The sequence below is a fragment of the Kutzneria sp. NPDC052558 genome, assembly GCF_044547355.1.
In the GTDB taxonomy this organism is placed as follows: domain Bacteria; phylum Actinomycetota; class Actinomycetes; order Mycobacteriales; family Pseudonocardiaceae; genus Kutzneria.
Genome location: NZ_JBIUAG010000005.1, coordinates 1 through 56,619, shown reverse-complemented (window position 1 = coordinate 56,619; position 56,619 = coordinate 1). Strand labels below are relative to the sequence as shown.

General features: G+C 70.6%; 53 protein-coding genes (1 of these 53 only partly in view). 22 read left to right on the top strand and 31 right to left on the bottom strand.

All coding sequences use genetic code 11. The features are described 5' to 3' along the window. Positions 1-297: the 3' portion of a polysaccharide lyase family 7 protein gene (locus ACIG5F_RS11210; RefSeq protein WP_396517455.1), read on the top strand. 486 nt of this gene lie to the left of the window's left edge; 297 of the gene's 783 nt are visible here — the last part of the coding sequence; its start codon lies beyond the left edge, outside the window; the stop codon is at positions 295-297. Positions 298-337: 40 nt separating this feature from the next. On the opposite strand, the gene ACIG5F_RS11205 is transcribed toward ACIG5F_RS11210, so the two are convergent. The 3 genes from ACIG5F_RS11205 to ACIG5F_RS11195 are packed head-to-tail and all read right to left on the bottom strand — an operon-like array spanning position 338 to position 1,981. After that, on the bottom strand, positions 338-859 hold the full coding sequence (locus tag ACIG5F_RS11205; RefSeq protein WP_396517454.1) for a hypothetical protein: 522 nt from the start codon (positions 857-859) through the stop codon (positions 338-340). Positions 860-902: 43 nt separating this feature from the next. After that, on the bottom strand, positions 903-1,094 hold the full coding sequence (locus ACIG5F_RS11200; RefSeq protein WP_396517453.1) for a 4-oxalocrotonate tautomerase family protein: 192 nt from the start codon (positions 1,092-1,094) through the stop codon (positions 903-905). After that, on the bottom strand, positions 1,094-1,981 hold the full coding sequence (locus tag ACIG5F_RS11195) for a VOC family protein (RefSeq protein WP_396517451.1): 888 nt from the start codon (positions 1,979-1,981) through the stop codon (positions 1,094-1,096). The genes ACIG5F_RS11200 and ACIG5F_RS11195 overlap by 1 nt, the downstream gene beginning before the upstream one ends. A 109-nt stretch (positions 1,982-2,090) precedes the next feature. Here ACIG5F_RS11195 and ACIG5F_RS11190 point away from each other — a divergent pair, with 109 nt between their 5' ends. The 4 genes from ACIG5F_RS11190 to ACIG5F_RS11175 are packed head-to-tail and all read left to right on the top strand — an operon-like array spanning position 2,091 to position 6,059. After that, on the top strand, positions 2,091-2,750 hold the full coding sequence (locus tag ACIG5F_RS11190; protein WP_396517450.1) for a class II aldolase/adducin family protein: 660 nt from the start codon (positions 2,091-2,093) through the stop codon (positions 2,748-2,750). 12 nt (positions 2,751-2,762) lie between these two features. After that, positions 2,763-4,049 (top strand): MFS transporter, encoded by a 1,287-nt coding sequence (locus ACIG5F_RS11185; protein ID WP_396517449.1) that lies wholly within the window; start codon positions 2,763-2,765, stop codon positions 4,047-4,049. Continuing rightward, on the top strand, positions 4,046-5,470 hold the full coding sequence (locus tag ACIG5F_RS11180; RefSeq protein ID WP_396517448.1) for an aldehyde dehydrogenase: 1,425 nt from the start codon (positions 4,046-4,048) through the stop codon (positions 5,468-5,470). The genes ACIG5F_RS11185 and ACIG5F_RS11180 overlap by 4 nt, the downstream gene beginning before the upstream one ends. A 16-nt stretch (positions 5,471-5,486) precedes the next feature. Next, positions 5,487-6,059, top strand: coding sequence for a PadR family transcriptional regulator (locus tag ACIG5F_RS11175; protein ID WP_396517447.1), 573 nt, complete (start codon positions 5,487-5,489; stop codon positions 6,057-6,059). 91 nt (positions 6,060-6,150) lie between these two features. Here ACIG5F_RS11175 and ACIG5F_RS11170 read toward each other — a convergent pair whose 3' ends face one another. After that, positions 6,151-6,906, bottom strand: coding sequence for an IclR family transcriptional regulator (locus ACIG5F_RS11170; RefSeq protein WP_396517446.1), 756 nt, complete (start codon positions 6,904-6,906; stop codon positions 6,151-6,153). Between the two features lie 7 nt (positions 6,907-6,913). On the opposite strand from ACIG5F_RS11170, the gene ACIG5F_RS11165 reads away from it, so the two are divergent. The 6 genes from ACIG5F_RS11165 to ACIG5F_RS11140 all read left to right on the top strand — a co-directional run bounded on the left by ACIG5F_RS11165 (position 6,914) and on the right by ACIG5F_RS11140 (position 12,304). Further along, the gene (locus tag ACIG5F_RS11165) at positions 6,914-7,738 is read left to right on the top strand and encodes a 2-keto-4-pentenoate hydratase (protein ID WP_396517445.1); all 825 of its coding nucleotides are present in this window, start codon (positions 6,914-6,916) and stop codon (positions 7,736-7,738) included. After that, positions 7,738-8,688, top strand: a complete 951-nt coding sequence (locus ACIG5F_RS11160; protein WP_396517444.1) for an acetaldehyde dehydrogenase (acetylating) — start codon at positions 7,738-7,740, stop codon at positions 8,686-8,688. The genes ACIG5F_RS11165 and ACIG5F_RS11160 overlap by 1 nt, the downstream gene beginning before the upstream one ends. Further along, positions 8,685-9,692 carry a 4-hydroxy-2-oxovalerate aldolase gene (gene dmpG, locus ACIG5F_RS11155; protein WP_396517443.1) on the top strand — a complete coding sequence of 336 codons (1,008 nt, stop codon included), beginning with the start codon at positions 8,685-8,687 and terminating at the stop codon, positions 9,690-9,692. Before ACIG5F_RS11160 ends, dmpG begins: the two co-directional genes overlap by 4 nt. Then, entirely contained in the window at positions 9,689-10,435 is a 747-nt protein-coding gene (locus tag ACIG5F_RS11150; protein WP_396517442.1) for a 2-keto-4-pentenoate hydratase, read from the top strand. The genes dmpG and ACIG5F_RS11150 overlap by 4 nt, the downstream gene beginning before the upstream one ends. Positions 10,436-10,462: 27 nt before the next feature. Further along, positions 10,463-10,963: a serine hydrolase gene (locus ACIG5F_RS11145; protein ID WP_396517784.1), complete on the top strand. Its 501-nt coding sequence runs from the start codon at positions 10,463-10,465 to the stop codon at positions 10,961-10,963. A gap of 114 nt (positions 10,964-11,077) precedes the next feature. Then, positions 11,078-12,304, top strand: coding sequence for a family 2 encapsulin nanocompartment cargo protein terpene cyclase (locus ACIG5F_RS11140; RefSeq protein WP_396517441.1), 1,227 nt, complete (start codon positions 11,078-11,080; stop codon positions 12,302-12,304). Between the two features lie 284 nt (positions 12,305-12,588). Here ACIG5F_RS11140 and ACIG5F_RS11135 read toward each other — a convergent pair whose 3' ends face one another. Further along, a complete protein-coding gene (locus ACIG5F_RS11135; RefSeq protein WP_396517440.1) occupies positions 12,589-13,437 on the bottom strand; it encodes a geranyl diphosphate 2-C-methyltransferase in 849 nt (282 codons plus the stop codon). Between the two features lie 605 nt (positions 13,438-14,042). After that, entirely contained in the window at positions 14,043-15,185 is a 1,143-nt protein-coding gene (locus ACIG5F_RS11130; protein WP_396517439.1) for an ATP-binding protein, read from the bottom strand. Positions 15,186-15,319: 134 nt separating this feature from the next. Between ACIG5F_RS11130 and ACIG5F_RS11125 the strand changes: the two genes are divergently transcribed. Next, entirely contained in the window at positions 15,320-16,438 is a 1,119-nt protein-coding gene (locus ACIG5F_RS11125) for a glycosyltransferase (protein ID WP_396517437.1), read from the top strand. Positions 16,439-16,624: 186 nt separating this feature from the next. After that, complete coding sequence (locus ACIG5F_RS11120; protein ID WP_396517435.1) at positions 16,625-18,286, top strand: acetolactate synthase large subunit; 1,662 nt, start codon at positions 16,625-16,627, stop codon at positions 18,284-18,286. Here the strand turns inward: ACIG5F_RS11120 and ACIG5F_RS11115 are convergent, their stop codons facing one another. Together ACIG5F_RS11115 and ACIG5F_RS11110 are read right to left on the bottom strand one after the other, a co-directional pair. Further along, a complete protein-coding gene (locus ACIG5F_RS11115) occupies positions 18,287-19,492 on the bottom strand; it encodes a dihydrolipoamide acetyltransferase family protein (protein WP_396517433.1) in 1,206 nt (401 codons plus the stop codon). Then, a complete protein-coding gene (locus ACIG5F_RS11110) occupies positions 19,492-21,642 on the bottom strand; it encodes a thiamine pyrophosphate-dependent enzyme (protein WP_396517431.1) in 2,151 nt (716 codons plus the stop codon). Before ACIG5F_RS11110 ends, ACIG5F_RS11115 begins: the two co-directional genes overlap by 1 nt. Positions 21,643-21,738: 96 nt before the next feature. Here ACIG5F_RS11110 and ACIG5F_RS11105 point away from each other — a divergent pair, with 96 nt between their 5' ends. Then, positions 21,739-22,239 carry a VOC family protein gene (locus ACIG5F_RS11105; RefSeq protein ID WP_396517429.1) on the top strand — a complete coding sequence of 167 codons (501 nt, stop codon included), beginning with the start codon at positions 21,739-21,741 and terminating at the stop codon, positions 22,237-22,239. A 13-nt stretch (positions 22,240-22,252) separates the two neighbouring features. Beyond that, positions 22,253-22,906: a GntR family transcriptional regulator gene (locus ACIG5F_RS11100; RefSeq protein WP_396517427.1), complete on the top strand. Its 654-nt coding sequence runs from the start codon at positions 22,253-22,255 to the stop codon at positions 22,904-22,906. A 38-nt stretch (positions 22,907-22,944) separates the two neighbouring features. On the opposite strand, the gene ACIG5F_RS11095 is transcribed toward ACIG5F_RS11100, so the two are convergent. From ACIG5F_RS11095 to ACIG5F_RS11080, 4 genes are all read right to left on the bottom strand, one after another. Further along, positions 22,945-25,182, bottom strand: a complete 2,238-nt coding sequence (locus tag ACIG5F_RS11095; protein WP_396517425.1) for a glycoside hydrolase family 3 N-terminal domain-containing protein — start codon at positions 25,180-25,182, stop codon at positions 22,945-22,947. Between the two features lie 17 nt (positions 25,183-25,199). Beyond that, positions 25,200-26,444, bottom strand: a complete 1,245-nt coding sequence (locus ACIG5F_RS11090; protein ID WP_396517423.1) for an MFS transporter — start codon at positions 26,442-26,444, stop codon at positions 25,200-25,202. 442 nt (positions 26,445-26,886) lie between these two features. Next, positions 26,887-27,390, bottom strand: coding sequence for a DinB family protein (locus tag ACIG5F_RS11085; RefSeq protein WP_396517421.1), 504 nt, complete (start codon positions 27,388-27,390; stop codon positions 26,887-26,889). Between the two features lie 14 nt (positions 27,391-27,404). Beyond that, entirely contained in the window at positions 27,405-28,370 is a 966-nt protein-coding gene (locus ACIG5F_RS11080) for an SDR family NAD(P)-dependent oxidoreductase (RefSeq protein ID WP_396517419.1), read from the bottom strand. 264 nt (positions 28,371-28,634) lie between these two features. Here ACIG5F_RS11080 and ACIG5F_RS11075 point away from each other — a divergent pair, with 264 nt between their 5' ends. Beyond that, positions 28,635-31,397, top strand: a complete 2,763-nt coding sequence (locus ACIG5F_RS11075) for a glycosyl hydrolase 2 galactose-binding domain-containing protein (protein ID WP_396517417.1) — start codon at positions 28,635-28,637, stop codon at positions 31,395-31,397. A 20-nt stretch (positions 31,398-31,417) separates the two neighbouring features. On the opposite strand, the gene ACIG5F_RS11070 is transcribed toward ACIG5F_RS11075, so the two are convergent. Continuing rightward, entirely contained in the window at positions 31,418-32,263 is an 846-nt protein-coding gene (locus tag ACIG5F_RS11070) for a class I SAM-dependent methyltransferase (RefSeq protein WP_396517415.1), read from the bottom strand. Positions 32,264-32,363: 100 nt separating this feature from the next. Between ACIG5F_RS11070 and ACIG5F_RS11065 the strand changes: the two genes are divergently transcribed. Next, entirely contained in the window at positions 32,364-32,519 is a 156-nt protein-coding gene (locus ACIG5F_RS11065; RefSeq protein WP_396517413.1) for a hypothetical protein, read from the top strand. A 29-nt stretch (positions 32,520-32,548) separates the two neighbouring features. Here the strand turns inward: ACIG5F_RS11065 and ACIG5F_RS11060 are convergent, their stop codons facing one another. Both ACIG5F_RS11060 and ACIG5F_RS11055 read right to left on the bottom strand, forming a co-directional pair. Further along, the gene (locus tag ACIG5F_RS11060) at positions 32,549-33,601 is read right to left on the bottom strand and encodes an alpha/beta hydrolase (RefSeq protein WP_396517412.1); all 1,053 of its coding nucleotides are present in this window, start codon (positions 33,599-33,601) and stop codon (positions 32,549-32,551) included. Between the two features lie 13 nt (positions 33,602-33,614). Further along, on the bottom strand, positions 33,615-34,886 hold the full coding sequence (locus tag ACIG5F_RS11055; RefSeq protein WP_396517410.1) for a cytochrome P450: 1,272 nt from the start codon (positions 34,884-34,886) through the stop codon (positions 33,615-33,617). Positions 34,887-35,126: 240 nt separating this feature from the next. On the opposite strand from ACIG5F_RS11055, the gene ACIG5F_RS11050 reads away from it, so the two are divergent. Next, on the top strand, positions 35,127-35,942 hold the full coding sequence (locus ACIG5F_RS11050; protein WP_396517408.1) for an SAM-dependent methyltransferase: 816 nt from the start codon (positions 35,127-35,129) through the stop codon (positions 35,940-35,942). On the opposite strand, the gene ACIG5F_RS11045 is transcribed toward ACIG5F_RS11050, so the two are convergent. From ACIG5F_RS11045 to ACIG5F_RS11030, 4 genes are read right to left on the bottom strand one after another with little or no spacing between them, the layout of a single operon-like run. After that, positions 35,939-36,853, bottom strand: a complete 915-nt coding sequence (locus ACIG5F_RS11045) for an NlpC/P60 family protein (protein WP_396517406.1) — start codon at positions 36,851-36,853, stop codon at positions 35,939-35,941. The genes ACIG5F_RS11050 and ACIG5F_RS11045 overlap by 4 nt on opposite strands. A 10-nt stretch (positions 36,854-36,863) precedes the next feature. Then, complete coding sequence (locus ACIG5F_RS11040; RefSeq protein WP_396517404.1) at positions 36,864-37,346, bottom strand: poly-gamma-glutamate biosynthesis protein PgsC/CapC; 483 nt, start codon at positions 37,344-37,346, stop codon at positions 36,864-36,866. Beyond that, entirely contained in the window at positions 37,343-38,518 is a 1,176-nt protein-coding gene (gene pgsB, locus ACIG5F_RS11035; RefSeq protein WP_396517402.1) for a poly-gamma-glutamate synthase PgsB, read from the bottom strand. The genes ACIG5F_RS11040 and pgsB overlap by 4 nt, the downstream gene beginning before the upstream one ends. A gap of 9 nt (positions 38,519-38,527) precedes the next feature. Beyond that, positions 38,528-40,579, bottom strand: a complete 2,052-nt coding sequence (locus tag ACIG5F_RS11030; RefSeq protein ID WP_396517783.1) for a cache domain-containing protein — start codon at positions 40,577-40,579, stop codon at positions 38,528-38,530. Between the two features lie 192 nt (positions 40,580-40,771). On the opposite strand from ACIG5F_RS11030, the gene ACIG5F_RS11025 reads away from it, so the two are divergent. Both ACIG5F_RS11025 and ACIG5F_RS11020 read left to right on the top strand, forming a co-directional pair. Further along, complete coding sequence (locus ACIG5F_RS11025; RefSeq protein ID WP_396517400.1) at positions 40,772-41,665, top strand: hypothetical protein; 894 nt, start codon at positions 40,772-40,774, stop codon at positions 41,663-41,665. 203 nt (positions 41,666-41,868) lie between these two features. Continuing rightward, positions 41,869-42,360, top strand: coding sequence for a pyridoxamine 5'-phosphate oxidase family protein (locus ACIG5F_RS11020; protein WP_396517398.1), 492 nt, complete (start codon positions 41,869-41,871; stop codon positions 42,358-42,360). Here the strand turns inward: ACIG5F_RS11020 and ACIG5F_RS11015 are convergent. From ACIG5F_RS11015 to ACIG5F_RS10960, 12 genes are read right to left on the bottom strand one after another with little or no spacing between them, the layout of a single operon-like run. After that, positions 42,357-43,799, bottom strand: a complete 1,443-nt coding sequence (locus ACIG5F_RS11015) for an alpha/beta hydrolase (protein WP_396517396.1) — start codon at positions 43,797-43,799, stop codon at positions 42,357-42,359. The two genes, ACIG5F_RS11020 and ACIG5F_RS11015, sit on opposite strands and share 4 nt — an antisense overlap. 21 nt (positions 43,800-43,820) lie before the next feature. After that, complete coding sequence (locus tag ACIG5F_RS11010) at positions 43,821-44,273, bottom strand: GNAT family N-acetyltransferase (protein WP_396517394.1); 453 nt, start codon at positions 44,271-44,273, stop codon at positions 43,821-43,823. Positions 44,274-44,290: 17 nt separating this feature from the next. Further along, positions 44,291-45,544: an ATP-grasp domain-containing protein gene (locus ACIG5F_RS11005; RefSeq protein WP_396517393.1), complete on the bottom strand. Its 1,254-nt coding sequence runs from the start codon at positions 45,542-45,544 to the stop codon at positions 44,291-44,293. Further along, positions 45,541-46,749: an MFS transporter gene (locus ACIG5F_RS11000; RefSeq protein WP_396517391.1), complete on the bottom strand. Its 1,209-nt coding sequence runs from the start codon at positions 46,747-46,749 to the stop codon at positions 45,541-45,543. The genes ACIG5F_RS11005 and ACIG5F_RS11000 overlap by 4 nt, the downstream gene beginning before the upstream one ends. After that, positions 46,746-47,696, bottom strand: coding sequence for a branched-chain amino acid transaminase (locus ACIG5F_RS10995; RefSeq protein WP_396517389.1), 951 nt, complete (start codon positions 47,694-47,696; stop codon positions 46,746-46,748). Before ACIG5F_RS10995 ends, ACIG5F_RS11000 begins: the two co-directional genes overlap by 4 nt. Before the next feature lie 16 nt (positions 47,697-47,712). Further along, positions 47,713-48,882 carry a GNAT family N-acetyltransferase gene (locus tag ACIG5F_RS10990; protein WP_396517387.1) on the bottom strand — a complete coding sequence of 390 codons (1,170 nt, stop codon included), beginning with the start codon at positions 48,880-48,882 and terminating at the stop codon, positions 47,713-47,715. Next, on the bottom strand, positions 48,879-50,081 hold the full coding sequence (locus ACIG5F_RS10985) for an acetyl-CoA carboxylase biotin carboxylase subunit family protein (protein ID WP_396517385.1): 1,203 nt from the start codon (positions 50,079-50,081) through the stop codon (positions 48,879-48,881). The genes ACIG5F_RS10990 and ACIG5F_RS10985 overlap by 4 nt, the downstream gene beginning before the upstream one ends. Next, the gene (locus ACIG5F_RS10980; RefSeq protein ID WP_396517383.1) at positions 50,078-51,097 is read right to left on the bottom strand and encodes an Ldh family oxidoreductase; all 1,020 of its coding nucleotides are present in this window, start codon (positions 51,095-51,097) and stop codon (positions 50,078-50,080) included. Before ACIG5F_RS10980 ends, ACIG5F_RS10985 begins: the two co-directional genes overlap by 4 nt. Next, positions 51,094-52,143, bottom strand: coding sequence for a mandelate racemase/muconate lactonizing enzyme family protein (locus ACIG5F_RS10975; protein ID WP_396517382.1), 1,050 nt, complete (start codon positions 52,141-52,143; stop codon positions 51,094-51,096). The genes ACIG5F_RS10980 and ACIG5F_RS10975 overlap by 4 nt, the downstream gene beginning before the upstream one ends. Further along, positions 52,140-53,441: a KamA family radical SAM protein gene (locus ACIG5F_RS10970; RefSeq protein ID WP_396517381.1), complete on the bottom strand. Its 1,302-nt coding sequence runs from the start codon at positions 53,439-53,441 to the stop codon at positions 52,140-52,142. The genes ACIG5F_RS10975 and ACIG5F_RS10970 overlap by 4 nt, the downstream gene beginning before the upstream one ends. Further along, on the bottom strand, positions 53,438-54,427 hold the full coding sequence (locus ACIG5F_RS10965; protein WP_396517379.1) for a diiron oxygenase: 990 nt from the start codon (positions 54,425-54,427) through the stop codon (positions 53,438-53,440). The genes ACIG5F_RS10970 and ACIG5F_RS10965 overlap by 4 nt, the downstream gene beginning before the upstream one ends. After that, complete coding sequence (locus ACIG5F_RS10960; protein WP_396517378.1) at positions 54,424-55,284, bottom strand: TauD/TfdA family dioxygenase; 861 nt, start codon at positions 55,282-55,284, stop codon at positions 54,424-54,426. Before ACIG5F_RS10960 ends, ACIG5F_RS10965 begins: the two co-directional genes overlap by 4 nt. A 291-nt stretch (positions 55,285-55,575) precedes the next feature. Here ACIG5F_RS10960 and ACIG5F_RS10955 point away from each other — a divergent pair, with 291 nt between their 5' ends. Continuing rightward, entirely contained in the window at positions 55,576-56,166 is a 591-nt protein-coding gene (locus tag ACIG5F_RS10955) for a hypothetical protein (RefSeq protein WP_396517376.1), read from the top strand. 36 nt (positions 56,167-56,202) lie between these two features. Further along, positions 56,203-56,466, top strand: a complete 264-nt coding sequence (locus ACIG5F_RS10950) for a DUF1905 domain-containing protein (protein WP_396517374.1) — start codon at positions 56,203-56,205, stop codon at positions 56,464-56,466. Positions 56,467-56,619 lie beyond the last annotated feature (153 nt).

The window sequence follows — 56,619 nt, the reverse complement described above, 5'->3', positions numbered from 1 at the left end:
CACAGCAACGGCGACATCATCGCCGGCGTCGAGAACGGGCCCGGCGGCGGCCAGACCGCGCACACCGTGGGCCACGTGGCGCTGAACACCCAGTGGAGCTACGTCATCAGCGTCACCGGGGGCAACACGATCAACATCCAGATCAACGGCGGCACGACCCAGAAGTTCGCCATCCCGTCCGGCTGGACCGGCTACCCGCAGTACTTCAAGGCCGGCGACTACAACCAGACCGCCAGCAGCAGCTCCACCAACGGCGCGACCGTGCACTTCTACGCGCTGACCGTCTCGCACAGCTGAGCCCGCCCGGCCCGGCGGGTCTCCCCCCGCCGGGCCCGGTTCAGCGTTGGGCCATGATCAGGTCGCGCACGCGGCGCGGATCCTCGATCGCCCGCAGCTCGAACGGCCGGGGCGGGATGCTGCGGTTGCGACTGGCCCGCATCATGTCCAGCACGCCCGGATCCTCGAACCGCACGTCGCCGATGCCCCCGCCCCGGTCGAACACCGTCGGCGGCGACAGCTGCCGGTAGTACCGGCTGTGGGCGCGGCGGCGACCGAACACCGTCGACTCGATCAGCACTCGCTGGTTCGTCACCGTGTAGGTGGTCGCGCGCAGCTCCAGCCAGCGCACGGCCGGTCGGCCGATCAGCAGGTAGAGAAACCAGGCCATGCCGACGACGCCGAAGCCGACGAAGAACACCGGGGCGCCGGACCCGACCGCGGTCGAGATCCAGAACACCATGAACACCACAGCCAGGGCCGCGCCGGGCAGCACGAGCCGGTCGGAAGCGTCGAAGACCGAGCGCCGGACCGGCGAACCGGTCCACAGCACCTGCTCCGACGGAGCTAAGTCCGCTGTCACATAAGCGACGATACGACCACATCACCCCGGCCGTCCGGCGATTTCAGCGCCCGCGTTCGCTCAGGGTTTTCCCGCCTGAGCTCCACAGGTCCGGCTCGACCTCGGTGATCAGCACCCGGATCGAGGCGTCGGGCGCGCCCAGGCTGTCCCGCACGGCCTCGTGCACGGCGCGCAGGCACTCCCGCAGCTGGGCGTGATCACGGCCGGCGGCAACGGAAATCCGCACGATGGGCATCAGCGGCCGGCCCTTCCGCGCAGCTGCGGCTGGGAGGCGCAGCGGTTGGTCGGCCCCCGCCACATGTCGATGGCGTCGGGCTCGGAGGGGTCGAAGTAGCGGACCCGCCAGGCGTCGTCGTCCTCGATCCTCCTTACCCCGTAGGAGTATTCGTAGGTCAGGCCCTCGGGTCCCTTGAAGTAGAGGAAGACCGCGCCGGACTGGGGATGCCGGCCGGGGCCCTGCTCGATCTCGACGCCGTTGTCCACCAGGAAGTGCCAGCTGCGCATCACGTCGTCGAGCGACTCCACCTGGAAGTTCATGTGGCACAGGCCGGGGCCGTCGCCCTGGAACACGGCCAGCTTGTGGTGCACGGGGTCGAAGCGCATCAGACAGGCCCCGTCGCCGATCCAGTCGGACACCTTCAGGTTGAAGTGCCTGGTCCAGAACCGGTGCGCCGCCCGGACATCCGGGGCGTCCAGGCAGACGTGGCCGAACTCGGTGATGCCGGCGGCGCGGGCGAAGTTGACCGGCGTCGGCGTCTGCTTCTGGTCCACGACCAGCTCGACCACGTTGCCGTACGGGTCCTCGAAGGCGATGAACTGGCGCACGTGCCGGTCGGCGGCGGCCGCCTTGTCGCCGCGGACGACGACCAGCCCGGCCGCCTCCAGCTCGGTCTCGGCCTCGGCCAGCCGGTCCTCGTCGGCCAGGGTCAGGGCGGTGGCCAGCACGCCGGAGTCACCGGCCACAAAGGACAGACAGTGGTGCCGGTTGTCGGCCCGCAGGTAGGCCCGGTCCTCGGTCCGCCCGACCAGTTCGAGGCCCACCACGTCGACCGCGAAGCCGACGGCGGTCTCCAGGTCCGCGGTGCCGGAGCGGACGTAGGCGATGTCCTGGATGGTGATCACTGCCCCACCTCGATATCAGACGACGACCCAACTCGCACCACGTTACAGGTATCGGAATACATGTCAACGCACCATTGACATGTATACGAATACCGGTAACTATTGCTCTATGACCCCAGCCAGCACCGCCGATGACCTCACCCGGGCCGGCCACGCGCTCGACGCGGCCGGCCTGGTCACCGCGTTCGGGCACGTCAGCGCCCGAATCTCGGACGAGGAACTGATCATCACCCCGCCCCGGCCGCTGGGCGCGCTGGCCGGCGGGAAATTCCCCCACCTGTCCATTTCCGCCAGTGAACTGCCGGCCGACGCGCCCCGTGAGGCGTGGCTGCACACCGCGATCGCCGCCATCCGGCCGGACGTCGGCGCCGTCTGCCGGGCCCAGCCGCCGGCCGTCGCGGCCACCGCCGCGCTGGGCATCCCACTGGTCCCGCTGCACGGCCAGGGCGCGCTGCTCGGCCCGATCGTGCCGATCTTCCACAACTCCCGGCTGGTCCGCGAACGGGCCATCGCCCGCGAACTGGCCGCCGCGCTCGGCCGCGCCTGCGCGATCGTGTTGCGTGGCAACGGGGCCGTCACCGTCGGGGCCACCGTGCCCGAGGCCGTGGCCCGCATGTGGATCCTCGAGGAGACCGCCAAGCTCACCCTCGCCGTCGCCCCGCACGGCCCGGTCCGCCCGCTGCCGGCCGAGGAACAGGCGGCCTGGGCGCGAACCGGATCCGAGCTGCTCAACCGCATCTGGCACCACCTGACCGCACTGCCGCGGTGAAAGGACCCCGCCATGCACCCGAACAGACGCGCCTTATGGAGCGTGATCACGCTCTGCGCCTTCGCCGTCACCTTCGACGGTTATGACCTCGTCGTCTACGGCACGACAGTGCCCTCGCTACTGGCCGACTGGCACATCGGCCCGGCCCAGGCCGGCGCCATCGGCAGCTACGCGCTGATCGGCATGTTGGTCGGCGCGCTGCTGGTAGGCGCCGTGACCGACCTGATCGGCCGGCGGCGCATCCTCGTGCTCTGCATGGTGTGGTTCTCGGTCGGCACGGCCCTGTGCGCGGTCGCGCCGAACCCGGAAGTGTTCGGGCTGCTGCGTTTTGTCGCCGGCATCGGCCTCGGCGGCCTGATGCCCACCGCCGCCGCGCTGGTCGTGGAGTACGCGCCGGCCGGCAAGCACAACCTGACGTACGTGATGATGCAGTCGGGCTACGCGGTCGGCGGGATCCTGGCCTCGGCGCTGGCGATTCCGGTGATTCCGGCGCTGGGCTGGCAAACCATGTACCTGATCGGCGCGGCCCCGGTGCTGGCGGTGCCGTTCGCGCTGCGCTGGCTGCCGGAGTCGTTGGAGTACCTGGTGTTGCGGGGCCGGGCCGAGCAGGCGGCCGCGCTGGCGGCGAAGCTGGGCGTCGAGGTGCCGGTGATTTCCGTGCCGGAGAAGCGGACCTGGCTCAGCGCCCTGCGCGAGCTGGCCGCCCCCGGCTACCGACTGGGCACGGTCCTGTTGTGGCTGGCCAGTTTCTGCTCGCTGCTGACGGTGTACGGGATGAACACCTGGCTGCCGCAGATCATGCGCCAAGCCGACTTCCCGCTGGGCTCGGCACTGAGCTTCCTGCTGGTGTTCAACCTCGGCTCGATCATCGGCTCGGCGGCCGGCGGCCGCGCGGCCGACCTGTTCGGCTCCAAGCCGGTGGTGGCGGTGTCGTTCCTGGTGGCGGTGCTGAGCATCGCGCTGCTGGCCACCCGACCGTCCACAGTGGCCATTTACGTGCTGTCCGGCCTCGCCGGCTACGGCGCCATCGGCACCACCAACCTGCTCAACGTCTTCGTCACCCGCTACTACCCGCCCACGTCCCGCGCCGCCGGCATCGGCTGGTCGCTCGGCGTCGGCCGGCTCGGGGCCGTGCTCGGCCCGGTGCTCGGCGGCCTGGTGCTGGCCTCCGGCGCCAGCTACGTGTGGAACTTCCATCTCTTCGCCGCGGTGGCGGTGATCGGCCTGGTCGCCACCGGGCTGGTGCCGGTCGCCCGTCGGACGCCGGCCACAATTCGACTGAGGGAGCAGGCATTGTGAAGATCCAGCACGTCATCGGCGGCGTGGAGACCGATTCCACCGACGGCGCGACCTACGACGACATCGACCCGTTCACGCAGCAGAGCCACGCCACCGTGGCCCGGGCGTCGGCGTCCGATGTGGACCTGGCGGTGGCCGCGGCGCGCACGGCGTTCGACGAAGGTCCTTGGCCCCGCATGGGTTTCGCCGAGCGGGGGCGGCTGCTGCACAGGTTCGCCGACCTGATGGAGGAGCACGCGGCCGAGCTGGGCGAGGCCGAGGGGCGGGACATGGGCAAGCCCATCGCCGCCGCGGCCTCGCACGACGTGCCTCGTTCGGCCCAGAACTTCCGGTTCTTCGCCGACCACGCGCGGCTGGCGGTCGCCGAGGCGCTGCCGTCGGACATCGGCATGCACACCTACACCCGGTACGAGTCGGCCGGCGTGGTGGCGGCCATCTCCCCGTGGAACTTCCCGCTGATGCTGGCCACCTGGAAGATCGCACCGGCACTGGCCTGGGGCAACACCGTGGTGCTCAAGCCGGCCGAGGACACCCCGCGCTCGGCGGCGATCATCGGCCGGCTGGCGCTGGCGGCCGGCATTCCCGAGGGCGTGCTGAACGTGGTGCTGGGCTTCGGGGACGCCGGCGCGGTCCTGACCCGGGATCCGCGCGTGGACCGGATCACCTTCACCGGCTCGTCGGTGACCGGCCGGGCCATCGCGACCGCCGGGGCGGCCAATCTGACGCCGGTGAGCCTGGAGCTGGGCGGCAAGGGCTCGAACCTGGTGTTCGACGACGCCGACCTGGACGTGGCGGTGGACTGGTCGATCCGGGCCGCGTTCAGCAACACCGGGCAGGTGTGCCTGGCCGGCTCGCGACTGTACGTGCAGCAGGGGGTCTACGACGAGTTCCTGTCCCGGTTCGTGTCCGCGGCCGAGGCGATGACCTTGGGCGACCCGTCCGATCCGTCGACGGCGATCGGCCCGCTGGCCAGCGCCAAGCACTACGCCAAGGTCGTCGGCTACCTGGAGCCGGAGAAGACGGGCGGCGCGACCGTGGTGACCGGCGGCCTGGACCACGACTGGTTCGTGCGGCCGACGGTGCTGACCGACGTGCCGGCCGACGCCCCGGTGCAGCGGGAGGAGGTGTTCGGGCCGATCGTCACGGTGACGCCGTTCGCGACTGAACAGGAGGGTGTTCGGCTGGCGAACGACACCCCGTACGGACTGTCGGCGATGGTGTTCTCCGAGGGGCTCAACCGGGCGCACCGGGTCGCGGGCGCGCTGCGCAGCGGGAACGTGTGGGTCAACTGCTTCTTCGTGCGGGACCTGCGGGCCCCGTTCGGCGGGGTCGGCGACTCCGGTCTCGGGCGCGAGGGCGGCACGTTCAGCCGAGAGTTCTTCACCGAGCCGAAGACCGTCAGCATGCGCGTGGCCGTCTGACCGTTACTATCGGATCATGTCCCTACAGCATGCCTTGTTGGGGGTGCTGGAGGCACGCCCGATGTCCGGCTACGACCTGGTGCGCTTCTTCGACGGCTCCACCGGCTGGATCTGGGCCGCGCCGCAGAGCCAGATCTACCCCATGCTGCGCCGGATGGAACAGGCCGGCCTGATCGCCGGCGACGAGGAGGCGCGCGGGCCGCGGCTGACCCGCACCGTGTACTCGGTGACCGAGAAGGGACACGCCGAACTGACCTCGTGGCTCGGGGTGGCGCACGACGCGGCGCCGCCCCGGGACCCGTTCATGGTGCAGGCGTTGAACTTCGACATGATCCCGCCGGCCGAGGCGATGGCCGTGCTGGACGCGTTCATCGCCGAGCAGGACAAGGCCGCCGCCGAGGCCGAGGCTCACCGGGATCGCTTGCTACGCAAGGACACCGCGCTGCTCAAGGAGCGGCTGTCGCAGCGGGATCCCGCCGAGCACGACCGGATCGCCCGGTTGAAGGCGCACGTCTTCGACGGCATCGCCGCCGTCGCGCGGGCCAAGGCCCAATGGGCCCGCGAAGGCCAACGCCTCCTGGACCCCTAGCCCCCACTCACCGTCCCGTCCCCCCAAGATCAACGCTCCAATCCTCTCGTTGAACGTCATGAAGGGCCCCATCATGACGCTCAGCACGGAGCTAGCCCCACTGGCGGGACAGCATCAGCGCGGTGGTGCGCAACGCCGGCACCACCCGGTCGATCTGCATCCGGTTCACCCAGCCCTGCACCGACACCGCGGCGATCGCCCGCCCCCGGCCGTCCACCACGGGGCAGGCCGCGCACACCACGCCGCTGGCCGATTCCTCGTACTCGTGGGCCACGCCTTCGGTCCGCACCCGCCGCAGTTCCCGCATCAGCACCCCGCGCATGATCACCGTGCGCGGGGTGACGCGTTCCAAAGGCCGTGACAGCACGGCTTCCCGCACCTCCTCCGACGCGTGCGCCAGCAACGCCTTGCCCACGGCGGTGGCGTGGGCCGGCATCCGTCCGCCGATACGGGACGGCACCGCCGGCGCGGCCCGGCTGGTCAGCTTGTCGAGGTACACCACGTCGGGCGCCTCCAGCACGGCCAGGTGCACGGTCTCCCCCGACGCCCGGTGCAGGTCCTCCAGATACGGCCGTGCGGCGTCCCGCAGGCCCCGCTGGCGCGGCACCAGCTGGCCCAGCTCGAACACCCGCAAACCCAGGCGCAGCCCGCCTTCCCCCGGTTCCAGCATGCCCAGCTCCACCAGCTGCGCGGCCAACCGGTGGGCCGTGGGCTTGGCCACCCCCGCGCGACGGGCCAGTTCGGACAGTGTCACGCACCGGTCGTCGTCCGGCCGGAAGGCCGACAGCAGGGAAACCGCCCGGCCCAGCACCGAATTCGGGCCATCGTCTCGCTGAGTGGAACGCATAGCTGGCATGGTGCCACGTGCGACCGCCATCGTCGACCTCGTGACCTCCCAGATCGAAGAAGCCGCCGACCGACTCCGGCAGGCGGCACTCACCGGCCAGCCGTGCGCCCCGGTCCGCGACCTCATCGGCGAGCACGACATCGACGCCGCCTACGCGGTGCAGGAGCTGCTCACGGCCGAGCGGGCCGCCAAGACCCGCGTGGTCGGCCGCAAGATCGGCCTGACCTCGGACTCGGTGCGCAGCCAGTTCGGCGTCTACCAGCCGGACTTCGGCACGCTGTTCGCCGACATGGGCTACGCCACCGGCGAACCGGTGCCGCTGGGCCGCCTGCTCCAGCCCCGGGTCGAGGCGGAGATCGCCTTCGTCCTGAAGCAGGACATCGACCTGCCAGACGCCTCGGTCACCGATGTCATCCGCGCCACCGACTTCGTGGTCGCGGCCATCGAGATCGTGGACTCCCGTGTGGACGGTTGGGACATCCGCATCGCCGACACGGTGGCCGACAACGCCTCCAGCGGCCTCTACACCCTGGGCTGCACCCCGTTCTCCCTCACCGGCCTCGACCTCGCGCAGGTCGGCATGGTGGTGGAGCACGAGGGCGAGCCGGTCTCGGTCGGCTCGGGGGCCGCGTGCATGGCCAACCCGATCGTCGCCGTGGCCTGGCTGGCCCGCGAGGTCGCCCGCCGCGGGGCGCCGCTGCGGGCCGGCGAGGTGGTGCTGTCCGGGGCGCTCGGCCCCATGGTCAAGGTCACCGCGCCGGGGGTCTTCACCGCCCGGCTGGACGGCCTGGGCGAGGTCCAGGCCGTGTTCACCGACGACGGAGGTGCGTGATGACCGCGGGAGCGGTGGTGATCGGTTCCGGCAACATCGGCACCGACATGATGTTCAAGATCAAGCGGCTGTCGGACCGCCTGCACGTGGCCGCCATGGCCGGCATCGACCCGGCGTCCGACGGCCTGGCCCGGGCCCGGCGGCTGGGCGTGGCCACCACGGCGTCCGGTGTGGACGGTCTGCTCGACCTGCCGGAGTTCGCCGAGGCCCGCATCGTCTTCGACGCCACCTCGGCCGGCGCGCACCGCCACAACGCGGAAGTCGCCGCCGCGCATGGAAAACTCATGGTGGACCTGACCCCGGCGGCCATCGGACCGTACGTGGTGCCGTCGGTGAACCTCGACGAGCACCTCGACGCCGACAACGTCAACATGGTCACCTGTGGCGGCCAGGCCACGATTCCCGTCGTCGCCGCGGTGTCCCGCACGACTCCCGTGGTCTACGCCGAGATCGTCGCCTCCATCTCGTCCCGGTCCGCCGGCCCGGGCACCCGGGCCAACATCGACGAGTTCACCGAGACCACATCGGCGGCCATCCGGTCGGTCGGCGGCGCGGGCCGGGGCAAGGCGATCATCGTGCTGAACCCGGCCGAGCCGCCGCTGGTCATGCGGGACACCGTGTACTGCCTGGTGGAATCGGCCGAGCACAACGACGCCATCGCCGAGTCGATCGACCGCATGGTGGCCGAGGTGCGGCAGTACGTGCCCGGCTACCGGCTCAAGCAGGACGTGCAGTTCGACCCGATCTCCGTGCCCTACCTGCCGGCGCTGGGCCGCGCGTTCGAGGGCGTCAAGGTCTCCACCTTCCTGGAGGTCACCGGGGCCGGCCACTACCTGCCCGCCTACGCCGGCAACCTCGACATCATGACCTCGGCCGCGCTGCGGACCGGCGAGCGCATCGCCGAGCTGCGGGGCTGGCTGACCGAACCCGCGGTGGGGAGCATCGCATGACCGAGATCTACGTCCAGGACGTCACCCTGCGCGACGGCATGCATGCCATGGCGCACAACTACTCCGTGGCCCAGGTGCGGGAGATCGTGACCGCGCTGGACGCCGCCGGCGTGGCGGCGATCGAGGTGGCCCACGGCGACGGCCTCGGCGGCTCCAGCGCCAACTACGGCTTCGGCGCCCACACCGACACCGAGTGGATCACCGCCGCGGCCGAGTCGGTGACCAACGCCAAGCTGACCACCCTGCTGCTGCCGGGCATCGGCACCATCGAGGATCTCAAGCACGCCAAGGATCTCGGCGTCACCAGCGTGCGGATCGCCACCCACTGCACCGAGGCCGACATCTCCGCCCAGCACATCGGCTGGGCCCGGGACAACGGCATGGACGTGGCCGGCTTCCTGATGATGAGCCACCTCAACGAGCCGGCGAAGCTGGCCGAACAGGCCAAGCTGATGGAGTCCTACGGCGCGCACTGCGTGTACGTCACCGACTCCGGCGGCCGGCTGACCATGCGGGACGTCGCCGAGCGAGTCGACGCGTACGGCGAGGTTCTCGAGCCGGCGACGCAGATCGGCATCCACGCGCACGAGAACTTGTCGCTGTCGGTGGCCAACAGCGTGACCGCCGTCGAGCACGGTGTGTACCGAGTGGACGTCGCCCTGGCCGGCCAGGGGGCCGGGGCCGGCAACTGCCCGGCCGAGGCGTTCATCGCCGTGGCGGATCTCCTCGGCTGGCACCACGGCTGCGACCTGTTCGCGTTGCAGGACGCCGCCGAGGACCTGGTGCGGCCGTTGCAGAACCGGCCGGTCCGCGTCGACCGGGAGACGCTGACACTGGGCTATGCCGGTGTGTACAGCAGTTTCCTGCTGCACGCCGAGCGGGCGGCCGAGCGGTACGGCCTGGACACCCGGGAGATCCTGGTGGAGCTGGGCCGGCGGCGGATGGTCGGCGGGCAGGAGGACATGATCGTGGACGTCGCGCTCGACCTGGTGGCCAAGTCATGACCGAATCAGCGGCGCTGTTGCACAAGGCCCAGCGAAACGCCGAGGCGATTCCCCAGCTGCCCGAAGGAATTTCCCTCGGCGAGGCGTACGCCATCCAGCATGCCGTGCTGGCGCAGCGGTTCGCCGAAGGCGAGCGCCTGGTCGGCGCCAAGCTCGGCTTCACCAGCCGGGCGAAGATGGTGCAGATGGGCGTGTCCGACATCATCGTCGGCCAGCTCACCGACGCCATGCGGGTCGAGGACGGCGGTGAGGTGCGACTGTCCACACTGGTGCACCCCCGGGTCGAGCCGGAGATCATCTTCCGCCTCGGGCGGGACGTCGATCCCACGGATCCGTTGTCGGACATCGTGTCCGCGGTGGACGCGGTCGCGCCGGCGGTCGAGGTCATCGACTCCCGGTACCGGGACTTCAGGTTCAACCTGGCCGACGTGATCGCCGACAACACCTCCGGCGGCCTGTTCGCCTTCGGCGGCTGGCGGCCGGTCGGCGACATCGGCAACCGGGCCGTGCGGCTGAGCGTCGACGGGCGGGACGTCCAGTTCGGCTCGACCGCCGCCATCCTCGGGCATCCGTTCCGGGCCCTGCGGCAACTGGCCGGCATCGCCGCTCGTGAGGGATTTCCCTTGCTGGCCGGGCACGTCATCCTGGCCGGGGCCGCGACCGCCGCCGTGCCGCTTGGCAGGTCCGTGGTCAGGGTCGAGGTCGCCGGCCTGGGCAGCGTCACGGTGCGCGGCGTCGACTGATCCCGAGGCGGGTGGGGTGATCCCCGGATCGGGGGTTCACATGCCATTGCCACGCCGGACCTTGCTGTTCACCGGGCTCGCCGCCGCGCCGGCGAGCCCCTCGGTGACAACGACTTCACCGGCGACGGCACGACCCGTCTGGACCGGGCCGAGCCCGATGTCAACGTCGGCGCGCCCGGCGACGAACGGGACACCACCACGCCACGGGCTTTCGCCGGCACCCTGCGGAAGCTCGCGCTGGCTGACGGCCTCGGCCCCGCCGGGCGGAGCCTGCTCGTGAACTGGAAGAAGTCGGCCACCACCGGTCTGGACCTGGTCCGGGCCGGCGTGCCCAAGGACTGGAGCACAGCGGACAAATCCGGCAGCGGCACCCAGGGTGAGGTCGACGACGTCGCCGTGCTCTGGCCGCCGAACCGCGCTCCCCTGGTCGTCACCGCGTACACCGTGCCGACCGATCCCAGGTCCACCGCCGGTCGTGCGACAGTCGCCGATGCGACCGCCATCGCGGTGAAGACCCTCGTCGGCTGAATTCCTTTCCGGCATGGCACTTCTGGCGGTACCCACCCGGCCCACCCGTAGCACGTCCGAGTGGACTTTCCGTTCCAGCGCCCCGAGTTGTGGCCTACTGGCAGCATGTCCCTGATGTCCCGCCTTCTTGCCCCGAGTCTGTCCGGAGACCCCGCGGAGCTGGCGGCGGCGGTGCTGGCCGACATGCGGGCGGCGCCGTCCGTCGAGTTGTCGGCGCTGCTGGCCGACGACACGGAGCAGCGGCCGGCCCCGAGCCTGCTCTTCCTCACCGAACAGCCGTCCACGCTGGGCATGTCGGCCGCCCGCCTGCCGCTGCTGCTGGCCGACCGGCCGGCCGAGCCCGCCCCGCTGCCGCCCGAGCCGGCCGTCGACGAGGACTCCGACGAGGTCCCGGAGCTGTTCTGCCCCGGTCCCGTGCGGGACAATCCCGCGCTCGGCGAGGAGGTCAACGAGCGCATGGTCGAGTGGGCCGGCGAGGTCGGCATCTACGACGGCCGCCTGGACCACCTGCGCTCCTGCGGCTTCGGCCGGCTGACCATGCTCACCCACCCCGGCACCGACGACGCCGACCGCCTGCTCGCCGCGTGCAAGGTCGTGGTGGCCGAGTGGGCCTCCGACGACTACTACCTGGACGAGGAGGAGATGGGCGCGGATCCCGCGCTCACCGCCGCCCGCTTCGGCGTGCTCTACGGCGTCGTCGACCCCGTGACCATGCCCCAGCGCTACCGGCACGAACTCGACCGCTTCATCAAGGAAGAGCCCATCGCGCTGGCCTTCCGCACCAGCATGGAACACCTCGCCCAGTACACCACCACCGCGCAGATGGGCCGTTTCCAGCACCAGATGGCCATCCTGTTCCAGGCCCTGGACCAGAACGCCAGCTGGCGCCAGTCCGGCAAGCGGCCCGCGGTGTGGGAGTACTACATGCACCGCTACCACAACAGCTATCTGCCGCCGATGATCCTCGTCGACGCCGTCGCCGGCTACGAGCTGCCCGCCCAGGAGTTCTACCACCCACGCCTGCGCCGGGCCTTCACCATGGCCGGCATGGCCGCCGTGCTGCTCAACGACCTGCACTCCATGGACAAGGAGGCCGACGACGACATCAGCCTCCCCATCGCCCTCATGGAGGAGGAGGGCCTGTCCCGGCCCCAGGCCGTCAAGCGCACCGTCGAGATCCACAACGAGCTCATGCGCGGCTTCGTCGCCGAGGCCGCCGCCATGTACCTCGAGGGAACCCCCATGCTGCAACGCTTCCTGGCCGACACCTGGGCCTGGTGCGGCGGCAGCCGCGAATGGCACGCCACCAGCCCCCGCTACCACCAGGCCGACCAGTCCTGACCGCACACCGGATTCGAGGCCCGCATCCCCCGGATGCGGGCCTCTTTCGTGCCAGGAAAGGCCCGACACTGGGCGTTTTTTGTGTCATGAAGGGCCCCATACTGACGTTGAACGCCAGGAAGGGCCCCTTCATGACGTCTGGTGTCATGAAGGGGCCCTTCCTGGCGTTGGGCGAGAGGATCGGTCCCTTGATCTTGGAGGTGTCGGGACGGGGCCGCGTGGTCCACCGGGCATGCCGACGGGCCCGTGTCCGATGTGGACACGGGCCCGGGTTTGCTTGCCGGCTAGGCGATTCGGTCGGCGGCGATCAGCAGGTAGTGGAAGCTGCCCTCGCGGTAGGCCTGGAGGAACGGCGCCTCGACGCCGGTGGCCACCGAGGACCGCTCCCGCAGCTCCCAGTAGGGAATGGTGTCCGCGGTCAGGTCGGTCACGGCGATCGGCACGAGCTTGTTGGCGGCCATGGCCTTGAAGTACTCGCTGCGGGGGTGGATGTTGCACGTGTAGTGCTGGTCGATCTGGCTCACGGCCTTCGACCGGCCGCCGGTCACGTCGTTGTAGCAGCCGGTGATGGTGACGTAGCGGCCGCCGATCTCCAGCTGCCGCGAGTGCTCGGCGAACAGCTGGTGCAGGTCGACGTACATGGTGCTCTCGTTGTTCCAGATGGCCTTGCGGCTGCCGTCCTCGAAGCCGGTGTCGAGCATGTTGCGGAAGTGGTAGCGCACCTTGTCCGAGACGCCGCGCCGACGGGCCTGCTCGTTGGCGAACTGCATCTGCGTCTCGGAGATGGTGACGCCGTCGGCGTAGCAGCCGAAGCGCTGGTTGGCCATGATGCTGGTGCCGCCGCGCCCGCAGCCGGCGTCCAGCACCGCGTCCTCGGGGCCGACGTCGCCGAGATGGTCGAGCAGCACCTCGGCCTGCGCGGTCTCCAGGCGGTGCATCTCCGCGATCACGGCCTCGTCCGGCCCGTCCAGCACGGCCGGATCGTAGGCGCCGAGCCCGTAGTGGTGGTGGTAGAGGCCGTCGACGTCACCGAGCCGCAGGTTGACCGGGTCCTTCTCGTTGTTCCAGTACTCAGCGACCGAACGCTGGTAGTCGCTGCGGAGGACCGGCCGTGCGCGGTGGGTTGTCGTCATGCGCGAGCTCCTTCAACCGTGCGGACGTGCGCCATCGATCATCGGTGGCAGAAAAGGGACTTCCCGGCGTCGCTGTGGTCGACGTCAGCGGGACGCAGTGCGGGGTGGCCGGCCGGCCCAGCCGAGGCTAGCACCGGCTTTCCGGACCACCACAGTCCCTCAACAGGGTGGTGTGCCACTACTCCGATGTGGACATGCGCTGGGTAGAACTCGTTGCTCCGTGCGGGTGATGCGCGGTAACCCGGACGTGCGGCGGCCGGTGATCGTTGCCCCAAAAGGGAAATCCGACGCCGGCCTTCGATCGGTTCGGCCACTGGTGTTATCTGCCAAGGGAAAACCCATTCCCCCAGGCCACCGGCGACGCGGCCGTCCCGGCCCTGCCGTCCCGGGCGCCCGAAACGCGGCGCCGCCACCCGGGCCCGCGTCATCCGGACGGCCGAGTCGCACCAACGGCCCAAGGGCATGCTCACCCCGGCCGCCGTTCACTCCGACGGCCGATGGCCGCCACCGGTGGTTTCCAGCCAGACATGGGAAGTCTGGGTCATCCCACGGTCAGCCGGTGGACCCGGCCAGTCGCCGAACCGGTCCACCGGCGATCCAGCGGGTCAGTGGTCCAGCCAGTCGGCGAACGCCAGCCGGCACTCATCGTCCCGCGCGGCCAGTGCGGCGAGGGCGGCGGGATGCAGTGCGGCGATGCCGGCCATCCGGGACGGCCACATCCGGGCCAGATCCACGAGATGGTCCCGGACGCACCGGCCCAACTGCTCACGGACGGCCGCCAGCCGGTCGTTCTCGACGAAGCCGTCCCGGGCCGTGGCGGGGAGCAGATCGTCGGCGTCGATCACGCAGCGGACGAAGTCGACCCAGTCCGGCAACAGCTGACCGGCCGACTCGGACAGCAGCATCCGCCGCAGGTGCACCCGATCGCGGCCGGGGCTCGCCGCGTGCGGCAGCACGAAGGCCACGCCGCGGACGCCGTCGGCGTGCAGCGGGATCGCGTCCAGCGGCACCAGGTCCAGGACCCGGCGGGCGTACGAGAGAGCGCTCTCCCGCGCCTGGTCCATGGTCAGCGCCGGCAGTTCCCACGGCGGCGGCTCCTCGTTGACCTGCGTCGCCCCGACCCGGACGGGAAGGTCCAGCAGGCCACCGTAGTGCCGGGCCAGCCACGACACCCGGTCGAAGGTCAGCTCGACGCCCGCTCGGGCCCGCAGGCGCACCTGCGTGCCGACCGGGAGAGCGCTCTCCACAACCGTGATCTCGTGGGTGCCGTCGCAACGCCCCTGCCACCGCCACACCCGCGCCTCCGGATCCCGGGCGGAGCGAGTGGTCACGGTGACCTCGTCGGCGACCAGGAAGCACGCGAGCAGCCCGACGCCGAACTGTCCGACGTGGTCCCGATTTCGCGACGGCTCGCGGCGGCCTGGGTGCCGTCGCACCGTCTCGTACCGCCCCGAGTTGCCGCCGATCGTGGCCAGCAGCTCGACCAGCTCGGCCCCGGTCAGGCCGATGCCGTTGTCGGTGATCACGAGCTCCGGCCGGCCGTCCAGCGGGTCCGTCACGTCGATCTGCACGGAGCCGGCCAGCCCGGGCTCCAGACGCCGACGCTCGGCGACGGCGTCCATGGCGCTCTGCAACAGGTCCCGGAGATAGACGTCCGGACTGCGGTAGAGGTGCCGCGACAGCAGGTCGGCCAGGCCACGCAGGTCCACCCGGGCGGCGGGCATGGCAGTCGGATACGGCGTGCGCACGCGGTGATTCTGGGGCGGCCGCCGCGCCTCTAGCATCGGGCAAACCCCTAGCCTTCGGCCCGAACGCGCGATCGCGGGGGCACAGCGACACGGCGACCGCACCCAGCCGTGCCGGCTGTGGGAGCCTGGGTGGCATGGGCAAGGGGGCGATTCTCGGTTCGGCGGCGCTGGCGCTGGTCTCGGCGGCCCGTTCGGCGCGCACGGTGGCGACCTGGCGGACGGTTCGGCCGCTGCCGGAGGCGCCGCTGGACAAGGGCAAGGTCAGCGTCGTGATCCCGGTGCGTGACGAGGAGTCCACGATCGACGGCTGTCTGGCCTCGCTGCGCACCCAGCGGCACTCCGACCTGGAGATCGTGGTGGTCGACGACGCGTCGACCGATCGCACCGTGGAGATCGTGCGGCAACACGTGGCCGAGGATCCGCGGGTGCGGCTGGTCCGGACCGACGGGCCGCCGCCGGGCTGGGCCGGCAAGGTGCACGCCATGTACCGGGGCGTGGCCGAGACCAGCGGCGAGTGGCTGCTGTTCGTCGACTCCGACACCGAATCCGCCCCCGACCTGGTCGGCAAGCTGGTGGCCGCGGCGGCCCGCGACGACGCCGACCTGATCACCACGCCCGGCCGGGCGACCGTGCCCAACAGCGGCTGGTGGCTGCTGCTGGCCCCGACCAACGTGCTGCTGTTCGACACCGCCTCCCCGGACGGCAGCCGGGGCAAGGCCGTCGGCATCGGGCACTGCATCCTGGTCAGCCGGGCCGCGTACGACCGTACCGGCGGTTGGAGAGCGCTCTCCGGCGAGCACGCCGACGATGTCGCGTTCGCCACCGCCGTCCGGGACGCCGGCGGCCGAACCCGGCTCGTGGACGGCATGGACTCGATCACCTCGTCCGGCCTGGACTCCTTCGGCGCCGTCTGGCGGTCCCAGCGCAAGAGCATGGTCGCCGGCGGGGCCATGGTCGGCGGCCCCGCCGCCGGCGCCGCCGCGCTGGGCCTCGGCGGTCTCCTGCACATCGCCTACGGCGTCGCCCCGGTGCTGATGTCCTTGCGCGGCAATGGATTCGTGCGCCTGGCCGGCCTCGCCGCCTGGGCCGCCCAGGCCGCCGCCCACCGCACGTACATGGTGGCCAGCCACCAGTCCGGCGCCACCGCCGTGCTCGCCCCCGTCGCCAACGCCACCTTCGGCGCGCAGATGCTGGACGCCGCGTGGCGCTCGGTCCGCGGCGGGAACCTGTGGAAGGGCCGCGACATCCGCTAGCGCCAGGTGACCCGGCCGCCACCTCCATCACCACGTCCACCACCCGCTCCTCAGCCCGGTCGGTCAGCATCCCGGCCAGGACGCAGCGGCACTCGTACGCGTCCGAATGCCCGCGCGCCGCTTGCCGAGGTGTGAAAGGCGGCTCACCCGTGCGCCCGCCTGGGCCGAAAGTGGTAAGCCTGAGATATGGCGGAGCAGCGTGACGGCCGGACGGCCGCCGATCTGATCGTGGAATGCCTGCTGGCCGAGGGCGTCGAGGTGGTGTTCGGCATCCCGGGCGAGGAGAACATGAGGCTGACCAACGCCTTGGACGCCTCGCCAATCCGATACGTGCTGACCCGGCACGAGCAGGCGGCGTCGTTCATGGCCGAGATGTACGGCCGGGTCACCGGCAAGGCCGGCGTGGTCTCGGCCACCCTGGGGCCGGGGGCGATCAACCTGCAACTGGGCGTGGCCGACGCGACCACCAACTCGACGCCGCTGGTGGCGATCTCCGCGCAGGTGGGGCAGTTCCGGGAATACAAGGAGTCGCACCAGTTCGTGGACCTGGTGAGCCTGTTCGCGCCGATCACCCAGTTCTCCGGCAGCGTGCCGTCGGCCGCGGCGGTGCCGGAGATGCTGCGCCGCGCGTTCAAGACCGCGCAGAGCGAACGCCCGGGCGCGGTGTACCTGGCGGTGCCCGAGGACGTCGAGGTGGAGTCGGCCGCAGCCGAGCTGAAGCCATTGCCGCTCAACGTGGTTCACCCCGAGGCGCCGTCCGCCAGCCAGGTCGGGCGGGCCGCCGCCATCCTGCGCGAGGCCCGGAATCCGGTGCTGCTGGCCGGGCACGGAGCCGCCCGCAACCACGCGGGCGCCGCGCTGGTCCGGTTCGCCGAGCACACCGGCGTCGCCGTCGCGACCACGTTCCACGGCAAGGGCGTGCTGGCCGACGACCACCCGAACTCCATGGGCACCATCGGTTTCATGCGCCGCGACTACGCCAACTTCGGCTTCGACCAGGCCGACGTGATCATCGCCGTCGGCTACGAGCTCCAGGAGTTCGACCCGGTCAAGATCAACCCGGACGGCGACAAGCAGATCATCCACATCCACCGGTTCCCGGCCGAGGTGGACGCGCACTACTCGGTGTCGGTGGGCATCGAGGGCGACATCAGCGCCTCGCTGGACGCCCTGCGCGAGGCCGTGCCGGCCCGAGGGACCCCCACCGGGGCGGCCAAGATCCGCGAGCTGGTGGCCGACGAGCTGGCCCGCGGCCAGCAGGACGACCGGTTTCCCCTGTCACCGCAACGGATCGTGGCCGACACCCGGGCCGCGCTCGGCCGGGACGACATCGTGCTGGTCGACACCGGCGCGGTGAAGATGTGGATGGCGCGGCTGTACCCGACCTACTCCGCCAACACCTGCCTGATCTCCAACGGCCTGTCCACCATGGGTTTCTCCCTGCCCGGCGCGCTCGGCGCGCACCTGGCCCGGCCCGACCGGCGGGTGCTGGCCGTGACCGGCGACGGCGCGTTCCTCATGCACTCGCAGGAGATCGAGACCGCCGTGCGCGAGCACCTGCCGCTGACCGTGCTGGTGTGGGAGGACAGCGGCTACGGCCTGATCGAGTGGAAGATGAGGCTGGAGACCGGCACGGTGTCCAACGTCCACTTCCGCAACCCCGAGATCACCCAGTACGCCGCCAGTTTCGGGGCCACCGGCTACCACGTGACCCAGGCGGCCGACCTGCTGCCCACGCTCCGCAAGGCCCTCGACGACGACGGCGTCTCCATCGTCGTGGCCCCCGTGGACTACGCGGAGAACATCAGCCTCACCGACCGCCTGGGCGGGCTCACCGACCCCCTGTGATCACGCGACCAGGCGCAGCGGCTGTTCCAGCGCGGTGACCAGGGCCGCCATCCATTGTGCGGCAAGGGATCCGTCGATGGCCCGGTGGTCGACCGAGAGCACCAGCGTCAGCTGGGTCGCCACGGTCAGCTCGCCGTCCACGACCGTCGGCGCGGGTTTGCCCGCGCCGACGGCGAGGATGGCCGACTGCGGCGGGTTGATGATCGCGGCGAACTCGTCGACCCCGTACATGCCAAGGTTGCTCACCGCGATCGTGCCGCCCTCGAGATCCCGTTGCAGCAGCCGGCCTTCGTCGGCCTGCCGGGCGAATCCCCTGACCTGGGCCGAGATCGCGCTGAGCGACAGGCTGGAGACGTTGCGCAGCACCGGGGTCACCAGCCCGCGGGCCGAGGCGATGGCCACGCCGATGTCGACCGTGCGGTAGCGCCGCATCGCCTCGTCGGTCCAGATCACGTTCGCGTCCGGCACGGCCGTGTGCGCCACCGCGACCGCCCTGACGACCAGGTCGTTGACCGAGATCTTCTCCGGTGACACCGCGTTGAGCTGCTTGCGCAACGCCAGCAAGTCGTCGATGCGGGCCGTCCTGCGGACGTAGAAGTGCGGGACGGACTGCTTGGACGCGGTCAGCCGACTCGCGATGACCGCGCGGACCCGGCTGTGCGGGATCTCCTCGAAGGCGCCGGCGTCAGCGGCCATCGTCTTGGGAGCGGGAACCGCAGGTTCTGGGATCACCGTGATCTGCTTGCTCGCTTGGGCGATCGCCGCTTCCACGTCCTTGCGGACGATCCGGCCGTTCGGTCCGGTGCCGGCGACCGCGTCGAGCGGGATTCCCGCTTCCTTCATCATCTTCCGGGCCAGCGGACTGGCGAAGATCCGCTCGGGCCGACCGTCAGCCAGCTGCTGACCGGCGGAAGTCCCGGCCGCGACGCCGTTGCCCAACTCCGCCAGGACCGCCGAGACGTCCTCCCCCGGCACGCCCAGCACGGCGATCGGCGCGCCGACCTCCACAGTGGACCCGCCGTCGACCAACCGGCGCAGGATCGTCGCGCCGGACTCGGCTTCGACCTCCACGGCCGCCTTGTCGGTCTCCAGCACGGCGATGGCCGCGCCGGCCTCGAAGGCGACGTTCTCCGGCACCAGCCACTCGGTCAGCACGGCCTCGGTGGAGCCGGTGGCGACCTCGGGGACTCGCAGCAACGTGGCCATCAGCCGATCCTCCGCAACGCCTCGACGACTTCCTCGGCACGGGCGATGGCGGCCCGCTCCAGCACCTTGCTGATGCTGGGCGAGGCCTCTCCCCCGGTGACGCGTTCGACCGGGGCGTCGAGCCAGTCGAACAGCCGGCGCTGGATCTCGTCGGCCAGGCGGCCGCCGTAGGACGTGCCCCGGGCGCCCTGTTCGACGATGAGCACCCGGTTGGTCTTGCGCACGCTGCGTTCGATGGTGTCCCAGTCGAGACTGGCCCAGTCCAGCCACCGCAGGTCGATGAGGTCGGCGCTGACGTCGACGATGTCCAACGCCTCAAGGCAGTGGCTGACCATCGACAGATAGCTGATCACGGTGAGGGAGTCGCCCTCGCGCCGCAGGGCGGCTTTGCCGACCGGCAGCCGGTAGTCGAAGTCGGCGACGGGGCCGATGCCCTTGGACCCGTAGAGGTCCACGTGTTCCAGCACGACAACCGGGTCGTCGCAGGCGATGGCGGTGTTCATCAGGCCGACGTAGTCGAACGGGTTGGAGGGGGCGACGACCCGCAGCCCGGCGGCGGTGGTGAGGATGCCGGCCGGGTCCATCGAGTGCTGGGAGCCGTAGCCGGTGCCGGCCGCGAGCTTGCTGCGCAGCACGAAGGGCACGCTGCCGTGGCCGCCGAACATGTGCCGGGCCTTGGCCACCTGGTTGAACAGCTGATCGGCGGCGACCCACATGAAGTCGGCGTACATGAACTCGACGATGGGCCGGGCGCGGCCGTCGATGGCCATGCCGCCGGCGAGGCCGGTGAAGGCGTTCTCGCTGATCGGGGTGCCGAGCACCCGGTCGGGAGAGCGCTCTATCGCCGCTTTGGTCGCGCCGTTGGTGCCGCCTTTGAGCCGGTGCACGTCCTCGCCGAGCACGACCACTCGGAGATCGCTCTCCAAGCGCCGGGCCAGCACGTCGCTGACCACGTCGATGAATCGCCGCTCGGCCAGCTCGCCGGAGAACCCGTCCTGCTCCTCGTACCGGCTGCCGTCCAGTTCGGACAGATCGCCGCGCACGCCGACGTCCACGAAGGCCGGATCGGGCCAGGCGGAGTCGCGGACCGCCCGGCCGTCCGGGGTGAGGAAGCCGGCGCTGATCTCCCGCAGCACGGCCTGCACCTCGTCCCGCGAAGCGTCGATCTCCTCGGCGGTGGCCAGCCCCCGGGCCAACACCTGCCGGCGCAGCAGGTCGATGGGATCCCTGTCCCGCCAGGCCTTTTCCTCGTCCTTGCTGCGATAGCCGAAGGCGCTGCCCGGGTACGGGCCGTTCTGGTGGAGGTACCGGTACAGGTCGGCCTCGATGATCGTCGGCCCGCCGCCCGAGCGCATCACCGCCAGCGCCTCGGTCATGGCCAGGTGCACGGCCAATGGATCCATTCCGTCGACCCGCCAGCTGGGGATCTTGAACCCGAGCCCGCGCGCCGACAGCCGGGTCTCGGCGGTGGCCTCGGCGACGCCGGTGGACACCGCGTACTGGTTGTTCTCGATGAAGAAGCAGACCGGCAGCTTCCAGGCCGCGGCGAGGTTGAACGTCTCCAGCACCGAGCCGATGTTCACGGCCCCGTCGCCGAAGTACGTCACGGTCACGGCGTCGCCGGCCCGCCGCTGGTTCCAGGCGAAGCCGGCGGCCTGCGGCACACCGCCGCCGACGATGGCGTTGGTGCCCATCGCTCCGGCCTCACGCCACTGGAGGTGCATCGATCCGCCGCGACCGCTGCTGTAGCCCTCGGCCAGGCCGCAGATCTCGGCCAGGGTCCGCCGCAGCACGGTGTGCACGTCGTCGTCGAGCACCGGCAGCTCGCCGGCCTTGGCCTTGCCGACGTGCCCGAAGGCCTTGGCCAGGAACTGGTGGTGACCGCGGTGCGAGCCGTTGACGTAGTCGTCGCTGCGCAGCGGCAGCACGGAGCCGACGGCCCCGCCCTCCTGGCCGATGCTGGAGTGCGCGGGCCCGTGCACCAGGCCCCGGCCGGCCAGGTCGAGCACGTGCTCCTCGAACGATCGGATCCATTGGGCCCGCCCGAGCAGGGTGAGCAGCAGGTCGCCGTCGGCCTCGTCCCAGTCCCGCTGTGTGGTGCGCAGCAGGACCCAGGGCGCGCCGGCGGCCAGGTCCTCACGATCGGGCATGCCCGCCTCCATTGGATCCAATCGGCACGATATGCAGTACACTATGCGAGGTCACCACCACGAACGCAAGCCTCATTGGATCCAATGGAGGTTACAGTGCCCCTGCCGGGAGTGACCGGCGTCGACCATGTCGGCGTCACCGTGCCGGACATCGAGCAGGCCCACGAGTTCTTCACCGACGTGCTGGGCTGCGAGTACATGTATCGGCTCGGCCCCTACCGCGACGAGGGCCGCTGGATGAGCGAGCACCTCGGCGTGGACGACCGGGCGGTGATGCGGGAGCTGCGGTTCTACCGCCTCGGCGGCCGGGCGATCTTCGAGGTCTTCCAGTACGAGGCGCCGGTCCACCAGGTCGTGCCGCCGCGCAACTCCGACGTCGGCGGCCACCACATCGCGCTGTACGTCGAGGATCTGGACGCCGCCGTCGCCGATCTGCGCCGGCGCGGGCTCACCGTGCTCGGCGAGCCGACCGCCAGCAAGGGGCCGAGTGAGGGCCAGCGGTGGGTGTACTTCCTGTCGCCGTGGGGGATGCAGTGTGAGCTAGTGTCCTATCCCGACGGAAAAGCCTTCGACCACCGCCCGGAGGCGTTCGACTGAGGGGATGGCGAGCGTGGCCGTACCGGAGGGCGTGGCCAGCCGGCGCATCGCCGACGAGCTGCGCGACCGGATCCTGGCCGGCCGGCTGGCCCCCGGCGCCCGGATCGTGCAGGACGAGCTGGCCGAGGAGCTCAACACCAGCCGGCTGCCGGTGCGCGAGGCGCTGCGCATCCTCGAGTCCGGCGGCCTGGTCACCCTGCGCGCCAACCAGGGCGCCTGGGTGACCTCGATGGACATGCACGGGTGCGAGCTCAGCTACAAGATCCGCGAACGGCTGGAACCCTTGCTGCTGGCCGAATCCGCGCCGCGACTGTCCGATGAGGACATCGACGCCATGGCGGCGTTGCAGGACCGGATCGAGGCCTGCACCGACGTCGAGGAGTTCCTGCAACTGGACCGGCGGCTGCACTGGGCCGTGTACCGCCACCACGACGCCGGGGATCTGCCGACGATGGTGAACCGCCTATGGGACACCACCCAGCACTATCGGAGAGCGTTCTCCCGGCTGGCCGGCGAGCAGCGGCGGTGGATCATCAACGCCGAGCACCGGCTGCTGATCCAGGCCCTGCGGGACCGTGACCACGGCTGCGCCGAACGGGTGCTGGAACTGCACATCCGCCGGACCCGGGTCGAGCTGGTCAAGCACCCGGAGCTGTTCGAGCACTGACAAGGGCCGTGCGGGAGCACGGCCCTTGTCACCTCACGTCAGGAGATCGTGAACCGGGCGGCCAGCAGGTCGCGCGGGCGCGAGGAGTGGCCGACCAGCAGGTCGAACTCGCCGGACTCGACGATGCGGCGGCCGTCGGCGGTGACCAGCGTGCAGTCGGCGGCCGGCAGCTCGAGCGCCACCCGGACCGACTCCCCCGCCGGCACGTCGATCTGCTTGTACGCCTTGAGTTCCCGGTCGGCCCAGGTCACCGAGGTGATCAGGTCGCGGACGTACACCTGCACGGTCTCGCGCGCCGGCCGGCTGCCGGTGTTGGCCACGGTGACCTCGGCCCGCACGGTGTCGGCCGGGCCGAGGGCCGGCGTGTGGATCTCCAGGTCCGAGTACTCCAGGGTGGTGTAGCTCAGGCCCTCGCCGAAGGCGAACATCGGGTCCTGGGTGAAGTCGGCGTAGCGGTGGCCGTGCTGGCCGCGGATCTGGTTGTAGTAGATGGGTTGCTGCCCGACGTGCCGGGCCACCGAGATCGGCAGCCGGCCGCTGGGCTCGATCAGGCCCAGCAGCAGCTCGGCGATCGCCCGGCCGCCCTTCATGCCCGGGTTGAACGCCTGCACGATCGCGGCGGCGTTCTCGGCCGACGGCGGCAGCACCAGCGGCTTGGAGCTGATCACCACCACCACGACCGGCTTTCCGGTCCGGGCCAACGCGTCCAGCAGTGCGATCTGCCCGCCGACCAACTCCAGCGTTGCGGTCGAACGGGCCTCGCCGACCAGCCCGATGGTGTCGCCCACGACCGCGACGACGACATCTGACGCCTCGGCCGCGGCGACCGCCTCAGCGATCAGCGCCGGGTCGGCCGGCTCGGGCCGCACGACCTCAGGCGCGGGCTGGCCGTCCGGCAGCACGGTGCCGTCCGGGTCCGGGCCGAACGTGGCGATGCGGGCGCCGAGCGCGTGCGTGACCGTCCACTCCGGAGGGACGACCGCGCGCAGTCCATCCAGGACAGTCTCGGTGAGGTGGCGCGGATGACCGTCCGGCAGCCAGTCCACCTGGCCGGAAGCGCCGGCCCAGTCGCCCAGTTGCGCGTCCACGTCGTCGGCGTTCGGGCCGACCACGGCCACCTTCACCTGGCCGCCGCCCAGTGGCAGCGTGCCGTCGTTGGTCAGCAGCACCAGGCTGCGCCGAGCCATTTCCAGGTTCACGGCCGTGTGCTCGGCGTTGCCGACGTACAGCTTCTGCCGCTCGGGGTCGGGCACACGGGGGTTCTCGAACAGGCCCAGCTCGAACTTCAGGGTGAGGATCCGGCGCACCGCCGCGTCGATGTCCACTTCGGACAGAATGCCGCGGGCCACCGCGTCCTGCGCGCCCTGGTAGAACTGGGGCGTGGTCAGCACGAGGTCGTTGCCGGAGCGCACCGCGAGCGCGGCCGCCTCGGCGTGGTCGGCGCAGATCTGCTGCTCCCACACCATGCGGCCGACGTTGTCCCAGTCGGTGACCAGCGTGCCCGAGTACTTCCACTCGTCGCGCAGGACGTCCTTGAGCACCCACTGGTTCGCGGTGATCGGCACGCCGTCGATGGCCTGGTAGCCGATCATGAAGGTGCGGCAGCCCTCGCGGGCCACCCGCTCGAACGGCGGCAGGAACCAGGAGCGCAGCTTGCGCCGGGACAGGTCGGCCTCGGTGGCGTCCCGGCCGCCCTGGGTCTCCGAGTAGCCGGCGAAGTGCTTGGCGCAGGCCAGGATCGCGGTCGGGTCGGACAGGCCGTCGCCCTGGTAGCCGCGGACCATGGCCGAGCCGTACTCGCCGATCAGGAACGGGTCCTCGCCGAAGGTCTCGTCGACCCGGCCCCAGCGCAGGTCGCGGGTGATGCACAGCACCGGGGAGAACGTCCAGTGCACGCCGGTGGTGGACACCTCGACCGCGGTGACCCTGGCCGCCCGCTCGACCAGGGCCGGGTCCCAGGAGCAGGCCATGCCCAGCTGTGTCGGGAAGATGGTGGCGCCGGGCCAGAAGGAGTGGCCGTGGATGCAGTCCTCGCCGGTGAGCAGCGGGATGCCCAGCCGGGTCCGGGCGGCCAGGTCCATGGCCAGCACCAGGTTCTCCGGCGAGGTGTGCAGGATGGCGCCGACGTGGTAGTCGTCGATCAGCTCCCGCACGCCGCCGCGGGCGTCCAGGTGCAGCATCTGACCGATCTTCTCCGGCAGCGTCATCCGGGCCAGCAGGTCGTCGATGCGCTCGGCGACGGGAAGGGCCGGATCACGGTAAGGCTGGTCGACCACCTGCGTTGCTCCTGTCTTCACTGGTTGTCGAGTGCCCGGTGGCGGTCCGGGTCCACGGGCGCGAGCGGACGGGTGGCCTGCGCCAGGCACAGCGCGACCACCTGTAGTGCGGCCACCGCGAGCAGGGCCCGCAGGATCGTCACGTGATCACCGAGCAGGCCCAGCAGCGGCGGCCCGGCGAAGCTGGCGATCTTCGCGACCGAGGACGCCACGGTGACCCGGCCGGCGGCGTGCGCCGGGTCGTCCGCGGCCGCGCTCATGCCGACCGGATAGCCGAAAGCCACGCCTGCGCCCCACAGGGCGGTTCCCACGAAGGCTAGCGGAACGGCGGGGGCGAAGATGAACAACAGAAGGCCGAGCACGGCGACCGCGCCCTGGATCCGCAGCACGACCACCCGCCCGTGGCGGTCGAGCAGCCGCGGGCCGAACCAGCGGGTGGCGGTCATGGCGGCCAGGAAGGTCGCGTACGCCAGGGTGCCCAGCGCCGGCGACGTGCGGTAGCCGTCGACCAGGCTGACGCCGGTCCAGTCGTTGCCGGCGCCCTCGCTGAAACCGGCGGCCAGCACGAACACGCCGATCATCAGCGTGCGGGGCTCGCGCCAGTACCGCAGGGTGCTGTGCGGCCTGGGATCGTCCTTTGTGGAGTGACGCTCGTCCGGCAGGAATCCCCGCACGGCGTAAGGGAGAACCACGGCGACCGCCACCGCGACGATCGTCAGATGCACGGGCACCGGCACGTCCAGCTGCACCATCGCGGCGCCCAACAGCGCGCCGGCCACCGTTCCGACGCTGTAGCCGGCGTGGAACCGTGGCATGATCGACCGGCCCAGGCGGCGCTCCACCACCGTGCCCTGGATGTTCATCGCGACGTCCCAGACCGAGCTGAACAGCCCGAACAGCAGCATGCCGCCGGCGAACACCGGCGCGCCGAGCCGGTCGCCCAGGCCGATCAGGACCAGCGCGACGCCGGAGAGCGCGGAGGTCCAGGCCACCGCGCGGCCCTGGCCGAGCCGGGTCACCACGCGGCCGGAGAAGGGGCGGGAGATCAGCGCGCCGGCCGCGCCGGCGAGCAGGATCGCGCCCAGCTGGCCGGTGTCCAGGCCCAGGTCGACGCGGATCTGCGGGAGCCGGGCCAGGCCGCTGGACAGGAGCACGCCACTGCCGGCGAACGCGGCGTAGGTGGCCCTGGTGGCGGCGCGCACCGTCGCCGGCCGCTGCGCGGTCGGCTGGACAGTGGTCATGGCGGCGCGTCGCCCGGGCACGCGCCAATTTCTACCATATGGTCAAGATTGATGGAAGCGCTCTCACAGCGTGGTGACGGGTCATCGGCCCAGTGTCCGGCACGACGGCCGCGCCGGTGTCGATCAGTGACCGGAAGTCACTCCTTCCGCCCAGTGATCCGGCCCGCCAGCCTCCTGGCGAACCGACCCCGGGCCGCGCGGCATCCGGCTCCGGGGCACGGGAAGCTCCCCCACGCGGCAGACTGGGGTACCGGCCGCGGGAGGGAGCTGGTCTCGGCGGATCGCCGTGGCGTATCCACCACCGACAGTAGGTGCGTTGGCCGCGACCGACAACGCCGCCGCGCGAAACGGGTCCGGAGGCTGCCCGAACGTCCGGAAACCGCACTACCGGAACGCTTTTCGGCAATTCCGGGTCGGCCCCCGCGCCCGATCGGCCGAGCCCGAACGGTCTCCGGATTTCCGGTCAGCCCAGCCCGTCCAGCTGGCCCCGGATGTCCCGCAAGTGGTGCTGCGCCTCGTGCACGGTGTGCACGGCCACCCAGCGCAGCGACCGCAGCTGCGGCTCCGGCCAGGAGTACACCATCTCGTTGTCCCAGTCCGGGTCCAGCCGGTCCAGCACATTGCCGAACAGCGCGGCCGCGTCGACCAGTTGCCGGGCCACGTCGTTCGGGTCCTGCTCGGCGTAGCCATCGTGCTCGACGCGGGCGTCGCGACCCATGGTCGTGGGCGTGAATCCGCTATCCCAACGGGCGGTCAGCACCCGCTCGCGCTGCATCAGGAACACGTCCCGGAGGTGGCAGCCGTACTCCAGCGGCGACCAGACCTCCGGACGGCGGCGCGTGGCCAGGTCCGCCGGCGTCCTGAGCACCTCGGCGACCTCGCCGGCCAGCCGCCGGATGGTGGCGGCGGCAGCCGGCGCGTCGTCGACGTCGTAGCGGAAGCCGCACTCGGCGCAGAGATCGTCCACGCACGGATGCTATTTCACGCGAAGGCGGTCACGCCGGTCATTTCCGCGGACAGGGTCCACAGCCGGTCGGCCTGCGCCGGGTCGATCGCGTACGCCTTGACGCCGGCCCAGGTGGTGGCCGGATCCGCGTCGACCGGGACCGGGTCGGCCACGTCGCAGTCCTCCAGGTACACCCCGCCCAGGCCGTCCAGCTGCGGCGATGTGGCGGCGAACACGGTGGTGGCCGCGCCCTGCTCCGGCGACTTGAACTTCACCAGCAGGTTGCCGGCCTCATCGATCCAGCCGCGCTCGACCATCTCCTCGCGGGACAGGTGCCGCTGCAACGGCGTCCAGATGCCGCCCGGGTGCACCGCGAAGGCCTGCACGTTCTTGGCCGCCCCCAACTGGTTCAGCTTCACCGCGAACAGCACGTTGGCGGTCTTGGCCTGGCCGTAGGCCGCCCACTTGTCGTAGCCCCGTTCGAACTGGAGGTCCTCCCAGCGGATCGGGGAGAAGAAGTGGCCGCGCGAGGACAGCGCCACCACCCGCGCGCCGTCGGCCACCGCCGGCCAGAGCCGGTTGAGCAGCGCGAAGTGGCCGAGGTGGTTGGTGGCGAACTGGGCCTCCCAGCCCGGGCCGATCCGGGTCTCCGGGCAGGCCATCACCCCGGCGTTGTTGATCACCAGGTCGAGGCTGCGGCCGCCGGCCAGGAACCGCTCGGCGAACGCCTCGACGCTGTCCAGGTCGCCCAGGTCCAACTCGTCGACCTCGACGCCCTCGATCCCGCCGAGCGCTTCCCGAGCCGCGTCCACCCGCCGGGCCGGCACCACCACTCGGGCGCCCGCCCCTGCCAGCGCCCGCGTCGTCTCGATGCCGATGCCCGAGTAACCGCCGGTGACCAGGGCCAGCTTGCCGGTCAGGTCGTTGCCGGCGATCACCTCCGCCGCCGTGCTGGTCGCCCCGAAGCCAGTGCCGATCTTGTGCTGCGCCGTCGATGTCATGGTGACGACGCTATGAGCTGGAGCGCGCTCCAGCGCAAGTCGGCCGCCGCGGGTCGCGCTCAGCCACACACCGCATGCAGGTCTGAGGCATATGTCCGAAACGCCCATTCGGCCTGGGGCTGGGCGCGACTCGCCGGGGGATTGACAGGGGTCGTGGACACGGCGAGGCTGGTCCGATATAGGTAGGAAACTTTCCTAATACTCAGCTGCGGAACGCCGCCACCGCCGCTCGCCCGAGTCACGTCGTCCGCGAGGAGCCGACCAATGAAGCGAGTCATCGGCGTGGTGCTCGGCACCGCGCTCACGCTGGTGGCGCCGTTGCCCACCAGCGCGGCCGCCGACCCACCGGGTCTGACCACCCTGGGCGCCGCCGGCTGGACGGTGCTCACCAGCGCCACCGCGACCCAGGGCGGCGCGAAGATCTCCACCCCCGGCTTCGACACGTCCAACTGGCTGAAGGTGCGACCCGACGACGCCGGCGCGCCCGGCACCGAGATCACCGCGCTGCTACAGAACAACAAGTGCCCGAACGTCTTCATGGCCGACAACATGAAGACCTGCTTCGGCACGCAGAAGAACAACTCGGGCCCGGTGACCACGGCCCAGTTCGCCACCCCGTGGTGGTTCCGCACCGACTTCGACGCCTCCCTGGCCGCCGGCCAGGCGGCCTCGCTGGTGGTCAACGGCGTGGTCGGCAAGGCCGACGTGTGGGTGGACGGCAAGGAGATCGCCACCTCCTCGACCGTCACCGGCGCCTACACCAAGTTCACCTTCGACGTCAGCAGCGTGCTCAAGTCGGGCAAGAACTCGCTGGCCGTCGAGATGTACCCGAACGACCCGTCCAAGATGCTGACGCTGGACGACGTGGACTGGAACCAGTTGCCGCCGGACAACAACACCGGCATCGAGTTCCCGATCCAGCTGCTGACGGCCAACGCCCTCTCGATCGGCAACGCGCACGTGGTGCAGAGCAACGCCACCGACCTGAGCAGCTCCAAGATCACCGTGAAGGCCGACGTCAGCAACACCGGCAGCACCAGCAAGACCGGCACGGCGACCGCGACCATCACTCCCCCGTCCGGCGGCACGCCGATCACGGTAAGCCAGAGCGTGACGGTGGCCGCGCACGCCAAGACCACGGTCACGTTCCCGGTGCAGACCATCTCGCACCCGCAGGTCTGGTGGCCCTACCAGATGGGCGCGCAGCCCATGTACACATTGGACACAACGGTCGCCGGCGGCAACAGCACGCACGAGCAGTTCGGCATCCGCACCATCACCACCGCGCTGATCGGCAAGTCGGCCAGCGCGCCGGACGGCGTCCGCCAGTACTCGGTCAACGGCCAGCCGTTCGTGGTGCGGGGCGGCGGTTTCGCGCCGGACCTGTTCCTGCGCTACGACTCGGCCAACATCTCCCGGCAGATCGCGCTGCTGAAGAATATGGGGCTCAACGTGATCCGGCTGGAGGGCCACCTGCCGCCGGACGACTTCTTCCAGCAGATGGACAAGGCCGGCATGCTGATCGACTCCGGCCAGCTGTGCTGCGACTTCTGGGAGACGCCCAGCACCGACACCGCCACGCTGAACCTGCTGACGCTGTCCGCGCAGACCATCGGCGAGAACGAGCGCGACCACCCCAGCGTGTTCACCTACAGCTGGAGCGACAACGAGCCCAGCGCCCCGGTGGAGGCGGCCGAGCTGAACGGCTTCAGGGCGGCCGACTTCAGCCAGCCGATCATCTCGTCGGCCGAGTACAAGAGCAGCCCGCAGCTGGGGGCCTCCGGCGAGAAGGAGGGCCCGTACGACTACGTGCCGCCGAACTACTGGTACGACACCAGCCACTATGACAGCGGCGACGACCGGACCAACGCCGGCGGCTCCTGGGGCTTCGACAGCGAGGAGAGCGCCGGCGACACGGTGCCGACGCTGGACTCGATCAACCGCTTCCTGTCCACTTCGGACCAGTCGAACCTGTGGCAGAAGCCGGACTTCAACCAGTACCACGCCAACTACGAGACCGGGCACGGCGGCTACAAGTTCGGCACCCTGTTCACCTTCGACCAGGCCCTGAGCAACCGCTACGGCCAGTGGTCCGACCTCGCCTCGTACGTCGAGGAGGCACAGGTGCAGAACTACGAGAACACCCGCGCCCAGTTCGAGGCGTTCATGGACCACTCCACCAACGCGGCCGCGCCGTCCACCGGCACGATCTACTGGCAGGCCAACAAGGGCTGGCCGACGCTGCTCTGGGATCTCTACAACTACGACGGCGACCAGGCCGGCAGCTTCTTCGGCGCCAAGAAGGCCAACCAGTCGCTGCACGCGTTGTTCGCCATCGACAACAACACCGTGACGCTGGACAACCTCTCCGGCGGCACGCGGTCGAACGTGTCGGTCGAGGCGAAGGTCTACGACACCAACGGAAAGGTGCTCGACGACCAGGGCGTCAACGGCCTTTCGCTGACGCCGCAGCAGGTCCGCAACTCGGTGCTCAAGCCCAAGGTTCCGACCAGCGCGCCCGGCAACGTGTACTTCGTCGAGCTGCTGGTCAAGCAGGACAACCAGATCGTCGACCGCAACGTGTACTGGGAGCCCACCAGCCGGCAGGACACCATCGACTGGTCCGCGACGCTGGGCAACCCGCAGGCGACGATGTCCTCCTACGCCGACCTGACCGGCCTGAAGTCGTTGGCCAAGGCCACGGTCTCGGCCACCGCCAGCACGACCGCGGCGGCCGGGCCGGACGGCGCGGACCGGGTGACCAGGGTGACCGTCACCAACACCTCCACCACCCCGACCGTGGGCTTCTTCCTGCGGGCGGACGTGCGGCGCGGCACGGTGGGCGGCGCCGAGCAGCCCGGTGACAACCAGGTGACCTCGACCCTGTGGGACGACAACGACATCACGTTGTGGCCCGGCGAGTCGCAGACCCTGACCGTCACGTGGAAGTCCGGCGATCTCAAGGGCGCGACCCCGGTGGTCAGCCTGAGTGGCTGGAACGTCGGCAAGTTCGACGTGAACGCCTGACCGACCCGGTCCGGCGGCGCTCAGGCGCCGCCGGACCGAGCAGTCAGCAGAAAGGCCGGCGAGGACCAGTAGTCGTGCAGCGTCACGACGGAAACGTCCTGGTAGCCGGCCTTTTCCAGTTGCGCCCGCCAGGCGGCGGCCGACTGCTCCCAGGTGACGCGCCGCGCCCCCGGCGTGAGCTGCCCGACCAGGACCGGCATGAGGAAGCCGCCGGCGACCAGGTCCCGGTCCGCCCCGTACTCGGACAGGCCCCGCTCGTAGGTCTCGGCGAGCAAGCGCAGGTGTTCGGCCCCGCCGTGCTCCACCGCCGGCACGTCGAAGTCGACGATCACCAGCCGCGAGGTCCGTTCCCCCAGGCGGGCAAGGACTTCCGTGCGCTCCTCGTGCGGGATGGTGTGCATGGCGAAGGTGGACTCGACCAGATCGAACGAACAGTCCACTTCGGACAGAAACGCCTGCACCGGGCCGGCGTAGGCGTGTGTCGGCGTCAGATCCCGGACGGCGTCGGCCAACAGCGCCGGCGAGGGCTCGATCAGCGTCAGTGAGTCGGGCAGATGTCCGCTGACCGCAAGGGCGTTGCGCACGACCCGGCCGTCACCGCAGCCGATGTCGGCCAGCCGGGCCGGGTTCAGGTCGCGGTACAGCGCGGCCAAGGCGTCCTCGACCGCGGCGTACAGGCCGACATTGCCGCCGCCGCTGATGAAAGCCTCGAAGGCCGCCGGCTGGTCGTACACCGAGCCGGCGGTCTCGTTGTCCAGATAGGCCGTCAAACACGTGGCCAGCAACGAAGACCCGGCGGCGGCCAGCTCCCGCGCGCGCTCGCGGTCACCCTCGGTCAGCGCGGACAACGCATCGACATCGCTCATCGGCCCATGATGGCAGAGCCCAGGTTGGTCCGAATGGCCGGTTTCACCGAGGCCGTGGCGGTCATCCCAGTGCGCAGAAACGAGCGAAGGAGGTCGGACCGTGATCACCCTTGGAGTCATCCTGCTGATCTGCGGTTTCCTGTTCAACATCCCGATTCTGTGGACGATCGGCATCGTGTTGGCCGTGGTCGGCGCGATCCTGGCCGTGGTGGGCGGCACCGGCCGTCGCATCGGCGGCCGGGCCCACTGGTACTAGGGGATGTCCCGCGGATCACGACGCACCCCCTAGATGCCCAGCTGGGATCCCAGCCAGGCCCGCGTCGCGTCCCGGTAGTCGCCGGCATTGCGGTGCAGGGCAATGGAATGGCCGGCGCTGGGCAGCACGTACACCGAGAGCTTGGCGGCCGCCGAGTAGAACGGCGACTCCTGGGCGCGCAGGGCTGACGCCGACGAGCAGTCGCGCAGCGCCAGCAGCCCGCAGAACAGCACGTCATCCTGGCCGACGGCCTGCAACACCGGCACGTCGATGCCCAGCGTGACCGGCACCACGATGCCGAACACCGCCACGGTTCCCATGCCCGGCACGGAAACCTGGTCCTTGGTCGCCTCGTCGGCGGCGATCACGTTCGGGTCGGCGTCGGCCGAGTTGTAGAACAGCGGGCCGCGGGCGCCGGGCTTGGTGGTGAAGTACAGCGGGTCGCCGGGGTTCGTCACCGACGAGAGAAACGCCGGGACGAGCCCCAGCGCCGCGCCCAACCCCAGGGCCGGCAGGGACGGGACGTGCGTGACTCCGGTCAGGATCACGCCGTCCACGTCCTTGTAGGTGGAGGCTTCCGAGGCGACGATGCCGGAGCCGACCGAGTGTCCGACGATCACCACCTTGTCGTAGCGCACGCCGCCCACGGCGCCGGCCCGTAGCTGCCCGACGACTTCGTGCAACGCCTCGGCCTCGGCCCAGATGGTCAGCGGCAGGCTCAGCGGATGGCTGCTCTGGCCGGAGCCGAGCACGTCGACCGCGAACGTGGCGTAGCCGTGCTTGGCCATGTCCCGTTGGTACGAATACTGATCCGGCTGGTAGGGCAGGTCCCAGTAGGCGCGGTTGTAGGTGCCGCCGTGCACGAGCAGCTGCACCGCCGACGGGCTCGCCCCGTCCGGCCGGCACAGCTGGCCGCTGATCACCGCGGGCGTGGTCAGCAGCGGCAGCACGGACGGCGAGCTCACCGGGAGCGTGGTCACCGCGCAGGTCACCGCCGACGCGCTCGCGGCCGGCGGCGCCGCCGTCCCGCCGAAGGCCGCCGCGCAGGCGATCACCAGCACGGCGAGCTTGCTGACAAGCATCCCAACATCTCCCTCAGTGACGTGGCAGAACGGTCATCGGCAGCCGGTTGGGCTGCATGGTGGCGGCCAGCCGCGGCTTGACCTTCGCGCCGGGCACCGGCACGAGCCGCCAGCGGGCGGCGATGGTGGCGGCGACCACCGCGATCTCGGTCTGGGCGAACAGGTGTCCCGGGCACAGCCGCGCGCCCGCGCCGAACGGGATGAACGCGCCGCGCGGCAGCTTCTCGGCCCGCGCCGGCAGCCAGCGGTCCGGGTCGAACCGGTCCGGATCGGGGAACCAGCGCGGATCCCGGTGCAGGGTGTGCTGGCTGACCGCGACCTCGGCGCCGGCGGGGATGTCGATCCCGCCCATCGTGACGTCGGCCCTGGTCCGGCGCATGAGGATCAGCGGCGGGTTGCGGCGCAGGATCTCGTTGACCAGCCGCTGGGTGTACTCCAGCCGGGGCAGGTCGGCGAACGTGACGGCGCGGCCGGCCAGCACCTGGTCGATCTCGGCGTGGAACCGGCGTTCGATCTCGGGCTGCTGGGCGATCTCGTGGAAGAACCAGGCCAGGGCGACGGCGGTGGTCTCGGCGCCGGTGGTGAGAATGGTGACCACCTCGTCGTGCACCTGCTCGTCGGTCATGCCCTCGCCGGTCTCCTCGTCCCGGGCCAGCAACAACATCGACACCAGGTCGCCGTGATCGGTCCCGGCCGCGCGCGCCGCCAGCACGACCCGGGGGATCACGTCACGCAGCCGCGCCGCGGCCGCGTCGAACCTGCGGTTGCCGGGAATGGGCAGGCGCTCCACGAACTTCGGCGAGAACGCCCTGATCAGCACGTTGTCCAACAGATCGGGCACGCAGCGCTGGATCTCGTCGAGCACATCCTGGCCGAGTTCGGTGGCGAACAGGGTGCGGCCGGCGATGCCGAGCACCAGGTTCTGCATGTGCTCGTCGACGGCGACCTCCTGGCCGGCCCGCCAGCCGGAGATCGACTCCGCGGCCAGCGCGGTCATCGTCGTCTCGGCGTACGAGGCGATCCTCGTGCGGTGGAAGGCCGGCAGCACCAGGCGGCGCTGGCGTTTGTTGAACTCGCCGTTGGAGGTGGCCAGGCCGTTGCCGAACAGCGGGCGCATCTTGTCGAAGACGATGCCCTTGTCGTAGTTGTCGGCGTCGGCGGCCAGCAGCCGCAGGGCCAGCGCCGGGCTGGTCACCATGTAGACCGGCAGCGGGCCGAGGTAGATCTTGACGACGTCGCCGTAGGCCGGCAGCGACGACAGGAAGCGCAGCGGTCGTCGCAGCATGGCGGCGGTGTGGCCGACTAACGGACGCCGACCGGGGACAACCGGTGCGTCGCTGGTGACGTTCTGGTTGGCGGACAACCCTTCCCACCCCACGATCGGTGCGCGGCCGGTTCACGATAGGGGGGACGGCGCGCTACGGCGAGTGGCCCCGCCCAGGACCACCCGATCGGGTTGCGCTGGCCTGGCGACGGCCCGGCGTCTAGGCTCTCGCAGTTGGCCGGCGAGCAGTGAGGTGGCGCGGTGAGTGGCGATCTGAGCTGGGTTCCGCCCGAGGTCGACCCGACCGTGCCGCACCCGGCCCGGGTGTACGACTACTGGCTGGACGGCGCGTCCAACTTCGCCGCCGACCGCGAGCTGGCCGAGAAGATCAACAAGATCATGCCCGGGGTGCGCGAGGCCGCCCGGTTCAACCGGGCGTTCCTGCGCCGGGCCGCGGTTTTCATGGTGGAGTCGGGGGTCCGGCAGTTCCTGGACATCGGCTCCGGCCTGCCCACCGCCGGCAACCTGCACGAGATCGTGCAGGGGCTCGACCCGTCCTGCCGCGTGGTGTACGTGGACCGCGACCCCATCGCCGTCGCCCACAGCACGCTGCTGCTCAGCGGCAACGACCGGGCCGCCGTCGTGCACGCCGACGCCCGCGACCGGGCCACCATCATCGAGTCCGAGGAGGCCAGGCGGCTGCTGGACTTCTCCCAGCCGGTCGGCCTGTTCATGTTGCTGCTGCTGCACTTCATGCCCGACGAGTGGGACCCCGCCGGCATCGTCGCCGGCTACCGCGACCTGCTGCCGTCGGGCAGCTACCTCGCCGTCTCCCACGTCGCCGCCGACGGCGAGGCCCGCAACCTCGGGGATGCCGTCCGGGTGTACGACCAGAACACCCACAACCAGCCCTTCCCCCGCACCCACGCCGAAGTGCTCCGCTTCTTCGACGGCTTCGACCTGGTCGAGCCGGGCCTGGTCGGCTGCCCCATGTGGCGTCCCGACGGCATGGGCGGCATCTCCGACGACCCCGGCATCAACTCCCTCCCCTACGCCGGCGTGGCCCGCAAACCCTAGAGGCGGCGGATGCCCCAGAGGTTGCTGGCGTAGGGGCCGGCGTCGTCGAGGACGCTGCGGCCGCTGGAGTCGCCGAAGCTGGGGCCGTCGGGGGTGGCGCGGGCGGCGATGAAGCGTTGTTGGCCGGCGTCGTCGACGCCGAGGTAGATGCCGACGTGGTCGACGGCGGCCTTGCTGCCGTCGATGCTGAACAGCAGGAGATCCCCGGGCTGGGCCAGGAAGCGGGTCTGGAGCGAGCCGACGGCGTGGTCGGCGATGGCGGCGCCGAGGTGGGCGGTGGGCATCTCCTGGGGAGTGCGGGGCAGGCCGGCCGAGCCGAGGGGGTAGCCGAGACGGTAGCCGTAGACGAGCCGGACGTAGCCGGCGGAGTCGACATCGCCGAAGCGATCCTTCCTCGGTTTTGCGCCTTGATAGGCGACGCCGAGGAAGTCGTTGAAGTCGGAGTCGTCGGCGTAGTGGGCGAACGTGACGTACTGGGTGGCGACAGCCAGCACGTCGGGGCTGCGGTCGCCGAGTTCGGCGTCGAGCCACGGGCGGAACCAGGGATCCTGTTCAGCGCCGGCTTTCCAGGGCTGGGGCGCGAGGCGGACCCAGTTGGTGGTGGTGACCAGGGCGCTGGTGCGCCGCGGATCGGCGAAGGTGCGGCTGGGTCCACTGAGGACAGCGGTGCGGGCGCCGTCGGTGAAAGTGGCGATGAGGCGGACATGTTCGTCCAGCACGGCGGTGCGCGGCGGCCCGTCCAGGCGTACGAAGCTGTAGCGGGTGCTGGCCGGATGGGCGGGGGCGATGGCCACGACGGCGCCGTTGTCCCGGGCCCTGGTCGGCACGTCCTGGGCCTGCGACAGGTGCACCACGGCCCCGCCGGACGCGACCAACGTCGTCAGCAACACCGCTGTGCGTAAGTGTTTCACGGCAGGGCTCCTACGAGGTGGGGACCAGGCCGACCAGCACGCCGCTGGCCAGCACTCCGTACGACGCGAGGGCAACCGACCCGGTGGCGAGCACGGTCACGGCGGGCGGCTGGCGGACCAGCTGGTACGCGATCAGGCCCGGGACGACAAATCCCAGCGTCTCGTGCACGTACAACAGCGGATAATGGTCCTGGATCAACACGAACACCGTGGTCTGCAACAGAACCCCGAGCAGCACCACGGCCGCGAACTGGCGCTTCCCGTACAGGATCACGATCTTGCTCAGGCCGAGCGTGGCCAGATAGGTCAGCACGGTGGTGAACACGACCAGCGCGGCCCGGCGGTAGTCCTCGACCAGGGTCAGCGCCAGCCAACCGGGCGTGATCATGCCGCCCGGAGAGAGATTCGTGGTCAGATAACACAGCAGGGAGAACAACAATCCGATGGCCAGCCCGAGGGTGGCCACCTCCGGCGACAGCTCCTGGCTGATCATAACCGCTCCAGGGTCTCCAGTTGGGCGAGCAGGATTTCGCCCTGTCCGTGGATGTTGCCGATGGCCGCGAGTGAGGCCTGCCCGTCGATGCCGGACACCAGCGCCTCCACCATCTCCGGCGCGCTGCGGCGACCGCCGAGGTCGACCACCTTGTCCCGCCAGTCCGAGGGAATCGCGGCCAACGCGCTGCGGGTCGGCTCGCCGATCAGCAGCACCCGATCCGGTTGCAGGCGAGGCACGATCGCGCCCATCTGGCCGTTGCGCTCGATCCGGTCCGGCCGGCAGTTGATCACGATGTGCAGGGGACGGCCGATCGCGCCGTGATCGAGCAGATGCTCGATGTTCATCACCGTCGACTCGGGATCGTTGGCAGCGAACACGTTCGCGAAGTTCAGCCGCTTGCCCGCCGCCGTGTAGCGATCCACCCGCAGCACGCCCGGATCCGGCGGGGCGGCCCACATCCCGGCCATCGCCTCGGCCCGCCCGACGTCCAGCAACTCCGCCACCGTCAACGCGATGGCCACGTTCTCCTTGAACATGATCCAGTCGAACGCCGCCATCTCCTGATCGGTGATCGTGTCCGGATCGACGGCGATCAACGTGCACCGGCGCTTGTCGGCCTCCTCCTGAAGAATGTGCAGGCGATCCCGCTCGGCCGTCACGCACACGCCGCCGACCGGCATCGACCGACACAGCGACCGGGCCACATCGTCCAGCGTGGGCCCCATCTCGGCCAGGTGATCTTCACGCACGTTGCACAGCACGCCGATGCCGGACTGGATCAGCTTGGTCTGGTTGATCTCCTGCAACGGCGGCGCGACCGCCATGCACTCCATCACCAGCGCGTCCGGATCGTAGCCGGCCGCCCGCCGCACGATGGCGATCTGCTCGACCACGTTGGCGATGCTGAACTTGCGGTGCACCGGCTCCTCCCGGGCATCCGGATGGATGAACCGCGCGGCGGTGCCGGTGGTCTTGGCCACCGTCACCAACCCACCGCCACGCAACGCACCCGCGCACAAGCGCGTGATCGACGACTTGCCGCGAATCCCGTTGACCAGCACCCGGTGCCTGATCCGGCGCAGATTTCGGTTGTGCCGCCGCTGTTCCACGATCCCACACACCAGCAGCACCAGGCAGGAGAGGGCATACACGGTGTAGAGGAAACGCATTCGGTTCTCCTAGACCAGCATCGGAACGGATGGGACGGCCGTCGGGGTGCGCTGTCTGCGCGCGGCGTCGAGACACTGCGAGAGCGTGCCGATCTCGTTGAGCCGCTCGGGATAGATCACGGTCTTCACGTCGCCCTGGGCCAATACCAGTGCCGCAGCGGCAAGACGTCGCAGCGGGCGCACGAAGCACAGGTGGTACCAGCCGAGCAGCAGCAGCGCCGCGGCCCCGGCGGCCAGCGCGGCGAACAGCACGTAGCGGCGAACCAGGTTGTCCGGCAAGGGAAGCGTGGTCAGCGGCTGTTGCAGCACGACGGTCCAGCGCAGCGGGTCGGTGCTCGGCGAGCCGGTGACGGTGGCCGCGGCGACGACGTACCACTCGCCGTCGATCTGGTCGGTGCCGGGCCGGCCGACGCCGCCGAGGGCGTCGGTGACGCTCTGCCGCAGGGCCTGGTCGGTGAGCATGTCGAAGGCGCGGTAGCCGTCGGCCGAGGCGAGGGTGCGCAGGCCGGAGTCGACGAGCTTGCCGTTGCCGGCGCTGCGGCGCAGGATCGACGACAGCTTGGTCACGTCGAGCTCGCCGATGAGCACGTGCGTGTGGTCGGGCAGCGGCGTGCTTGCGTACAGCACAGGAATGCGGCCGGCGGTGTTCTGTTGGTGCAGGCCGGATCCGGCCGGCGGGCGCTCGGCGGTGCGCAGCGGCGCGCGGCCGGCGGTGACCTGCACCGTGCCGGCGGCATCGGCGACGTAGACGCTGCGGTAGCGGTTGTTCTGCGCGATGAGGTTGTCCAGGGCCGGTTTCAGCGAGGACACGTCGGCATTGGCCCGGGTGGCGAAGGTGCGAAGGTCGCTCAGGGTCGCGGAGAGCTGGTCCCGCAGCGCGCCGGCGGTGACCTCGGCCAGGCTCCGCTCCCCCGGCACGACCAGGTCCGGCACGGTCGGCACGGTCTCCCGGGCGACGACGCCGATCACCGCCGAGCAGACCAGCAGCGGGGCGATGGCGGCGATCACCAGCACGCGGGCGGAAAACCAGCCGCGCCTGACCGGAATGATCTCGTTGCGCAGCGCGGCCGAGATGATTGTGGCCTCACGGAGCCGATATCTGCGGCGGTGGTGGCCGCCGAGGGCCTCGCCGCGCAGCCGGCGCAGCGGCCGCACGAAGCCGAACCCGAGCAGCACCAGCGTGATCAGCACCGCGGCGGTGAGCGTCGCCGCCACCCACGCGGTCTCCACCGGCGTCTGCTCCGCCCCATGGGCCGGCGCGGAGCCGACGAGCACCAGGTTGAGCCCAAGTGGCCGAGCGGGATCGCCCGTAAGAATCGGCGCGTAGACGGCAATCGGCGTCGTCCGGGCGCCGTCCACCACCGGGCCGGCGCTCTCGTCGCCGACCACGCTGCCGGCATCGGTGGCCGCGTTCGCGCTGGCCCTGGTCACCAGCCCCTGATATTTGGGATCGAACGACCCCCGCGATTTGACCACAGTGCCGTCGGATGTGGTCAGCAGCAACGCCGCGGCCGGCTCCCCGGACAGCGTGGTGGCCGGGATCTTCAGGCCGGTGGTGACCAGCACCAGCCACTGGGTGCCGGGCAGCGGGGCCGTGGTCAGCACCACCGCCGCGCCGGACTGGTCGCGCACCAGGTTGACGGTGATGCGGTCGACATCCTTGCTGGGCAAGGACTCCACCGGCACCGGCGCGCCCGTGCCGGCGAGCAGGGCGCCGGTGGTGCGGTGCACCAGGGCCAGGCCGAGGGCCTGCGGGGTGCTGCGGGTGAACGCGGCCAGGGTGCCGGCCGGGCTCGGGTCGGGGTGCACGGTGTACAGCGCGCCGGCCGTGCTCAGGTCGCCGGCGACGTCGCCGATCGAGTCGGCGGCGGCCCGGGCCAGATCGTTGACGAGCAGTTCCTGGGACTGCGCAACGACTTGCGGGCCGCCGCTGCGGCCGGCGGCCGGCAGTCCGATCACGCACCAGGCCACGAGCAGGGCCAACGCGGCCCCGACGACCGCGAGCGGGGCCCTGAGGCCGCCCGGAAACCCGTTCTCCACCGGCCTGGGGCCGGCCGCCATCGCCACCACGCGCGCTCCCTGTTCGGTCCACAGAGGACGGTTTCAACGCGGCGGCGGGGTGCTGCGTCTCAGACGTACTGTCTACTTCATTGCCTATTAGAGTATGATTGGAGTCACAAGGCAAGCACGATTCGCGACCGGACAACCGCCAGCAGCCACCGCCGGGCAGCCCGACCCACCGGAGATTTCCTGGTGTCTGTTCGAAATCTGCTGGTCACAGTGCTCGGAGTGGTGTGCGTGGCGGTGCTCGCGGTGATCAACGTTCCACAGCGCCCCGACGGGATCGACCTGGCCGAGCGGGCCTCACAGTTCGCCGGGGCCCTGGAGGCGGACGCACCCTACCGGCCGCCCACCGTGCGTGAGGGCCGGACCGCACTGGACGGCCTGATTCCGCTGCTCACCGGCGGAAAGGACACTCAGAGTGAGATGAAAACGCTTACACCACTGGGATTCACGGTCACCGACGGCCGGGACACCGTGTCCGGCCGGCACTTCACGCTGGCCGCCAGCCAGCCCGGCGACGAGCGGGGCTGGGGCATGTACCTCGCCGACTACGGCGCCACGCCGAAGCTGGTCATCGAGGTGCCGCATCCCAACTTCGACCTGGACACCGAACAGGTCGGTGTCCAGTTGTACCGGGCCCTGCCCGGATCCGCCGTGCTCATCGCCGGCGCGCACCGCCGGGCCGCCAACGGCCTGGCCGACGTCGCCCACAACGCGAACTCCCTGTTCAACCTGGTCGCCACCCAGCTGGCCCGCCGGGGGCTGCCGCAGGTGCAGCTGCACGGATTCGACGACGACAGCCTGCCCGGCATCGGCGTCGTCGTCTCCGGCGGCTCGACCAAGCACACCGCCCTGCACGAGCGGATCGCCGACCGGATCGAGGCCGACGGCACCGTGGTCTGCCGGGCCTGGCAGCAGAGCTGCGGCCATCTGGAGGGAACCACCAACGTCCAGGGCCAGGCCGCCGACTCGATGGGCGCGGTGTTCGCGCACATCGAGTCGGACAGCGAGATCCGGTCCCGACCCGAGCTGCGGGACCGGCTGGTGGCGGCGCTGGCCGCCGCGATCAACACCGGCCCCTAGCCTCGACCGCCGTCACCGACGCCAGCCCCGACACCGGACCGGATCGCGGGCACTGTCGTGTCGATCAGCTCTGGTCCAGGACGCCGACCACCTTGGTCGACAGGGAGGACGTGTTCACCACCCCCGGCCCTCCCGTTCGCACCAGCGGCGCCGTCTCACTGCTCACCGAACTTGTTGGCCAGGTTCGGCGTACCGTCGTCCGGGTGACGACTTGGCAGGAGTTCGCTGAAATCGCGCCGAAGATCGCCGCGATCTTCACCCGGCGACACGCCGCCACCGGCAACCTGTGCCTGCTGGCCACGCTGCGGGCCGACGGCTCACCGCGGATCAGTCCGATGGAGCCTCGCGTGTTCGAGGGGCAGCTGTGGATCGGCGGCATGCCGGGGACCACGAAGTTCCGGGATCTGGCCCGGGATCCGCGGTTCTGCCTGCACACGGCGACCGTGGACACGCACGTTTCCGACGGCGACGCCAAACTGTGGGGCACGGTGCACGATGTGCAGGACCTCGATCTGCACGCCCGGTACGCGGAGAATCTGTACCGGGAAACCGGCTTCGATCTCCGGGGCCGGGAGTTCAAGCCGTTCTACGCGGCGGATATCAGCAGCGCATCGGCGGTGGAGGTCGGGGACGGGCACATGGACGTCACGATCTGGAAGCGCGGCGAGGCGGAGCGGGTGGTGCGGAAGCACTAAGGCGCCGGCAACGCGTGCCCCGGACATGTCACATCCCGGGCCGGAACCCTTCCGCTGAGCAGATAATCGGTCGCATACCCGTCGACGCAGGCGTTGTGCACCTGCGGTCGATTATACAGCCCGTGCGATCCCCCGCCCTGTTCGACGACCATCCGCGAACTGGGCAGCAAAGCATGGGTCCGCAAGGCTCCCCCATACGGCGTGGCCCCGTCCAGCGTCCCCTGCAACATCAGGATCGGCGGCAGCCCCCGACCGTCGATCCGCGTCGGCTGGGCCCCGCTCACCGGCCAATAGGCGCAGGGCAGGTTCAAGGCGACATTGGCCCAGGTCTCGATCGGCGCCTTCACCGCGTACGCCGAATTGTCGCGATCCCACCGGGCCCATGATCGCGGCCACGAAGCGTCGTTGCAGCTCACGGCGGTGTAGGCGGCGGTGGAGTTCTCGGCCGACGCGGAGGTCGGATCGGCATCCCGGGCGTCGGCCAGCAGCGCCGAAGCGTCCCCACGCACCACGTAGTCGCTCAACGCCCGGGCATTGGCCACCCAGTTGGTGTCGAAATACACCGAATTGACGACCACCGCATCCAATTCGGCTGGTCCGAGCACCTCGACCGGGGCGGCGGCCAATCGTGACCGGGCGGATGAATAGGCGGCGTAGACATCGCGCATCGACTCGCCGAGATGGAATACGCTGTCGTACCGGGCGATCCAGGCGAACCACTCCTCGGCCCGGGTCTGGAAAGCGACGTCCTGGTCGAGGTTCTGCTGATACCACACGTTCGGGACCGACGCGTCGGCGGAGCTGTCCAGCACCATGCGCCGCACCCGCTGCGGGAAGAGCTGCCCGTACACGGCCCCGAGATAGGTGCCGTAGGACGACCCGTAGTAATTGATCTGCCGCTCCCCCAGCGCCTTGCGAATCTCGTCGATGTCCCGAGCTGTGTTCGGCGTGTTCAGGTACGGCAATTCTGGCCCACCACGCACAGCACACCCGAAAGCGTATTGCCGGGCCCGTGACCGGATCCGAGCCTTGTCGGCCGAGGAAACCGGATTCGGGTCGGCGGCCGGCGAGGCGAAGAACTGCCCGTCCACGCAGCTGACCGGGCTGCTCTGCCCCACGCCCCGGGGGTCGAAGCCGATGTAGTCGTAGGCGGCCCGGACCGACGCCGGCAGGATGTCGGCCTTGTAGAGCCCGCTGCTGCCCGGGCCGCCCGGGTTGTAGACGATCACGCCCTGGCGCTGCGGACCGGTGGCCCGCAGCCGCGACACGGTGATCGTCAACCGCGGCCCCCACGGCCGTGAGTAGTCCATCGGCACCGAAAGCGAGCCGCACTCGTAGTCCGGATGGCCGGGGCACGGATGGTCGAACAGCCCAGGGGCCGGTGCGCCCGTGACGAGATTGGCGGTCAACACCGCCACCACCGACAACACCGACCACATGGGCAGTCCTCCCGCCAACGATCAGAGCGACAGCTTGAAACCGAGGTGGCTGGCCGTGAAGCCGAGCTGCTCGTAGAACCGGTGGGCGTCGGTGCGGGCGGTGTCCGAGGTCAGCTGCACCAGGTTGCAGCCCCGCTCCCGCGCCTGGTCGATGGCCCACACCATCAGCTGCGACCCGAGGCCGGTGCCGCGTTCGGTGCCCCGCACCCGCACGCCCTCGATCTGGGCCCGGGTCGCGCCCTTGCGGGACAGGCCGGGCAGAAAGGTCAGCTGCATGGTGCCGACGACCTCGCCGTCCCGGTCGGCCACCACCAGGAACTGGTTGGGGTCGGCCTCGATGCCCTTGAATGCCGCCAGGTACGGGGTCAGGTCGTCGGGGGACTCCCTGGTCGCCCCGAGCACGTCGTCGGCGAGCATCGCCACGATCGCCGGCAGGTCCGTCTCGGTCGCCCGCCTGAACTGCACGTCACTCACGCTGTCTTCTCCCGTTGTCACGCCGTGGCCCCCATGCCATCGGCCTGCGCCGAGGGTACGGACACGATGAGGCGGCACCGCGCGACGGCCTCCCGGGCCAGCCGCACCGCGGTCGCCGGGTCGGGCCCGTCGGCCCGGGCCCACAGCGGGCGTGAGCCGGAATCGCTCAGCTCGCCGAGCTGGTCGCCGGGTTTCACCGCGACCACCACCCGGTCATCCGCGCCTTCCACCGACACCAGCGTGCCGGCGCACGGCGAGGCGCCGAACCAGATCGCCTGCGCCGGGCCGCCGGGCTCGGCCAGCCGCTGCCGAAGGCCCGGCAGCACCGTCTCGCCGAGGGTCTGGGCCACGACCAACCCGACCAGATCCACGCCGGTGGCGTCCTTGGCCAGGTACGGAATCTCGTCGCCGGCCAGCCGCAGATGGGTTTCGATCGTGCGCGGGCCGTCGTCGGTGAGCACCAACTCGGTGTGGCACGGCCCATCCCGCACGCCGAGCGCGGACAGCACGCGGGCGGTGTGCCGGCGCACGGCCTCGGCGGTGTCGGCGTCCAGCTCGGCCGGGATCACGTGGCCGAGTTCCACCAACGTCGCCGGGTCGGTGAACTTCTGCGTCACCGCGACGACAACGTGTTCTCCCTGCTCGGAGAAGGACTCCACGCTGATCTCGCGGCCGGTGAGGAACTCCTCGACCAGCACCCGCGCCGCGCCGGCCCGGCCGGTGTGCGAGGAACCGACACACCGCTCGTATCGGGCCGAAGCGTCTTGCGGATCGCAGATCACGCCGACCCCGGCGCTGCCCGAGCCGTCCAAGGGCTTGACGACCCAGGTTCCCGGATTGTCCGCGACCCACCGGGCCAGGTCCTCGGCGTTGTCGACCGTGTGGCTGCGGACCCGCTCTACCCCGGAAGCAGCCAGCACGCGGCGCATGGTCGCCTTGTCGTGCACGGCGGCGACCGTGTCCGGCGCGTGCATCGGCAGCCCCAGCGCGACACCGACGGCCGCCGCCCGATCCTGGTCCCGTTCGCCGAGAGTGGCGATCCTGGTGACCGGATCGGCGGCGTGGATCAGGGCCGCCGCGTCGATCCACTCCTGGTCGGGGCAGTCCGGGCCGAGCGCCACAACCCGTTGGTGCCCGGCCGGTTCCCACAGCCGGGGCAGCAGAGCGAGCTGGCACAGCACGGAAGTCCTCACCCCGGGCCGATGTGCGCGCAACAGACCGGGAATCTCCATGCCCCCGCCCACCACGAGCACATGTTCCTCATCACTCACCGCAGCACCTCCACCCGTCGGCCACCGGCCACCATCAACACCGCGCCCACGGCGAACGTCGCCGACAACGCCACCCAGCCGACCGGCCCACGGAGCACCACAGCCGTCATGAACGGCGGCCCGAAGCACAGCTGGGCCGCGATGCCGAGGTTGAACACCCCGATGTAGGCCCCAGCCGAATGCTCGGGGGCCAACAGGTGCGAGAGCTCGAATCCGGCTGCCGTGTGCAGATTCTCCCCTACTGTCAACGAAATCACCGCCAACGCCGCCAGGACTGCGGCCACCGTCGGGCCGGTGAACTCGGCGGCCATGAACAGCAGGCACGCACCGATCAACGGCAGCGCCGCGCGGATCACCGTGCGGCGGGCCGCGCTCAGGCCGATGCTCCACTTCGTCAACGGCACCTGGAGCGCCACCGTGAGCACGGTGTTCAACGCCAGCAGCGGGCCGACCAGCGCCGGCGGCGCGGTGGACTTTGTCACCAGCCACAAGGGAATCAGCGTGAACAGCACCGAGTCGTGCAGTGTCAGCAAGGCATTGCCCACGGACATCAGCAGATATCGCCCGTCGGCGGTGGGCAGTGTGGTCGGTGGGCGTTCCCGCGCCACCGGCCGGGCATCCCGGTTCAACACGCGCACGACCAGCAGCAGCCCGACGTAGGACAAAGCGTTGACAGCAAAGCCGAAATGGAACGCGCTGACCGTGTTCACCGCGATCAGCACGCCGGAACCCAGTAGCCCCAGGCTCATGCCGGCGTTGCGCATCGTCCGCAGCACGGCCAGCGACCGGCTGCGCTGCTCGACCGGCTCGACCTGCACCACGAACACCTGCTGCACCGGCGTGCTGCCCCGGTCCAACAGGCTGACCACGCAGGTCAGCACCAGGTAGGCGGCGAACGAGTCCACGAACAGGAAGCCGGCGTAGCCGATCGCCCGGGCCAGCAGCAGCACGCTCCACACCCGGCCGGCCCCGAACCGGTCAGCCAGCCAGCCGGCCGGCACCGGGCCGGCCAAGCCGAGCAGGTTGGCCACGCCCAGCGCCACACCGACGCTGACCGGGTCGATGCCGACGTGCGTGACGACAAAAACCGGGATCAGGGCAAGGAAAAGCCCGCTGCCCATGGAATCCACCGCGGCCGCGCCGGCCAGCAGCCGGCCGGCGCGGGTGTGCGGGACGTAGGCCCGCAGCAGGTTCGCGACACTCACGGCGAAACGGTGTCCAGCACGCTGGTCACGTCGGTGACCCAGTCGCGGCGGGCCGGCAGCTGGCCGGTGATGGCCTTGTCGAACTCGGCCCGCAGGGTGGTGAACACCGGCCCCGCGCTGCCGCCGCCGACCGGCAGACCGTCCAATGTGGTCACTGCCACCAGCTCCATCGCCGTGCCGGCCAACAGAACCTCGTCGGCCATCCGAAGATCGGCCGGGGCCAGCGGGCGTTCCTCGGTCGGCACGCCGACATCGGCGGCCATGGTCAGCACGGCGTCGCGGGTGATGCCGGGGAGAATTCCCTCCGACACCGGCGGCGTCACCAGAACTCCGTCCAGCAGCGCGAACACGTTGGCCGCCGAGGCTTCGGCGACGCGGCCGGCCTGGTTGAGCAGGATGGCCTCGTGATCGCCGCCGCGCACCGCCTCCAGCCGGGCCAGCGACGGATTGATGTAGCCACCGGTGGATTTCACGCTCGGCGGCAGCTGCGCCGGACCGCTGCGCACCCAGCCGCTGGTGCGGACCCGGATGCCATGGTCGGCGTCGGGCAGGTAACCCGACCAGGCCCAGCAGCCGATCGCCACCCGCACCTGGTCCAGCTGCCCGGCCACCGACATCGCGCCCTCGCGCAGGAACACCAGCGGGCGCAGGTAACCGGAGGAAAGCCCGGAGCGCAGGGCCATGTCGGCGCAGGCGCGGATCAGCTCCTCCTCGGTGTGCGGGACGGTCATGCCCAGCGCCCGCGAGGAGTTGACCAGCCGCCGGATGTGCTCCCGCAGCCGGAACACCAGCGGCCCGTCCAGTTCCGGCGTCCGCGAGGGATAGAACCGGATCCCCTCGTAGGCGCCCCAGCCGTAGTGCAGGCTGGGGTTGAGCACGTGCACCATGGCGTCGGCGCCGGCCACCACCTCACCGTCGATCCACACCGGACCCGAGGTCACGTCCATCGGTCTACTCCCCTGTTCACAGGCCACATTCCTCGGTCAGCCGCAGGCGCTCGCCGCGGTCCTGCCAGCGCAGGGCGGTGCGCAGTCTCTCGTGGTCGGGCAGGTGGACAACGCCCAGGCGGGGCTCGAAGTGGCAGCCCCGGGTGCGCTTGGCCGGGTAGCTGGCCAGGCCCAGCTCCAGCCGGCGGACGCCCCGGGGCAGCCCCCACTCCAGCGCGTCGTAGTAGACGACGTTGAAGTAGCAGAAGTCCTTGGGCCCCAAGCGGTCGTAGTCGAACCCGGCCGTGCGGGCGTACAGCGTGTCGTTGCGGCGCAGGCAGATCACGAAGCCCACGGGCTCGTCCTCGCGCAGGGACCGAATCACCATCAGGTCCTCGCCGCACCAACGGGACAGCGCCTCGAACTCGGCGATCGTGCGATCGCGCTGGTCGGGCAGGCCGTAGCGGGTACGCAAGGCACAGCGCAGCTCGACCAGGTCGACGCCGATGGCGTCCGGGCCGGTGGTGATCGTGCTGCGGTCGGGGCCGGCCAGGTAGCTGCGGCGCTCGTGCAGCACCCGGGTTCGACGCCGCGAGGACAGGCCGTTGACGTAGTCCTCCCAGGTGCTGCCCTCGCACTCCAGCACGCTTTCCGCGCCAAGCACCGCGATCTCGTGCTCGGGCGTGAGGGCCGGCCGCATCCAGTCCAGCAGGCCCTCGGTCAGGTACAGCAGGCCATGGCTGGCGCAGCCGAGACTGTCGGCCACCTCGGCCACCGCACCGGGCAGCTCCCGGCACAGGGCGATTCGTTCGTCCTTGTCCAGCAACGGATCCAGCGTGATGCCGTGGTGCGCGCCATGCGTGCCCAGCACGATGCTCGGGTACGCCGCCAGCCGGTCCTCGGTCAGGTCGAGGTCCTGGTACTGCTCGGACTCCGGCAGCCGCTTGTGGTCGCCGAAGGCCCCTTCGTTGCCGATCATCGCGGGGAGGTCGTAGAACAGCAGGCCGCCGGGTTTTTCGCTACGCAGCAACGGGGCGAGCAGCGCCGGCCGGCCGTCACGGATAGCGGCCAGGTGCAGGACCGGGTGCTGGGGCAGGGCTTCGGTCACCCGGCGGAAACCCGGGGCCGACCACACCGGCGTGTGGCCGACCGGATCCACCCAGCGCTCGAAGTCCACTTCGGACAGATCGACGAGTTCCCACTTCATCCGGCGCCACCCACCGAGGTCGGCTCCTGCCAGCCGACCTTCGCCTCCACCAGCTCGGCCGACTCCTGGATCCGTTGCCGCAGCTCCAGTTCGTTGTCGGCGGTCACGGTCCAGGTGACCACGAAGTCGCCGGACTTGCGGGCCTCGTAGCGGTCCCGGTCCCAGACCTCGCCGGGCGTGGCCAGCACCTCCAGGTCGTGCACCCAGGCCGGCGCCTCGGTCGGCACGCTGGTGATCCGCCCGAGCCTCGGCGGCAGGCCGAAGTTCGCCACCGAGCCGGCCTTCGAGGCCGCGTCGGCGATGGCCGCGACGTCGACCGGGAGGCCGGCGGCGATGCGCAGCCAGGTGTCCCGCAGGTCCAACCCCAGGGCCCGGTTGATCATGGGCGGGATGGGGTGGCCCGGCAGTCGGGACGCGATCTCGCACAGCACCGGCCGTCGGCCGTCGGCGACGAAGAACTCGGCGTGCAGCAACAGATCCGACGCCGCCGGCAGCGCCTCGACCACCCGCCACAGCTCCTCGGTCAGCGGGCCGTGCCAGGGGTGATCGGCGGTCAGCAGCAGACTGCCGCTGCCGCTGTCCTCCCAGTGGGCCAGGCACGCCAGGTCGGTGTAGGCGGCCGGCAGCGCGAACACCGGCTTGCCGTCGACCAGCAGGCCGTCCACGTGCACGACCTCGCCGGGCACGAACTGCTCCACCACATGGTCGGCCAGCTGATCCGGCAACTCGGCGAGATCGGCTGCCGACCGCAGGATCCGCACGCCGACGCTGCCCGAGGCCGACCGCGGCTTCAGCACGGCCGGAAACCCCTGCGCGGCAACGAATTCCCGTACCTCGAACGCCGTTTCCACCGTTTGGCCGGCGGGCCCGGGCAGCCCGGCGGCGAGGGTGTGCTCGCGCATCAACGACTTGTCCCGATAGGCCAACGCGCTGGGCGGCCGTTGTCCGGGCAGGTCGAGGGTCTCGCGCAGCTGCGCCGCCGCCAGGACGTCCGCCTCGGCGAAGGACACCACCCGCTGGAACCGGTGGTGCCGCGCTAGGTCCAGACCGGCCGCCACCAGCGTTTCGGTGCGGTAGTCGGCGACCTTCACCACGGCGTCGGCCCCGACCGGCACCGGCCCGCCGGTGATGACCACGCAGCCGTCGACTCCGCTCAGGTCCAGCCCGCGCTGCCGGGGGCTGACCAGGACCAGGATCACGGGAACTCACTCCCCAACCGGTCGAGCAACGCGATGGTCGCCGAATCGAGCTCGATGCCCTCCCGCAACTGCCGTTCCCGGTGCGCCCGCTGGGGATCGCCGGGGATCAGCACCGGCACATCGGGCTCCGCCGGCGAATTCGACCGGACCGCGCCGATCAGCCGGGTCATGGCCGCCGTTGCCTGCTCGCGGCCGCCGAGGGTGTCGGGGTCGATGGCGATGAGCAGGTGCGCGACCCGGCGGCCCTCGTCGACGGTGCCGATGTGCGGCATCTCGAAGTCGAGCGGGCCGCCGACCAGCACCGCCGTCAGCACGGTGACGGCCATGGCCAGCCCCTGGCCCTTGTACCCGCCGAGCGGCGACAACGCCGATGCCTGGGCCGGATCCGTGGTGCCCTGGCCGCCGGCGTCCACGGCCCAGCCCGGTTCCAGCGGCCGGCCGACTCGGCCGCGTTCCTTGATCTCGCCGAAGCAGACCTGGCTGGTGGCCATGTCCAGGACGAACTCGTCGCCGTAGGCGATGGCGATCGGGTTGGTGCCGAACAGCGGCGCGGTGCCGCCGAACGGGGCCACCCGGTTGGCCGCCGATGTCGTCACGAAGCCGAGCAGCCCGGCGTCGGCGATGCGGCGGGCATAGCAGCCGGCCGCGCCGAAGTGGTTGGAGCGCTGGACGCCGACCACGCCGACGCCGAACCGCGCGGCCCGTTCGACCGCCAGCTCCACGCCCCGCAGCCCGGCGACCACGCCGAGGGCGTCACCGGCGTCGAGATGCACGACCGCACCGGAATCCTTGCGCACGGCCAACTCCGGCTCGGCAACGGCGACCCCGCGCTCCAGCTCGTCCAGAAACGGCCCCAGCAAACGGATCCCGTGCGTGTGCACGCCCAACAGCGAGGTCTCCACCAGCACCTCGGCGACCTCGGCCGCCTCCTTGACGCCCTTGGCCTCCAACGCCGCCGTGGCGACGCGGAGCACATCCGCCGGGCTGGTCCAGCGGTGAGTGTCCACAGTGGTCATGCCCCACTCCCCTCATGAGCCGGTGAGGTCCAGTCCGGCACGAAGCCGGTGCCGGCGCCGCCGGCCAGGCGGATGCGGCCGGTGTCGTCGAGCCGGGCGCCGGTCCCGGTGTCGATGTCCAGCAACGCGACCGTGTCCAGGTCGACATGGTCGGCCAGCCACGCGATGTGCGCGGCCGCGCTGGCCCCGGCCGAGGACTCGGGCAGGCAGCCGAGCATGCTGGCCACGCCCAGTTCCCGGCACTCGCGCAGCATGGCCAGCGCCGGGGTGAGCCCGCCGGCCTTGAGCACCTTGACGTTGATGCCGTCGAACCGGCCGGCGGCCGGCCGCACCTGCTCCGGCGTGGTCACCGACTCGTCGGCGAAGATCGGCACCGGGCTGCGGTCGCGGGCCGCCAGCTGGCCCTCGATCTCGGTGACCGCGAACGGCTGCTCCAGGGCGATCACGCCAAGGCCCGGCAGCTCGTCCAGCACCTCGAACAGTGCTTCCGGCTGCCAGCAAGCGTTTCCGTCCACCCAGAACGGGGCGTCGGTGTGCTCCCGCAGCGCCCGCAGCACGTGCAGGTCGTCGGCCTTAGCCAGCTTCACCTTGTAGAGGCCCCAGCCCGGCGTGCGGTTCAGCTTGTCCACCATGACATCCACGGTGTCCAGGCCGATGCTGTAGCTGGACGGCAGGCCTTCCGGCACCGGCAGCCCGAGGTGCTCGAACAGCGGCACGCCGGCCAGCCGGGCCGCCAGGTCGTGCGCGGCGACGTCCAGCGCCGCCAACGCGAACGGGCAGTCGTCGAGCTGGTGCGCCAGCCGGTACCAGGTCTGCTCCGGCTGGCGCGGGTCGAGGCCCTCCAGGTCGAGTTCGTTGAGCCGCTTGACCACCGTGTCGGTCTCGGAGTTGTAGACGGCGGTCATGAACGCCGACGCCTCGCCCCACCCCGACTCGCCGTCGGCATCGAGCTCGACCAGGACGGCGCGGTGCTCGGGAATCTCCTCCCGGGCGCACCGCCACACGTCCTTGTCCCGCATCCGCACCAGGTGCGTGCGCAGCCTCATCCGAAGAACTCCCGGTCGTGCTCGCCGTACGGGTGAAGCTCGTTCCACCACTGCGCTTCCGCGTCGAAGCGGGCGTGGAACGGCCGGCCCACCAGCTCGGGATTCCGATGTTGCAGGAACCTCAGCGCGAACGCCGGTCCATTGTGGAGGTTCACAACGCCGTCGATGGCGACCTTGCCCGGCGAGGCCGACATCACCGGGCCGCGGGCGCTGCGCCCCAGCCCGGACAGGCCCTTGATCGCGCCGCGGTAGATCTCCAGCGCCCGGGCCAGCGGCAGCCCGAAGTACCGCCGCGCGCCGGTGTCCCGTTCGACGAACATGTAGTACGGCACGATTCCGTTGCGGACCTGGTCCTTCCACAGCCGCGCCCACACGTCCGGGTCGTCGTTGACGTGCCGCACCACCGGGGCCTGCGACCGCAGCACCGCCCCGGTCCCGGCCAGCCGCCGCAGCGCGGCCCGGGCGGCGTCGGTGTCGAGCTCGGCCGGGTGGGACAGGTGCAGCATCAGCGCCACGTGCTTGCCGGCGTCCACCAGCGCGGACAGCAGGCGCAGCAGGTCGTCGGCCTCGCGTCCGGCGAGCACACGGTGCGGCCAGAACGACACGGCCTTGGTGCCGATGCGGATCGTCTGCACGTTGTCGTGCTCCGGGCGCAGCAGCGGCCGCAGGTACTGCTCGATCAGCTCGGTCCGCATCACCAGCGGGTCCCCGCCGGTGAGCAGCACGTCGGTGATCTCCGGGTGGCGCCGCAGGTGCGCGGTCATCACCTCCGGCCCCGACACCGCCAGCTTCAGGTCGCTGCGGTCGACGAACTGGGCCCAGCGGAAGCAGTAGCCGCAGTAGCTGTGGCAGGTCTGCCCCTGGCGTGGGAACACCAGCAGCGTCTCGTGGTACTTGTGCTGGAGACCCCAGCCGTCGGCGTCCTCCTCCTCCTGCGGCACGTTCAGCGCCAGCTGGTCGCCCGGGTGCGGGTTGAGCCGGTCCCGGACCGCGTCCACGGTCGCGCGCAGGCCGGCGCGGTCCTGCGTGCGCATGGCCAGCTCCACCGCGGCGAAGTCCTCCGGCGGCAGCATGTCCCGGTGCGGGAACAGCAGCCGGTACATCGCGTCGTCGGGCGCCCGGTCCCAGTCGATCAGCTCCCGCACCACGTACGAGCTGACCTTGAACGGCAGCACCTGGGAGACCACGTCGACCTCGTGCGCGAGCCCGGCGTCGCCGGTGCGCTCCAGCACCAGCTCACGCAGCCGCCGACCGGAGACCGTGCGCAGCGTGGGCTCGGTCTCGACGGTCACCGTCACTGGTTCACCACCGACTTGCCCCAGTCGAAGTCGACCTGGTCGAGCACGTCCATCTCGGACAGCAGCGAGTGCAGCCCGGTGTAGTCGCGGACCAGCCGGGCCCGGCTGGTGTCCTCCTTGGTCTCCTGGACCATCCGCCGCCAGTTCGGCACGTTCTCGATCTCCAGGATGCGTTCCCACGTGGTGTAGTCGGTGGCCACGAACGCGTCCAGGCCGGCCAGCAGCATGTCCAGGAAGAACCGCCTGCGGTCCGGGTCGAGCACCTCGTAGACGATCTTGCCCAGCTCGTCGGAGATCGAGGCGTGGCAGTACTCGTCGCGGTTGTGCAGCTTGGCCGTGGTCGAGTTGATCACCTGGATGTCCTGGTCCTCGGCCAGCAGGTCGAGGTAGGCGTTGATGGAGATCTCCGAGACGGTGGCGAAGGCCAGCGTGGTCAGGCTGCGCTGCCAGCGCTCGTCGCAGCCGTCCCGCAGCTCCTGGTGCACACGGGCGGTGTGCGAGGAGGGCAGCCAGGCGTCCGGCAGCTCCGCCTGGCGCTTGCGCCTGGTCACGGCGCTGGCGTTGATGTGCATGAGCGTGTGGTACTGCTCGTCGACCATGGCCTGGGCCAGCGCGATCTCCATGTCCTGGCCGCCAAGGCCCGGGAACTCGCCCTCCATGACCAGCGCGAAGGCCGGGTTGGCCACCCGCTGCTCGGCCAGCACGGTGTGCCGGTTGTAGGCGATCCAGGACCAGCTCAGCAGTCGTGACCTGGTGTGATCGGGCAGGCCCTGCCAGATCGGATGGTCGCGGAACGGAATGATGCCCTCGGGATAGTCCGGGCGGGCCAGCTCGAACAGCTCGTCGAGGTCGGGCTCGTCCCGCTTCACCGTCGCCCGCCGCCGCCAATTGCCGGCGAGCCGGGTGATGATAGCGCTTTCCGCCACATCCGTGGGATCGAAGGACGGCAGCCCCGGGATATGCGTGAAATTGTCCTCCACGGTCACGCGACCCTCCGGTCCGAAACCCAGAACCGGGTGAGGTGGCGGGCCTTGTCGACATAGCTGGAGCGGGCGTGCAGCATGCGCTGGTTGTCCCAGATCAGCAGCGCGCCGTCCGGGATGAGGATGCTCTGGCGCAAGCGCTGGAAGGTGTCGCTGACGAAGTGCGCCAGCTCCCGGCCGGCCTCGCCCAGCGGCAGCTGGTCGGCGTCGGGGGTGCTGTCCAGCGGCGGGTCGTAGTCACCGCTGGTGAGCAGGTTGAAGCTGAAGCGCAGCAGCCGCTTGCCGTCGGCCCGGGTGCGCAGCAGCTCGGTGCGCACCGGGTGCGGGGCCGGGCCGGGGAAGTCCAGCTTGGCCTCGGTCAGCAGCGCCAGCTGGGCCGGGCTCAGCTCGGGCAGCAGCGACTCGACGTCGAGCAGGTCGGTGTGGCCGCCGCCGCACCGGGCCTGCTGATGGCAGAACAGGGCCAGGTAGGCCGGGCTCGGGTCCCAGCCGGGGGCCTCGGTGTGGGCCAGGATGGTGTTCACGCTCTGTGAGTACGACCGTCCCTCGTTGCCCGGGCGGTAGGTGACCTCGTGCGTGAGCGTGCCGTGGTATTGCGGAATCAACTCACCTATTTCGCGCAGCAATTCGGCGGCGGCGTCCTGATCGCCGACGTCCCTGATCAGCGCGTAGCCGTGTTCGTCGAGAACGGCCTGCGTCAAGCGCGTCGAGGCCGGCGTGAGCAGAATTGGCTTGGACACAACTAATCCCCAGTCATCCGCATCTAGTGCTCCCCAGTAGGCCAGGAACGTCGAAACGTCCCACGTCCACGACCGAGCTTGGCCAATGTTACAAGAACGTCTCAATGTGATCAGCGTCACACCCCAGTGACATAACGGAAACCTTGAACCGACAACGCTCCAATGCTAACGCCGATGTGATCCGCAACACACTTCACCTCGTGGACCGGCGACGATTACGGCGCGTCAACATCTGTCAACTGTGAAACACCCCGCCCGAGGGCGCGGGTGTCCGGATTTCCTGCCCCCGAGCGCCGAGAACAGGGGTCCGGAAAACCCGACCTCTCCTCATGTCCGGCGCCGTTTTGCGCAAAAACCTTCACATTCGGGGCCGCGGGTCGGCGCCGAACCGCCGCTCGCTACCGTGTGCGAATGGCCAACGAGGACACCGCGCCCATCCCGCTGCAGACGACCGTGGCGCGCCCGGGCGTCCGCACCGTCGCGGCGCTGTTCCTCGGCGGCGCGCTGCTGATTGCCAGCACCTTCCCCGACCTGGTGACCGTGTCGCTGCCACCCGACCCCACCGGGGTGCAGACGTCCATCACCGCCTGGGGCATGGACCTCGGCATCGGCCACACCATCCAGCAGTACCTCGGCATCGCCACCCTGATCATCGGCGTCGCCCTGGTCGCGGTCGCCGCCGCCGCGCTGCGGCGCGAGTTCCGCTGGACCCGCAACGCCTCCCTGATCGCCGGCGGCCTCGGCGTCGCCGCCGGGCTGCAACTGGCCGCCGCCGGCTACAGCACCGGCGCCTTCCTGTCCCAGCTGGCCAGCACCAGCGGCGACCCGGTGTCCTTCAGCATCGGCGCCGGCGTCGTGCTCGCCCTGCTCGGCGCGCTGGCCTCCCTGCTCGCCCTCGCCTTTCCGCCCCGGCACGACCTGGTCGCCACCGCGGTCGAGCCCGTGGATGAGGAGGAGCCCGTCGTCGTCACGCGCATCGAGGACGCCGACGAGACGGAGTGAGTGTCGAGAACGCGGCCCCGGCTTCGACACCGGGGCATGCTGACTGAATTCACCGCCACCCTGGTCCGCAGCCCGGCCAAGGGCGGCTGGACGTACGTGGTCTGGCCCCGTTCCGCCGAGTTCTTCGGCACCCACGGCTTGGTCAAGGTGCGCGGCGCCGTCGACGGTGTGCCGTTCGAGAGCTCCTTCATGGCCCTGGGCGACGGCACCCACAAGCTCCCGGTGAAGGCCGCCGTCCGCAAGGCCATCGGCAAGGACGTCGGCGACCAGGTCCACATCCGCCTCGACGAACGCCTCTGACCACCGGCGCTTTTTGTGTCATGAAGGGCCCCATACTGACGTTCAACAGTACTTTGTCACTTTGTCAGGGAGTGTGGTTTGATCTTGTGCTGTGGATCTTGGTCAGGTGGAGTCGCTCAATGACGAGTTGACCCGGTTTGTGGCGGAGGTTTT

What these genes read in the sequence shown, in the direction of transcription:
- ACIG5F_RS11125 (WP_396517437.1), top strand. Translation starts at nt 15,320, where the DNA reads ATGGGCAAGGGGGCGATTCTCGGTTCGGCGGCGCTGGCGCTGGTCTCG.
- ACIG5F_RS11120 (WP_396517435.1), top strand. Translation starts at nt 16,625, where the DNA reads ATGGCGGAGCAGCGTGACGGCCGGACGGCCGCCGATCTGATCGTGGAA.
- ACIG5F_RS10995 (WP_396517389.1), bottom strand. Translation starts at nt 47,696, where the DNA reads ATGGACGTGACCTCGGGTCCGGTGTGGATCGACGGTGAGGTGGTGGCC.
- pgsB (WP_396517402.1), bottom strand. Translation starts at nt 38,518, where the DNA reads ATGCGTTTCCTCTACACCGTGTATGCCCTCTCCTGCCTGGTGCTGCTG.
- ACIG5F_RS11115 (WP_396517433.1), bottom strand. Translation starts at nt 19,492, where the DNA reads ATGGCCACGTTGCTGCGAGTCCCCGAGGTCGCCACCGGCTCCACCGAG.
- ACIG5F_RS10980 (WP_396517383.1), bottom strand. Translation starts at nt 51,097, where the DNA reads ATGACCACTGTGGACACTCACCGCTGGACCAGCCCGGCGGATGTGCTC.
- ACIG5F_RS11140 (WP_396517441.1), top strand. Translation starts at nt 11,078, where the DNA reads ATGTCCCGCCTTCTTGCCCCGAGTCTGTCCGGAGACCCCGCGGAGCTG.
- ACIG5F_RS11075 (WP_396517417.1), top strand. Translation starts at nt 28,635, where the DNA reads ATGAAGCGAGTCATCGGCGTGGTGCTCGGCACCGCGCTCACGCTGGTG.
- ACIG5F_RS10990 (WP_396517387.1), bottom strand. Translation starts at nt 48,882, where the DNA reads ATGAAGTGGGAACTCGTCGATCTGTCCGAAGTGGACTTCGAGCGCTGG.
- dmpG (WP_396517443.1), top strand. Translation starts at nt 8,685, where the DNA reads ATGACCGAGATCTACGTCCAGGACGTCACCCTGCGCGACGGCATGCAT.
- ACIG5F_RS11040 (WP_396517404.1), bottom strand. Translation starts at nt 37,346, where the DNA reads ATGATCAGCCAGGAGCTGTCGCCGGAGGTGGCCACCCTCGGGCTGGCC.
- ACIG5F_RS10975 (WP_396517382.1), bottom strand. Translation starts at nt 52,143, where the DNA reads ATGAGGCTGCGCACGCACCTGGTGCGGATGCGGGACAAGGACGTGTGG.
- ACIG5F_RS11015 (WP_396517396.1), bottom strand. Translation starts at nt 43,799, where the DNA reads ATGTGGTCGGTGTTGTCGGTGGTGGCGGTGTTGACCGCCAATCTCGTC.
- ACIG5F_RS11080 (WP_396517419.1), bottom strand. Translation starts at nt 28,370, where the DNA reads ATGACATCGACGGCGCAGCACAAGATCGGCACTGGCTTCGGGGCGACC.
- ACIG5F_RS11150 (WP_396517442.1), top strand. Translation starts at nt 9,689, where the DNA reads ATGACCGAATCAGCGGCGCTGTTGCACAAGGCCCAGCGAAACGCCGAG.
- ACIG5F_RS10950 (WP_396517374.1), top strand. Translation starts at nt 56,203, where the DNA reads ATGCTGACTGAATTCACCGCCACCCTGGTCCGCAGCCCGGCCAAGGGC.
- ACIG5F_RS11060 (WP_396517412.1), bottom strand. Translation starts at nt 33,601, where the DNA reads ATGCTTGTCAGCAAGCTCGCCGTGCTGGTGATCGCCTGCGCGGCGGCC.
- ACIG5F_RS11070 (WP_396517415.1), bottom strand. Translation starts at nt 32,263, where the DNA reads ATGAGCGATGTCGATGCGTTGTCCGCGCTGACCGAGGGTGACCGCGAG.
- ACIG5F_RS11135 (WP_396517440.1), bottom strand. Translation starts at nt 13,437, where the DNA reads ATGACGACAACCCACCGCGCACGGCCGGTCCTCCGCAGCGACTACCAG.
- ACIG5F_RS11165 (WP_396517445.1), top strand. Translation starts at nt 6,914, where the DNA reads ATGGTGCCACGTGCGACCGCCATCGTCGACCTCGTGACCTCCCAGATC.
- ACIG5F_RS11110 (WP_396517431.1), bottom strand. Translation starts at nt 21,642, where the DNA reads ATGCCCGATCGTGAGGACCTGGCCGCCGGCGCGCCCTGGGTCCTGCTG.
- ACIG5F_RS11175 (WP_396517447.1), top strand. Translation starts at nt 5,487, where the DNA reads ATGTCCCTACAGCATGCCTTGTTGGGGGTGCTGGAGGCACGCCCGATG.
- ACIG5F_RS11200 (WP_396517453.1), bottom strand. Translation starts at nt 1,094, where the DNA reads ATGCCCATCGTGCGGATTTCCGTTGCCGCCGGCCGTGATCACGCCCAG.
- ACIG5F_RS11030 (WP_396517783.1), bottom strand. Translation starts at nt 40,579, where the DNA reads ATGGCGGCCGGCCCCAGGCCGGTGGAGAACGGGTTTCCGGGCGGCCTC.
- ACIG5F_RS11190 (WP_396517450.1), top strand. Translation starts at nt 2,091, where the DNA reads ATGACCCCAGCCAGCACCGCCGATGACCTCACCCGGGCCGGCCACGCG.
- ACIG5F_RS10955 (WP_396517376.1), top strand. Translation starts at nt 55,576, where the DNA reads ATGGCCAACGAGGACACCGCGCCCATCCCGCTGCAGACGACCGTGGCG.
- ACIG5F_RS11185 (WP_396517449.1), top strand. Translation starts at nt 2,763, where the DNA reads ATGCACCCGAACAGACGCGCCTTATGGAGCGTGATCACGCTCTGCGCC.
- ACIG5F_RS11055 (WP_396517410.1), bottom strand. Translation starts at nt 34,886, where the DNA reads ATGCTGCGACGACCGCTGCGCTTCCTGTCGTCGCTGCCGGCCTACGGC.
- ACIG5F_RS11160 (WP_396517444.1), top strand. Translation starts at nt 7,738, where the DNA reads ATGACCGCGGGAGCGGTGGTGATCGGTTCCGGCAACATCGGCACCGAC.
- ACIG5F_RS11170 (WP_396517446.1), bottom strand. Translation starts at nt 6,906, where the DNA reads ATGCGTTCCACTCAGCGAGACGATGGCCCGAATTCGGTGCTGGGCCGG.